This window comes from Micromonospora sp. NPDC048843, assembly GCF_040649965.1.
Lineage (GTDB): Bacteria > Actinomycetota > Actinomycetes > Mycobacteriales > Micromonosporaceae > Micromonospora > Micromonospora hortensis.
The window spans coordinates 1-54,812 of record NZ_JBEZGJ010000028.1; the positions used below are offsets into that span (position 1 = coordinate 1).

Below are 54,812 nucleotides of genomic sequence, written 5' to 3' on the forward strand. Positions count from 1 at the left end.
GGCCCGACGGCCGGCTGCGACCACCTCGACGTCGGGCCGTCGAAGAGCGCTCTCAGGGCCGCGCGAAGCACCGGCAGGGCGCGACGCCGACCTGCGCGGCGCCGACCTGCGCGAGGCGCGCGACGCGGCTGCGGGTGAGCGCGCAGCCGAGCGACCCGGGGGTACGGCGTGAGAGTCGCCGAGGCGTGGCGGGTCGCGCTGGACGCCCTCCGGGCCAACCGGCTGCGCAGCGCGCTGACCATGCTCGGGGTGATCATCGGGGTGGCCTCGGTGGTTCTGCTGGTGGCCATCGGCACCGGCACCAAACAGAAGGTCGAGCAACAGGTCGAGGGCCTCGGCTCCAACCTGCTGCTTGTCGTCCCGGGTCGGATCGAGGTGGGCAACGCGCCTGTCGTCTCGCCGCTGACCCTCAAGGACGTGGACGCGGTGACCCGGGTGGTCGGCGACCCCGACCGGGTGGCTGTCACCGTCGCCTCCGGGGCGACCGCCCGGGCCGGCGCCCGTTCCGACTTCACCACCGTGCAGGGCGTCCTGGAGACGACCCCGGCGGTGTTCACCCGGTCGCTGGCCCGGGGACGCTATCTCACCGGCACCGACGTGGACACCAGCCGACGGGTGGCGGTGCTCGGCGACTCGGTCGCCCGTGCGCTCTTCCCCGACCGGGACCCGCTCGGCCAGCAGGTGGCGCTGGCCGGGGTGCGGTTCCGGGTGATCGGGGTCTTCGCGCCCCTCGGGCAGAGCCTCGGCGTCGACCGGGACGACGAGGTGCACGTGCCGGTGACCGCCGCGCAGCGACTCTGGGGCACCCAGCGGGTCGACGGCATCGCCGTGAAGGCGCCGGACCGGGAGCGGATCGACGAGCTGGGCGAACGGATCGTCGCCGAGCTGAACCGCCGTCACCCGGACACCGAGTTCAGCGCGGTCACCCAGCAGCAGATCCTCGGCGTGCTCGGCGACATCCTCGGTGTCCTCACCGGCGTGCTGGCGGCCATCGCCGGCATCTCGCTTCTCGTCGGCGGCGTCGGCGTCTCCAACATCATGCTTGTCAGCGTCCGGGAGCGGACCCGGGAGATCGGGCTGCGTAAGGCCGTGGGCGCACGCCCCCGCGACATCGGCGTGCAGTTCCTGCTGGAAGCGGTACTGCTCACCACGATCGGCGGGCTGACCGGAATGGCGCTGGGCGTGGGAACCGCACTGCTTGTCGACGCGCTGTCGCCAATCCCGGCGGCGATCACCTGGTGGTCGCTGGCGCTCGCCTTCGGCGTGTCGGCGGTGGTGGGCATCGTCTTCGGGGTGGTCCCCGCGCAACGCGCCGGTCGTCTCGACCCGGTGGTCGCGCTGCGCACCGAATGAGCAGCACCCGGAACAACCGGACGACGGACGCGCGCGGGCGGATACCGGGAGCACGGATCGGGTGAACCGGCCACCGAAACATGATCAGTTGCAGGAAGGGATCGCGCCGGTCACAACCGCCCCGCTACCGTACTGGTAACACGCGCGTCGCCGGCTCGGCCCGGAGCATCCGTCGGGTTGGCACGCGCCGGGCATGGGATGGGTCGGTGAGCCATGGCCGGGTCACAGTCCGACGGACGGCTGTCGGAGGTCAAGTTCCTGACCGTCGCGGAAGTGGCGACGGTCATGCGGGTGTCAAAGATGACCGTCTATCGCCTGGTGCACAGCGGTGAACTCACCGCCGTCCGGGTCGGCCGGTCATTCCGGGTGCCCGAGCATGCGGTGCACGAATACCTCAGGGGTGCTTTTCAGGAGACCGCCTGAGCCACCACACCGCCCTCCGATCGCCGGCTGACCGGCATCGGTGGGCGTAGGGAGTGGGCTTGCGCGCGCCGCGGTCGCGAGCCGAAGGCAGCCGCGACGGGGGCGCGTTGGTCCGGCTGACGCCCTCCGGCTACCCTGGAGCCCGACCGAGACCCCACCGGTGCGCCCCGCCGCCCAGACTGGTCCGGTCCGTTGTCCGCAAGCGGTCGCCGTCGCCACCTGCGTGGTGTCATCCGGTCCGCCCCGCACGTTGTATCGAAAGGCTGTCGTATGGGCTCGGTGGTCAAGAAGCGCCGTAAGCGCATGGCTAAGAAGAAGCACCGCAAGCTGCTGCGCAAGACCCGCGTCCAGCGTCGCCGTCTCGGCAAGTGATGGCCGCCGGGCTCATGGCCCGGCGTTCGGCGTCACTTGCCAAACTGTCGACCTCCGGAGGCTCAGGTGATCAGGCCGTGGTCGTCCCGGCTCGGTCCATCCTGCCGGGGTAGGTGCGTCAGATGACCCTCGGTGGCACCTCAGGTGCCCCGGGGGTCGTCGTCGTCACCGGAGTGGGCCGTTACCTGGGCGCCCACGTGGCGGCCCGACTGGCCGCCGACCCGCGCATCGAACGGGTCATCGGGGTCGACGCACCAGACTCCGGCACCGAGTTCACCGACCTGCTGGACCGGGTCGAACGGATCCGCGTCGACAACGGTTCGCTCGGTGGCCTCCTCGCCGACCTGGACGTCGACGCGGTGGTGCACCTCGCGCTCGTCACCTCACCCGACCCGCAGCACGGTGGCCGGTCCGCGATGAAGGACCAGAACGTCATCGGCAGCATGCAGATGCTCGCCGCCTGCCAGCGGGCACCCCGGCTGCGCAAGCTCGTGGTCCGCTCGTCGACAGCCGCGTACGGGGTGTCGTTCCGGGACCCGGCGGTCTTCACCGAGGAGACCGAACCTCGCGAGGTGCCGCGCGGCGGTTTCGGCCGCGACATCCTCGACCTCGAGGGGTACGTTCGCGGTTTCCGCCGCCGCCGGTCCGACGTCACCGCCACGGTGCTGCGCTTCGCCCCGTTCATCGGTTCGACCGCCGACACCACGTTGACCCGCTACTTCTCGCAGCCGTTCGTGCCCACCGTCTTCGGCCGCGACCCCCGTCTGCAGTTCCTGCACTTCGACGACGCGTTGGAGGTGCTGCACCGGTCGATCGTGGAGGACCATCCCGGCACGTACAACGTCGCCGGCCCCGGGGTGCTGTCGCTGTCCCAGGCGATCCGGCGCGCCGGCCGGGTGGCCGTGCCGGTGCTGGAGCCGGGCCTGTCCGGGGCCGCCGCGCTGGCCCGCACGATGGGCTTCGGCCGCTACGGCCTGGACCAGGTCGACCTCTTCGTGCACGGCCGGGTGGTCGACACCAGCCGGCTCGAGCAGGAGTACGGCTTCACGCCCCGGTCGACCGCCGAGGCGTTCGAGGACTTCATCCGCGCCCATCACGGTGGGGTGGTGGTCACCCGGGGCCAGTTGGCCGCTGCCGAGCAACTCGTCCTGGACGGCATCCGGCAGGTCCGCTCAGCGGTGCGGGAGCGGCAGTCATGAGCGGGCGGGAGGAGGGGCGCGACCCGCAGTCGGTCGGGCGTTTCGACGTACCGCAGCAGGTGCCCGCGCCGGACGCGGAGCCGGCGCGGCGCAACGGACATCGACCGGCAGCGCAGGCCGCGCCGACCCCAACCCCGACGCCGACCCCAACCCCGACGCCGACCGCAACGTCGACGCCGGCCCCGACGCCGGCCGACGAGGTCGACACCGGCTTGCCCGGCGGCACCGAGCCGGCGGTGTCGGACCGGCCCGGGGACCACTGGGACCGCAAGGTCGCGAACGGGTTGGCGTTCCTGCGCCGACGGCTCTCCGGTGACTACGAGGTCGACGAGTTCGGCTTCGACTCGGAGTTGACCGACGCGGTCTTCCACCCGCTGCTGCGGCTGCTCTACCGGGACTGGTTCCGCACCGAGGTCAGTGGGGTGGAGCACGTCCCCGTGGACGGGCCCGCCCTGGTGGTCGGCAACCACTCCGGGACTGTGGCACTGGACGCCCTGATCCTCTCGGCGGCGCTGCACGACAAGCATCCCGCCCACCGCTACCTGCGGCTGCTCGGCGCCGACCTGGTCTTCCGGATGCCTGTGGTGTCCGAGCTGGCCCGCAAGACCGGCGGCACGGTGGCCTGCAACCCGGACGCCGAGCGGCTGCTCGGCGGCGGCGACCTGGTGGGTGTGTTCCCCGAAGGCTTCAAGGGCATCGGCAAGCTCTACGCCGACCGGTACAAGCTGCAACGCTTCGGGCGGGGCGGGTTCGTCTCGGCGGCGCTGCGCACCGGCACCCCGATCGTGCCCGTCGCCATCGTCGGCGGCGAGGAGATCTACCCGATGCTCGCCGACATCAAGCCCCTGGCGCGGCTGCTCAAGCTGCCCTACTTCCCGGTCACGCCGACGTTCCCGCTGCTCGGGCCGCTGGGCATGGTCCCGCTGCCCAGTAAGTGGCTGATCGAGTTCTGCCCGCCGATCCCCACCGCCCACCTGACCGATTCGGCGGACGACCCGCTTGTGGTCTTCAACCTCGCCGACCAGGTGCGGGAGACCATCCAGCAGACCCTGCACACGCTGCTGGAGCGACGGCCCGACCCGTTCGGCCCCTAGGTGTTCTGCCCATGGACGTTGGTGACCGACGGCTGAGCGGGTGGCTCAGCCGGCTCGGCGGCGGCGTTGCAGGGCCAGGCCGGCGGTGACCGCACCGGCGACCAGCCCGGCCGCCGCGGTCGACGGCACGGCGATCTTGACCGCGCGGCGGCCGGTGCGGAAGTCCCGCACCTCCCAGCCGTGCTGGCGGGCCTGCCGCAGCAGGGCGCCGTCCGGGTTGACGGCCACCGCCCGGCCCACCGAACAGAGCAGCGGCAGGTCGTTCGCCGAGTCGCTGTAGGCCGCGCAGCGGGCCAGGTCGAGCCCTTCCACGGCGGCGAGCTGGGTGACCGCCTCGGCCTTGGCCGGACCGTGCATCAAATCACCCACCAACCGCCCGGTGTACGCCCCGTCCACCACCTGCGCCACCGTGCCGATGGCACCGGTCAGGCCGAGCCGGGCGGCGATCACCCGGCCGATCTCGACGGGGGCGGCACTGACCAGCCAGACCCGCTGACCGGCGTCCAGGTGACGCTGAGCGAGCTGGTGGGTGCCGGCCCAGATCCGGGGGGCCATCATCTCGTCGAAGATCTCCTCGGCGAGGTGTTCGACCTCGTCGACCCGCCAGCCCGCGACGAAGGCCAGCGCCGCCTCCTTGGCCAGGGACATGTCACCGGCGTGTTCCCGGGCCAGCAGCCGGAAACGGAGCTGCTGCCAGGCGAAGCGGGCCAGGTCGCTGGTGGTCACGTAGTTCCGGGAGGCGAGCCCCCGGGCGAACCAGTAGATCGACGCGCCCTGCATCATCGTGTTGTCCACGTCGAAGAACGCCGCGGCGCTCGGGTCGGGTGCGCTGACCGGGGCCAGATCGGTCTCCGCCCAGCCCGCGGTGTGCCCCTCGGCGTCGGTGCTGACCGTCACCTTACGGCTACGCGCCACGCGATTCCCTTCCTCACCGGTACGACGGATGCTTCCTCGCGAGGGTATCCGCCGTAGACGGGCGACCGGCCGGGCACACAGCGAACTGTGGCGCGGCCGGTCGGACGTGCGGTATAGAGGCGCTGGTCAGCGGGCCCCGGGGCAGGCGCTCGGGGCCGGGCCGAGGGCGTCGCTGGCGGTCGGTGCGGGCAGGCCACAGGCGATGGCCGCCCGCAGGTCGTCCGAGCGTTCCCGGATGGTGTCCAACAGCAGCAGCGACCGTTGGGTCCGTTCCCGGTCGACGCGGGTGCTCCCGTCGAGCAGACCGCGTACGGCCCGGCGCTGGCTCGTCACGAAGGTGTTGAGGGTGTCCAGGCTGCCCGCCTCGGCCCGTTGCACCGCGGCCGAGGTCAGCAGGCGAACTCCCTGCCGGCTGTCGGCGTCCATGTCGTCGAGGACCGCGCTGTAGCCGATCCGGTCACCGCGCAGCTTGGCGGCTTCGCCGACCCTGGTCCGGGCGAAGTCCAGGAAGAGCTGGCCTCGGCTGATGTCCGAACTGGCCAGGGCGAGCTGTGCCCGTTCGGTGGAGCGCTTCATGCCGTACAGCGCGTCACCGGGCACCGCGTTCTCGCTGGCGGCGGAGATCCCGGAGACGGCGATGGCCCCGGCGGCGATGCCAACCAGGATCGCGCCCCGGGCTCGGGCCCGCCGTGCGGTGACCGCCGGCAGTAGCCGCCCGCGGGTGGTAGTGGCGGCCGGTTCGCTGACCGCCACTGGTGTGCTGCCCAGCCCTTCCCGCTCGGCGGTTGCGAGCAGCATCGCCCGCAGGCCGGTACGGAAGTCCTGGTCCACCTCGACAGCCGGGGGGTCGACGCTGAGTCGCTGACCCACTGCGACGAGCGGCGCCAGTTGGCCGTCCACTCGGGATCGCACGTGGTGTCGTCGAGCGCCGTTGGCCTCGTCGAGAAGCTGCGCGAAGCGCTCCGCGCGCCGGCGGGAGAAGAGGGTGTTGTCCACCGCAGGCACCTCCTCTCGCTGGTCACGGCCGGTCGGCCGCCGTCGTTGCCAGCGACCGGGCGGCAGTGTGACACCACGGAGGTGAGGTGCCGCCGGCATGCCGGTCGGACCTCGGTGACCCGGGCCTGCCGGGACATCCACCGGTCGCACCCGGAGAAACGCGGCGGACCGGGCACGGGTTACGGGCCTGGCGGGGCGGAAATTACAGAAAGTGATGGTCATCACCGGGCGGGACCGACTCTGAGCTGCGCGGACGTTGATCGACGTCCGTCGGTCCCGCCGTAACAAACTACGGCTGGAAGCCGTCGGGCAGCAGTCGGGCCAGGGCGCGGACGGCGCGGTACTGGAGGGCCTTGATGGCTCCCTCGTTCTTGCCCATCGCGCGGGCCGTCTCGGCGACCGAGAAGCCCTGGAGGAAGCGGAGCACTATGCACTCCTGCTGCTCGGGGTTGAGCTGCTTCACGGCGGTGAGGAGCGCGACGTTGGTGATGTGCTCCACCACTGCCGCCTCCGGGCTGCCCTCTGGGCCCCGGTCCTCCCGGTCGGCGTCGAGCACGTCGCCGGTGGTGACCTCCAGCCGGTACCGACCCGACTTGAAGTGGTCCGCGACGAGGTTGCGGGCGATCGTCACCAGCCAGGCGCCGAGGTCGCGGCCCTGCCAGGTGAAGCTGCCGATCCGCTTGAGCGCGCGCAGGAAGGTGTCCGAGGTGAGATCCTCGGCGAGTTGCCGGTTGCCGACCCGGAAGTAGACGAACCGGAAGACGGTGTCCACGTAGCGGTCGTAGATCAGACCGAACGCCTCGGACTCGCCGGCCTGGGCCCGCTCGATCAGCGTCCAGACCTCGGTTGCCGGGTCGGACGGGTCGGGGCGGCTCGGGAAACCGGTCGGGGTGGTCGCTGTGGTGGCCGGCACCGCCGGGATCACCGCTGTCTCACCCGCCGCCGGGTCGGTGGTGACCGCCGGTGTGTCGCTTACCCGACGACCCTGCACGGGCATTGTCGGTCGCGACGGCACGGCGACCCGGCCGCCGGCCGGCTTCGCGTTTCCACCGGGCACCGCGGGTCGCGGCGGCGGCTCGTTGTGGTGTGGTCGGCTGCGAATCCGCTGCGCCGCGCCGTCACCGCGCACGACGCCGCCGTGCTGTTCGTCCGATGGGGCACGGGCCGCTGGCCGCTCGTTCACATGGGAGCGGGCGGGTTGACCGGTCAGGCCGACCGGGCGTTCCGCGTAACCGAAGGTGGTCACCGTGTTGCCCCCGTCCCGTCGGTCGCCGGGCGGGCCGGTCTAGGTCTCGTCGGGGCGGACCGACCGGGTGACCGGTCGGGCAGGACGGTCACGGGAGTTGCCGACGGGCGGCAATTCCCCTGGAGGTGCTGGTCCAATGCGCTCACAGGCACGGGGGCCTCCTCGGGCTGAGGGGTGTCGACTCACGGCAAATGGGGTGAGCCGACCCGAGTGATGATAGGGCCAACGTCACCCGCGCGTGGCAAGTCCGTTACACAAGGCGGAAGTATTTCCCGCTCCGTCGCACCAGTGGCGGACCGGTTGTCCGTCGTGTGCGATTGACTTTCCGCCGACCCGGTGTTCCAGGATGGATCCCCAGGTCGGAGGCACGCCGCCCGTTCGGGTGACCCGCCGCGCCGGCCGGCCGGACGGAGCGGCCGAACTGCCCGTGGTCAGCGTCGCACGTCCCATCGACAGGACCTGATCGGATCGCCGGTGGCACACCGGACAGTCCCGTACATGGGACTGTCGCGGTGTCGTCCTCCGGGCGTGGCCGCAACCATCGGGCGTGGCCCGTCGCCGTCCGCTGTGCCAGACTCGATCACCGTGCAGGACGCCTCGGAAAGCCCCGCGCCGAACCTCGCCGACCGGGTCCGCCGGGCGGCTCTCGACAGCGCCGACCGGCCCGCGCTGCACTGGCGTGAACACACACTGAGCTGGTCCGAACTGGACGCCGCTGTGGACGCCGCCGCCAGCGGCCTGTCCGCCGTCGCGCCACCCACCGACCCCGGCGGTACGCCGCCACGCGTCGCCATCGCGCTGCCCAACACACCGGACTTCGTGATCGCCTGGCTCGGCGCCCTCCGCGCCGGGCTGGTCACAGTGCCGGTCAACCCCGGCCTCACCGCCCCGGAGTTGCGGCACGTGCTTGCCGACTCCGGCGCGTCGGTGCTCATCGCCACCGACCACGTTCGAGGCCTGGTCGCCGACGTGGCCGCCGAGCTGCCCGCGCTCGCCTCGCTGCACGGCACGCCACCGACCGCCGAGGCGCCCGGACCGGCACCCCGCCCGCGACGCGGCGGCGTCGACCTGGCGGTACTGCTCTATACCTCCGGCACCGAGGGGCGACCCAAGGGGGCGATGCTCTCGCACCGGGCGCTGCTCGCCAACCACGAACAGGTCGCGGAGATCGAGCCGCCGGTGGTCGGGCCGACCGACACTGTTCTTCTGGCGCTGCCGCTCTTCCATGCGTACGGGCTCAACTCGGGGCTCGGCGCGGTCGTGCACCACGGCGCGACAGGTGTGCTGCTCGACGAGCCGGGCCCGGCGGCGGGGCTGGACGAGGTCGCGCGGCACCGGGTCAGCGTGCTGGTCGGCGTACCGTCGATGTTCCTGACCTGGGCCGGAGCGGCCACGGCCCGCGCGGCGACAGCGTCGGTGCGGGTGGCGGTCTGCGGCGCGGCACCGCTCGAGCCCGCTGTCGCGGCGCGCTTCACGGAGTCCACCGGGCATCAGGTGCACATCGGGTACGGCCTCACCGAGACCGCGCCGGTGCTCACCTCCACCCTGGTCGGCGGCGTGGCCAAGCCGGGTTCGATCGGCCGGCCGCTGCCCGGGGTGCGGCTACGCCTGGTCGGCGCCGACGGGGTGGACCTGTGGCGCGACGGGCTGGCCATCCCCGACGACGACCCGGACGAGCTGGACATCTCCGACGTGGCGCCGGGCACCGACCCGGGGCAGATAGTGGTGTCCGGCCCGAACCTCTTCACCGGCTACTGGCCCGACGGTCGGAGCGGTCCAGACGCCGATGGTTGGTGGGGCACCGGTGACATCGCGTACGCCGACGATGACGGGGACCTCTTCCTGGTCGACCGGCTCGGCGAGTTGATCCTGGTCAACGGGTTCAACGTCTATCCGCACGAGGTCGAGCTGGTGCTCGCCGGGCACCCCGGGGTGGTCGAGTCGGCGGTACTGGGTGTGCCGCACCCGCGGACCGGCGAGACTGTGCGGGCGTACGTGGTGCCGGTGCAGGGCCGACCGGTGACCAGCGAGGAGTTGCTCGCCCACTGCGCACGCAACCTGGCCCGGTTCAAGTGCCCGACCGCTGTCGAGTTCGTCGACGCCCTGCCGCACTCGGCGATCGGCAAGGTTCGCAAGACCCAACTCCGGTCGGCGACGCCGACCGACCGCACGGAGGTAACCGATGGCCAGTGACGCCCGACTCGCCCTGATCACCCGACCGGGCTGCCACCTGTGCGACGACGCCAAGGCGGCGCTCGACCGGGTGGTAGCGGTCACCGGCGACAAGTGGGTCGAGTGGGACGTCACCGGCGACGAGGGGCTGGAGCGGGAGTACGGGGACCGGCTGCCGGTGGTGATGCTCGACGGCAAGGAGCACGGCTACTGGCGGGTCGAGGAGGACCGGCTGCTGCGGGACCTGACCACGCCGCAGCTCTGACGGGTGCCTAAGGTGCTCTGATGACCTCTGCGCCCTCGCACCTCGTCTGGGACTGGAACGGCACCCTGCTCAACGACCTCAGCCTGGTGGTGTCCGCCACCAACGTCGTGTTCGCGAGCCTGGGCGGGCCGACTGTCACCCCGGACGAGCATCGGGTGCGGTTCCGCAGGCCGATCGCCGAGTACTACGCCGAGGTGCTCGGGCAGGCCGTGGACGACGACGAGTTCGGCCGACTGGACAAGATCTTCCACGACGCGTACCGCACCGGGCTGACGACCTGTGAGCTGGCCGCCGACGCGCGCGCCGCGATGGCCGCCTGGCCGGGCAGCCAGAGCCTGCTCTCCATGTGGTTCCACGAGGAACTGGTCCCGACCGTGCACACGTACGGTCTGGCGGGCCACTTCACCCGCGTCGACGGCCTGCGGGCCACTGTCGGCGGCGGCCGAAAGGCGGAGTCGCTCAAGCTGCACCTGGCCGAACTGGGCGTGGACGGCGCCTCGGTGGTGCTGATCGGCGACTCCATCGACGACGCCGACGCGGCGCTCGCTGTGGGCGGCCGTGCCGTGCTCTACACCGGCGGGTTCACCGACCCGGCCCGGCTGCGCGCCTCCGGTCACCCGGTGGCCGACACCCTCACCGACGCGGTCGCCCTGGCCCGGGAGGTCAGTTCCGCAGATAGGTGAGGACGGCCAGCACCCGCCGGTGCTGCTCGGTGTCCGGTGGCAGCGTGAGCTTGGTGAAGATGTTGCGCACGTGCTTCTCCACAGCGCCGTCGCTGACCACCAGGGCGCGTGCGATGGCGGTGTTCGATCGGCCCTCGGCCATCAGGGCGAGCACCTCGCGCTCGCGGGGGGTCAGCTCGCGCAGCGGGTCGTCGCGGCGACGCCGGGCGAAGAGCTGACCGACCACCTCCGGGTCGAGCACAGTCCCGCCGCCCGCCACCCGCCGCAGCGCGTCCAGGAACTCGTCGATCGCCGCCACCCGGTCCTTGAGCAGGTAGCCGATCCCGCCGCCGGCGCCGCCGGTGGTGGCGAGCAGATCATCGGCGTACGACACCTCGACGTACTGGGAGAGCACCAGGATCGGGGTACGCGGCACCAACCGGCGGGCCTCCACCGCTGCCCGCAGCCCCTCGTCGGTGTGCGACGGCGGCATCCGGACGTCGACGATCGACACGTCGGGCCGGTGCTCGACCACCGCCTCGACCAGGGCCTCACCGTCCCCGACGGCGGCCACCACCTGGTGCCCGCTCTCGGTGAGCAGCCGGACCAGCCCCTCCCGGAGCAGGACGGCGTCGTCCGCGATCACGATGCGCATGGCTGTGTTGTCTACCACGTCCGGCCCGTCGTGCGGGCTCGGCGCGGTGCCGGACTGCTCACAGCATCTCCGTTGTTCGCGGCTGCGGGGCTCGCAAACCCGGCTCACTCCTCGCGCTCACAGGGGAAGCTCGGCGCGGATCTCGGTGGGGCCGCCGGTCGGGCTGACCACCGCCAGTTCGCCACCGGCGGCCCGGACCCGGTCGGCGATGCCGGCCAGCCCGTGCCCCTTCGCCAGGTGCGCGCCGCCCTGCCCGTCGTCGCCCACCCGCACCTGCAGATGGGTGTCCTTACGGGCCACGGCCACCGTGGCCTCGGTGGCCCGGCTGTGCTTGGCGACGTTCGTCAGCGCCTCGGACACCACGAAGTACGCGGTGTTCTCCACCGCCGGGTCGAGCCGCCCGGCCGGGGTGCCGAGCTGCGGGTCCACCTGGAGCTCGATCGGGATCAGCCCGCGGCCGGCGATCGCGGCCAGAGCGCTGGGCAGGCCCCTGTCGACCAGGATCGGCGGCGCGATGCCCCGGGACAGCGCCCGCAGTTCGGCCAGCGTGTCCCGGGTCTGGGTGACCGCCTCGTCGATGGTGCGACCGGCCGCCTCCGGGTCCGAGGCGAGCTGCATCCGGGCCCGACTGAGGTCCATCGCCAACCGGACCAGACGCTGCTGGGGGCCGTCGTGGATGTCACGTTCCAACCGGCGTAGCGCGGAGGCCTCGGCGGACACGGCGGCCCGCTTCTGCTCCTCCAGCACCGTGATCCGGTCGCGCATCTCGGCCACACCGGTCAGCATCGCCTTGGCGAAGCTGGCCTGGAGCAGCGCGCAACCCCGCACCACGATCGGCAGGGTGATCAGGAAGAACACCCCAAGTGCGGTGTACAGGCCGATCCGGGCGGTGGTCGAGTCGCCAAGGCCGAGCAGCTGCGCCAGGTCCTGATCACCCTCGCCGTCGGCCCGGGGCAGGGCCCAGTCGTACGCCCAGTAGAGCGAGCCGGCGATCGCCGCGGCCCACCAGGACACCGTCACCACGAAGGTGCCCGCCGCCGCGATCAGCCGCAGGATGCCGTGCGCCAGGTCGAGCCAGGACTGGGCGTCCCGCATCGGCACGAAGATCCGCCGCCAGGCGTTCGCGCCCGCCTCGGGCAGCCGGTAGTGCGGCCGGATCCGGGGCTGGTGGAGCACCGCGGGCAGCCGCAGCCGCTCGACGTCGGCCAGCCCACGGGCGGTGTACAGGGTGCCGCTGAGGATCGGCAGGCCGATCACAACGACCACCAGGCCGATGCCGACCGCGAGGCCGACGACGAGGACGACGAAGCTGGCCAGCGCCAGGGGCAGGCCGAGCAGCACGTACCCGGAGTCGACGAAGAGCTGGCGGGGGATGCTCGGTGCCAGCGTCGGTCGGTCGCTGGTGGCGGCAACGGCGGTCATGCTCAAAGGCTAGGCATGTGGGCTTGGTGTCCCCATCCCGAAACCCCGCCTCTCCTCCGTAGTGCTGCCCCTACCCCGCCAGAAGGGCCCTGGCCAGGCCGGCGCGGGATTGGTCAGAGAAGTCGGGATTGAGCAATAATCGCCCGGGGCCGTGGGTGGACCTGGGCGTTCAATCGATCTTGTGGAATGGAGGGGCTGGTGAGGTCGCGCCACGCAGCGACAAGATCGCGATTTGTGCACGTCTTCACAAGCGCCTACGCTGTGACTCCGACGCGCCCTGCTAGCACAGCCGGCATCCTCGGTCGCCAGCGGGAGTCCACAAACGGCCGACCAGCGGAGTTGGCCGAGGATCGCACCGCACGGAGTCTCATGAGTCAGCACCGTCACCCAGGCGCGCCCGGCCGCGCCGGTGCCGTACCGGCGCTCCCGGATCTGCCCGAAGCGACCGTCGCTCGGCTCCCGGAGTACCTGCGCGCGCTGCACAACCTCGCCGACGCCGGGCACGAGACGGTCTCCAGCGAGGGTCTCTCCGCCGCCGCCGGGGTCAACTCCGCCAAGCTCCGCAAGGACCTCTCCCATCTCGGCTCGTACGGCACCCGGGGCGTCGGTTACGACGTCGCGCTGCTGATCGAGCAGATCGAGTATGTGCTCGGGCTCACCCAACGCCGGGCGGTCGCCCTGGTCGGCGTAGGTAATCTCGGTCACGCTCTGGCTGGCTACGACGGCTTCGCCAGCCGGGGCTTCCGGATCGCCGCACTGCTCGACGCCGATCCCTCCCGGGTCGGTGAGGAGATCAACGGCCTGGTTGTCCGGCATGTTGACGACCTGCCGACTGTCGCCGCTGAGGAATCCCTCGCGATCGGCGTGATCGCCACCCCGGCCGCCGCCGCCCAGCAGGTCGCCGACCAACTGGTCGCCGTCGGCGTGACGAGCATCCTCAACTTCGCGCCGTGCGTACTCTCGGTTCCGGAGGGGGTCGACGTGCGCAAGGTCGACCTCGCCATCGAGCTGCAGATTCTGTCCTTCCACGAGCACCGCAAGGCGTCGCTGACCGCGCTGCCCGCCACCGGCGGGACCGCTCTCACCGCCCTGCCGGGCGGGTTCGCGGCCACCGACACCCAGGAGGCGATAGGCACGTGAAACTGCTCGTCGTCGGCGCGTCCTACCGGACCGCCCCGGTCGCCACGCTGGAGCAGCTGGCAGTGCCCCCCGCCGACCTGACCCGCACACTGGATCGCCTGGTCGCCCAGCCGTACGTGGCTGAGGCGGTGATCGTCTCCACCTGCAACCGGGTGGAGGTCTACGCCGCCGTGTCCGGTTTCCACGGTGGGCTCGGCGACGTCTGCGCCGTGCTGGCCGAGCAGGCCGGCAGCTCCCCGACCGCGCTCGCCAGCCACCTGTACGTGCACTACGACACCGCGGCCGTCGACCACGTCTTCCGGGTCGCCACCGGTCTGGACTCGATGGTGGTGGGCGAGGCACAGATCCTCGGCCAGTTGCGTGACGCGTACCACTGGGCCACCGGCGCCGACTCGGCCGGCCGGCTGCTGCACGAGCTGATGCAGCAGGCGTTGCGGGTCGGCAAGCGGGCCCACGCCGAGACCGGCATCGACCGGGCCGGCCAGAGCGTCGTCACCGCCGCCCTGGAGCTGGCCGCCGGGCACCTCGACGGCGACCTCGTCGGCCATCCGGCCCTGGTGGTCGGCGCCGGTGCGATGGGTTCGCTCGGAGTGGCCACGCTGTCCCGGCTGGGCGCCGGGCCGCTCACCGTCAGCAACCGGGGCGCCGACCGGGCTGTCCGGCTCGCCGAGTCGTACGGGGCGAGTGCCGCGCCGATGACCGAGCTGGCCGACACCCTTTCCACAGTGGACATCGTAGTGGCCGCCACCGCGTCCACCGAACCGGTCCTGACCCGGTCGGTGGTCACCACGGCGCTGGCCGAGCGCGACCCGGCCCGGGGCCCACTGGTCCTGCTCGACCTGGCCGTTCCGCGCGACGTCGAGGAGGGCGTCGCCGAGCTGCCCGGCGTCGAGGTGATCGACATCGACCGGATGGCGGCGCTGCTCGCCGACGGTCCGGCGGCTGCCGACGCCGCCGCCGTCGAACGCATCGTGCTCGGCGAGGTGGAGGGCTTCCTCACCTGGCTGCGCGGCGCCGACGTGGCACCCACAGTGGCAGCGCTGCGTGGCAGGGCCGACGACGTCGTCACCGCCGAGCTGCGCCGACTGGCCCAGCGTCGCCCCGACCTCGGCGACGACCTGCGGGCCGAGGTGGCCCGCACTGTGCACCGGGTCGTGCAGCGGCTGCTGCACCAGCCCACCGTCAAGGTCCGCCAGTTGGCAGCGGAGCCCGGCGGCGACCAGTACGCGGCACTGCTGCGCGAGCTGTTCGACCTCGAGGTGCCGCAGACCTCGCCGGTGGACACCGTCCCGGACGTGCTGACCCCCGACTTCGGCATGGCGCTCCCCGGCACCGACCCGGTGTCCGGAGCCGACGCCGCCGAGCCCACCCCACCCACCGGAGGTGCGCGATGACCGCCCCCCTGCGCCTCGGCACCCGGGGTAGCGCCCTGGCGATGGCCCAGTCCGGCCAGGTCGCCGAGGCGGTGACCGCCGCCACCGGCCGCCCCGTCGAGCTGGTCGAGGTCGTCACCGCGGGCGACCGCTCCAACGCGCCGGTGCACCGGCTGGGCGTCGGGGTGTTCGTCTCCGCCCTGCGTGACGCGCTCACCGCCGGAACGATCGACTTCGCGGTGCACTCGTACAAGGATCTGCCCACGGCCGCCGCCGGTGGGCTGCACATCGCGGCGGTGCCGGCCCGGCAGGACCCGCGCGACGCGTTGGTGGCCCGCGACGGCCGGACGCTCGCCGAGTTGCCGCCCGGGGCCACAGTGGGCACCGGCGCGCTGCGTCGGATCGCCCAGTTGCACGCCCTCGGCCTGCAACTGGAGGTCACCCCGATCCGCGGCAACGTCGACACCCGCCTGGGCCGGGTGCTCGGCCCCGAGGCCGACCTCGACGCCGTCGTCCTGGCCCGGGCCGGTCTGGCCCGACTCGGCCGGCTCGATGTGATCACCGAATCGCTGGACCCGATGCTCATGCTGCCCGCTCCCGCTCAGGGCGCGTTGGCAGTGGAGTGCCGGGTCGACGACCAGGACCTGGTCGAGCTGCTCGCCGTGCTCGACCACGCACCGTCACGTGCCGCGGTCACCGCGGAACGTGCGTTTCTGGCAACCCTGGAGGCCGGGTGCAGCGCACCCGTCGCCGCCTATGCCGAACTCGCCGAAGGCGAGACCGGCGATGAGATCTACCTGCGCGGGGCGGTGATCAGCCCGGACGGCACTCGTGACCTCCGGCTGTCCCGCACCGGAACGCCCGCCGACGCGGCGGAGATCGGTAAGGCACTCGCCGCCGAACTCCTCGAGCTCGGCGCCGACTCGATCCTCGGCCACGAAGGACACACCGGCCCGGGGACCCAGCAATTTGGGAGCACAGAATGACCCGCACCCGTAAGCCCGTCGGCCGTATCGCGTTCGTCGGGGCTGGCCCCGGTGACCCGGGCCTGCTGACCCGTCGGGCCCACGACGCCCTGGTCGACGCTGACCAGGTGATCTACGACCGGGGAGTCCCGGAGTCGTTGCTCACCGTCGTTCGCGCCGAGGCCAGGGACGATGCCGAGTTCACTCCGGCCGAGGGCGCGCCGGGGGACGTGGCGAAGGTGCTGATCTCCGCGGCCCGCTCCGGGCTGAACGCGGTGCACCTGGTCGCTGGCGACCCGTTCGGACACGACTCGGTGGTCAAGGAGGTGCAGGCGGTGGCCCGCACCGCCGCCCACTTCGAGGTGGTGCCCGGCGTCGGCCAGGCCGAGGGTGTGGCCACCTACGCCGGGGTCCCGCTGCCGGGTGTGCGTACGGCAGCCGACGTCGAGGACGTCAGCGCGCTGGACTTCGAGGCGCTGGCCACGGCCGTCGGCCGGGGTTCGCTAGCGCTCGCCGTGGACGCCGGTGACCTCGCCGCCGTCCGGGACGGGCTGCTCGCCGCCGGGGTCGACGGCACCACCGGCGTCGGGGTGACCGGCGACGGCACCGGCGAGACCCAGTACACGACCACGTCGACGGTGGACAGCTTCGTGGCCGCCGCGCTCGGCTTCACCGGCCGGGTGGTGCTCACCGTCGGTGTCGGCGTGGGGCAGCGCGACAAGCTGAGCTGGTGGGAGAACCGCCCGCTGTACGGCTGGAAGGTGCTCGTACCTCGGACCAAGGAGCAGGCCGGCGCGATGAGCGCCCGACTGCGCGCGTACGGGGCGATCCCGTGCGAGGTGCCGACCATCGCTGTCGAGCCGCCTCGCACCCCGGCGCAGATGGAGCGGGCGGTCAAGGGCCTGGTCGACGGCCGGTACGCCTGGGTGATCTTCACGTCGGTGAACGCGGTCCGCGCGGTCTGGGAGAAGTTCGCCGAGCACGGTCTCGACGCCCGGCACTTCGGCGGCGTCAAGATCGCCTGCATCGGCGAGGCCACCGCTGACGCGGTCCGCGCGTTCGGCATCCAGCCGGAGCTGATCCCCGCCGGGGAGCAGTCCTCGGAGGGCCTGCTGGCCGAGTTCTCGCCGCACGACGAGATCCTCGACCCGGTGGGCCGGGTGCTGCTGCCGCGCGCCGACATCGCCACCGAGACGCTCGCCGCCGGGCTCACCGAGCGCGGCTGGGAGGTCGACGACGTGACCGCGTACCGGACGGTGCGGGCGGCGCCGCCGCCCGCCGAGATCCGCGACGCGATCAAGTCGGGCGGGTTCGACGCGGTGCTCTTCACCTCGTCCTCCACAGTCCGCAACCTGGTCGGCATCGCCGGGAAGCCGCACGCCCGGACCGTTGTTGCCGTCATTGGGCCCAAGACGGCGGAGACCGCGACGGAGTTCGGCCTGCGCGTCGACGTCCAGCCGCCGCACGCCTCGGTGCCCGACCTGGTGGAGGCGCTCGCCGCCTACGCCGTCGAGCTGCGGGAGAAGCTGGCCGCCATGCCGGCCAAGCAGCGCCGTGGTTCGAAGGTGCAGGGCCCGACCGCTCTGCGCTTCCGGTAGTCGTTCGAGGAGGGCCTGCCATGTCGTACCCCGAGATCCGGCCCCGCCGGCTGCGCCGCAACCCGGCGGTCCGCCGGCTGGTGTCGGAGACCCGGGTCGACCCGGCCGAGCTGGTCCTGCCGATGTTCGTCAAGGAGGGGCTGACCGAGCCCCGAGCCATCGGGTCGCTCCCGGGGGTGCTCCAGCACTCCCGGGACTCGCTGCGAAAGGCCGCGGTCGAGGCGGTCCAGGCCGGTGTCGGCGGGATCATGCTCTTCGGCGTGCCGGAGCAGCGGGACCCGACCGGCTCCGGCGGCATCGACCCGAACGGCATCCTCAACGTCGCCATCCGCGACGTGGTGGCCGAGGTGGGCGACGCCACTGTGGTGATGAGCGACCTGTGCCTCGACGAGTTCACCTCGCACGGGCACTGTGGGCTGCTCACCCCCGACGGTGAGGTCGACAACGACTCGACCCTGGCCGCGTACGCCGAGATGGCGGTGGCCCAGGCCGCCGCCGGGGTCGGCATGGTCGGGCCGTCCGGGATGATGGACGGCCAGGTCGGCGTGGTACGCCGGGCGCTCGACGCCGCCGGCTACCAGGACGTCTCCGTGCTGGCGTACGCCGTGAAGTACGCCTCCGCCTTCTACGGCCCGTTCCGGGAAGCTGTGGAGTCGGCGCTGGAGGGCGACCGGCGCACCTACCAGCAGGACCCGGCCAATCTGCGTGAGTCGCTGCGTGAGGTAGCACTGGACGTCGCCGAGGGCGCCGACCTGGTGATGGTCAAGCCGGCGCTGCCCTACCTCGACGTGGTGTCGGCGGTGCGGGCCGCTGTGGACGTCCCGGTCGCCGCCTACCAGGTCTCCGGTGAGTACGCGATGGTCGAGGCGGCCGCCGCGAACGGCTGGATCGACCGCGAGCGGGTGATGCTCGAGACGCTCACCTCGATCAAGCGGGCCGGCGCGCAGGTCATCCTCACCTACTGGGCCGTCGAGGCCGCCGGCCTGCTCCGCCAGCGCTACTGAGCGACCCGCCCGCTCAGGGCCTCCCGGTCGGAACCGACGCGACTGCGCTTTCGGGCACTTCACCGCGGGGATCGTTGTGCCTCTGGGCGTCCTTTGCTCTGCTTCAACCAGCGCAACACTTTGCGGGCCTAACCGTTGCGTCGATTGAAGCAGAGCAAAGGGCTCGGACCAGGCGACCGCTCCCCGGCGCCGCCGCCACTCGACGACGGCTGTCCACAGGTTTGTCCACAGGGATTGAGCATGGCCGGCGCGCCCGGGATGGTGGTCGGATGGCGTCGACGCTTGGTTCTCCCCAACCTCCTGGTCCCCTCGTCGGACGATTTCCCATCGCGGGTCTGGTGCGCCGGGCACGTCGCATCGTCCGGCTGAGCCAGCAGCAGATGGCCCGCTTCGCCAAGGTCGCGCCCTCGACGATAGGTCGGGTCGAAGCGGGGAACCTTGTGCCGAGCCTGGCCGTGCTGGAGCGCCTTCTCGGCGCGGCCGGGCTCTTCCTGGTCGTGGTGGACCAGGAGGGCCGGGTCGTCCTGCCGATGGCCGACCGCGACGACGTCCAGGACGGGGCGAGTCGCCGTTATCCGTCCCACCTCGACACGATCCTCGACCCGGAGCTGGGGGAGTGGTGGGGGGACATCTACGGGCTGGCCCGCCCTCCGGAGACCTACCACCGCAGTTCGGCAGATCGCGAGGCGCGACGCCGACGCAGCCAGTGGGAGGTACGGGTGGCGCAGCATCGCAGCGCGCCACCCCCACCACCGGTCCACGATTACTACTGAGCCCGTGATCAGGGCAGCTGCCCCGGGCGGTCGACGATCGCCACCTGGGTGACGGCGGTGCTCGTGTAGGGCGACTCCTTGCCATTCCGCACGATAAGACGGCGGGTGCCGAGGTAGGTGTGGGTCTCCCGGTCGAAGATCAGGTCGATGTGGGCACCGAACACGCCCGGCGTCCGCAGTGCCACCCCCCGCCGGCCGGCCGCGTCCCGAATTTCGTCGGGCAACACTGTGGCCCCGGGCACCTGGGCCATGGCCTGGAACAGCGCGCCGAGCGACTGTGGCGGCACGTACCCCTCGAGCATCCACATTCCGTCGCCGAAGATCGTCGTAGGGTCGTTCCGGATGGCCTCCAGGTCCGCGCCGGCGGGCAGATCCAGTGGGATCGGGTGATCCCGCAGGTACTGCGCCATCTTCTCCGGCTCGGTGGGCAGTCCCTGGAAGTAGCCGGGCGGCGGCGCCAGGTGCGAGACGTTGTCTGTCCGCCACTCGTCGGGGCGGCTCTCCAGCCTCCGCCGCTGCTGCCAGGTGGGGTCGTCGCCGATCGGCACCCAGCGCTGGAGCCGCTCCTCGGTGTACGGGCCGGCATCCGGCCGATCCCGCCAGGTGAGTCGCAGTTCGATGAAGAGGAACTGGCCGGGACGCGCCACCAGATCTGGCTGCTGCCGGGCCGAATCCGCGGCCTCGGTCAGGATCTCGGCCGCGCTCGCCGTGGGTGGAGCGTCGTCCACCGTCTGCACCACCAATCCGCCGATGGTCAGCAGGGCGACCAGCCCACCGACCCCGGCCAGGCGCCAGCCCGGCGTACGCCACCGCGGGCCCCCGCGGGCTGCACGACCGGGAGGCGCGGTCGGCGCCGGGGCGGAGGTCTGGTTCGTGACGTGGTCCCGCAACTCGCCGAGGAGTCGTTCCTCGAAGTTGCCCAGTGGGGTGTGGGTCATGGTGATCATCCCTCCGATCAGACGAGTGCGGATTCGGACTGTGCGAGCGCGAGGCGTACCGCCCGGCGGGCCCTGTGCACACGGACCCGGGCGGCGACCGGGGAGATGCCGAGCGCGTCGGCGGCGTCCGCCACGGAGAGGCCGTCGACGGCGACGAGTTCCAGCAGGGCGCGAGTGCGCTCCGGTAGGCCGCGCAGCGCCTGGTAGGTGCGGCGGGCCAGCGCCTCGGCGTCGATGCGTTCCTCGATCCGGGCGATGTCGTCGGCGTCGAGCAGCCGTCGTCCCGCTATGCGACCGCTGGCCCGCAGGAGTCGGGTCGCCCGCCGATGTTCGGCAGCTATGACGTTGCGAGCCACCCCGAAGAGCCAGCCCAACTCGCTGCCCCGTTCCGGCCGGTAACTCGTCGCGCTGTCGATCACCGCGAGGAACACCTCGGCCGTGAGGTCGGCGGCAGTGTGGGGGTCGTCAACGCGACGGGCGACGAACCGGCTGATCGTCTCGACGTGCCGCCGGTAGAACCGCTCGAACGCTTCGGGGTCCGCGCCGATGGCTGCTAGGCCGTCCCCGCCTGGGCTCGGGATAGTCACAGGCCGTCCTCTCGTTGGCCGTCCTTACACCCCTTCATTGGCTCGGCGGCGGCAGCGTGTTACGTCCTCTGCAAGATCATGCTGAAACAAGGATGTAGTGGCCCCCTGGTCCACGAAGGCCACTACATCCTGGGTCGAGCGTGGTTGAGACGAATCTCAGTCGTCGTTGGTGATCGTTCCGGTCGCCAGTGGATCGGCCAGCCGCAGGCCGGGCACACCGGCCACCAGCAGCGTCAACTTCTCGTCCGCCTCCCGCTTGCGGTCACCGCGCACCGACACCGGGAACGTCACCGACGTCTGCCCGGCGGCCAAGACCTTGCAGCCGGCGTACGGGTCGAAGTCCGACCTCGCCTGCGCCGTGAGGCCGACGGTGGCGGCGCAGAGAAGCACCGACTGGGACAGCGGCCGAGACACGGTGGCGGTGAAGGTCAGCTGCCGGGTGCCCTGGTTGCCCTCGGCCACCGCCGTGTCGGCGACTGTCAACGACGCCCGGGACCGGAACCGCGCCACCTGCGGGTCGTGGTCACTGGAACCCCGCGACCCGTCACCGGCGAACTCCGCCGGCCAGTCGGCGTTGATGTGCGCCGCCCGCACCTGCACCAGGTCGCCGTAGAACGCGTCGTTGACGAACAGGTGGTCGAGAGTCTGCGCCTGCCCCTCGAAGCTGTACGAGTAGGCCGAGGCCGGCACGTCAGCGACGAGGTTGTCCCACAGGTTGTGCAGGCCCGCCTCGTAGAGCGGGGCGAGTTGGTCCGACGGCGTGGGCTGGTCACCGGTGGCGATCGGATCGTCCGGGCGGGGGAAGACGTTCAGGTCCCCGCCGTAGACCACTCGGGCTGTCTGGTCGGCCGCCTCGATCGCTGTGACGATTGCCGCGCCGTAACGCGCCTGCTCCCGCCGCTGCCCGACCCGGCTGTCCGGGCCCGAGGAGTAGTGGTTGCTGAGGGCGTACAGGGTGAACCGCTCGGTCGAGCCGGGCGCGGCGGCCACGCTGAACTTGCCCAACTGCGGGGCACGGGTGAAGACGTTGCTGCCGTCCCGACCGGTCGAGGTGTCCACATCCGCCGGCAACACAGCGTTGAGGGCCTTCGGGTTCTGCACGTCGGCGTTCGCCGGCAGCCCCGCAGCCCGGTACTGGACTGTCGGTGCCGACCCCAACAGCGGGTCCGCAGCCGTCGCGGCCGCCAGCGACACCCGGTCCGTGCGGTACAGGAAGGCCGCGGTGATACCGCGGGCGTCCGCGCCGGTCCGGTCGTAGGCGGCGGCGTACGCGGGCCCACCGGCCGCCGCGACAGTGAGCGCCAACTCCTGGATGCTGTCCGGAGCGCCATCGGCGTTGTTCGTGTCGCCGCAGCTCAGCGCCGCCCCGGAGATCGTGCAGATGTCCTGGTCCTCGGCCTCCTGCACAAGGATCAGGTCCGGTGCGTGCAGGTCCTTGACGATCTGGTCGGCGAGCGCGGCCAGTTGCTCGCGGTACTCCGCCTCACTGCCCGGGACGTAGTCGAACGGCGGGGTGACCCCCACGCAGCCGGCGTTACCGGCGAAGTCGCAGCCGTCGAACGGGTCGTCGCGGTAGTCGTACAGGTTCTCCACGTTGTAGGTGGCCACTGCCACCTCCTGCGACCGGTCGGCAGGCTTGGGCGGGTTGTTCTTCGACGGGTCGGCCCCGGCGGCGAACTCCGCCCGCTCGACCTGGACGCCGTACTTCTCGAACGAGTAGTAGACCCCGCCCACCGCGTCCGCCCGCAGCGTGTCGAAGGTGTGCGCCGGCGGGAGCAGCGCGGCGCTGTCCCCGGCGGTGGCCTTCACGCCCATGCTGCCGAGCAGCGTCCGCTGACCGTTGCCGTCGTCGAAGCGGCGGGTCGGGTCGTTGTCCAGCGGGTGCGAATCACGGAAGACCCGCCGGGAGTACGCGTCGGCGCGGTCCAGCAGCGGGTCGTCGCCGTCGACCACCCACAGCTCCGCGTCGGCGGTGGAGGAGAAGACGTCCCGGCCGCTCACCGCGCCGCTGCCCGCGCGTACCCGCATCCGGGACCCCTCGTGCCGCTCCCAGAAGCGCTGCGCGTCGGTCAGCACGGCCGGTGGCACCGCGTCGGCCACCGCGACCGCGGTGTCCACTACCAGCCCACCGCCGATCCGGCGGACCAGCGACGCGCCGGAGAGCTGGGTGAAGTTGTAGTACTCCGACACCCGGGCCCGCAGCACCACCTCGTCGCCGACAGTCGGCACGTAACCGCCGATCAGCGAGGTGAACGTGCCCATGAACACGAAGATGCCGTCGGAGCTGGTCGGGTCGCCGTCGGTGTCACCAACGCGGCTCTGCAGGAAGAAGCCGTGCTGCTCCGCCCCGGCCGAGGTGCGGGCCAGGGTCAACTGGGTGATCACGCCGCGCACGTCGTACAGGGTGCTGCTCGTGCCGTTGCCGCTCGCCGGTGCGAGCGGTGACCTGTCGCCCGGACCGGACTCGGCGTCGGTGGTCGGACCCTGCACCTCGCCGACGGTCAGCTCACGGGTCACCTGCACGGCCAGCGCGCAGCTCGCGGTGCCACCGCCCGCGTCGGTGGTGGTGAGGGTGACCGTGTACGCCCCGGCGGCGAGGTCGGAGCTCACGCCGACAGTGGCGCGGGCGGTGCCGCCCACCCCGTCGGCGGGGGTGAACGCGGTGCGCGTGATCGAGCCGGACGTCGGGCTCGGGCTGATCGCGGTCACCGCCAGGTCGACGATCGTGTCGTCGGGATCGGCGGCGGTCACCTCGCGGCTCGTGCCCGTTCCGGCGGAGGTGACCAGCGGCCCGCCACAGGTCAGCGTGGCCGGTGCGTCGACCGGGCCACCGCCGTCCACGGTGTGCGCGCCCAGCCCGTCGAACGTGTCGACGGGGAAACCGGCCCACTGCGCGGCGGGGTCGAACGCGTCCGACGGGTCGGTGTCACCGGCGGCCACGCTCGCCAGGCGGCGCACCGTGTTGTCCGCCGTGCTGGTGACGCCGGATCCCCACTCGGTGCCCGGGTCGACGCCCACCTGGCCGATCGAGTCGAGCACAGTGGTGCCCCGACGCAGCACTATCGCGTCGTCACCGTTGAAGAGGCTCGCCCCGGTGGTCTGGTCGGCCTGGGCGAGGATGGCGGCCCCGGCCGAGGCGCTGGCGAACACGAACGCGTCGCCGGCCGCCACGCTGCCGGCCAGGGCGATGGTGGTGGCCGTGGTGGCGCCGTTGAAGTAGAGCTGCAACTGGTAGCCACCGGCCGCCAGGTCGACGGCGGCGCCCGTGCCGTTGAACAGCTCGATCGCCTTGTTGTTCGACGTTCCCTCGACGTACTCCGAGATGAACAGGTCGGTGGGCGCGGCGCTGGCCGCGGTGGGTGCGACGCCGAGCGCCGTGACTGTCACGGCGGCGGTGGCGGTCGCGAGCGCGGCGATTGAGCGGCGCGGGCGCATAGGGCCTCCACGATGGGTGGATGGGGTCAACGCACGTTAAGGTGCGCGACTGTCCACCGTCCATCCCCTAATGGACAGTTTCGTGAATTCCTCAGCGCGGCGGATCGAGGCGGTGCACCAGCTCAGCGACGTCGACGCTGTATTCGCACCAGTCCCGGTCGGGGCGGTAGCCCAGCTCCGCGTTGACCTTCAACATCGCCTCGTTGGCCTGCGCGTTCCAGGTCTGCACCTCGATCAGCTCCGGCTCGGCGGAGCGTAACTCCAGCAGCATCCGGGCCTTGATCGCCCGATCGATGCCGTAGCCCCGGTGATCCTGCGCGACGATCGTGTCGTACTGGTCGGCGCGGGTCGGGTGCTGCGCCGGCACCACCACCTCGGTCAGACCGGCCACCTCGCCGCTCTGCTCGTGGCGGGCGAGCACGATGTAGGGCTTCATGCCCCGCCGGTGCAGCGTGTCGAGGCTGTCCCGCAGCCGCTCCGGGTCGTAGGAGCTGGGTCGCAGCTCGCCGTCGTCGACGTCGCGCACCTCGGCCTTCGCCCGCGCGTACGCCTCGATCAGGTCGTCCGGCGGCCCGCCCGGGAAGAACTCCAGCTGGTAGCCCGCCCCGATGCCGGTGGCCATCTCGGCCAGCTCGGCCCAGTCCACCGCAGTCAGGTCGAGCACGCTGCGCGTCTCCACGTACTCCCGGTTGAAGCCGAGCGACTCGTAGAACCCGACAGCCGGCGTGTCGCCGACGACCTCGACCCCGATCGACCGGAAGCCCTCCTGGTAGACCCGACGCGCGGCACGCAGCACCAGGTCACGGCCGAGGCCGGTGCGCCGGGCGGACGGGTGCACCAGCACCTCGAGCACGCCGATGTCACCCAGAAGGAGTACGTGCACCTGGCCGAGCACCGCGCCCGTGTCGCCCGGGGCGGTCGGCTCGGCCTGGGCGATCCAGGAGATCCGCCGCTCGCCGGGCATCACCTCGGCGAGGTACTCCCGCAGCGAAGCCTCCCGCCAGGGCGGATCCTGCGGCAGATCGGCCGCCAGGACCGCGTTCAGCGTGGCCAACAGCGACGCGATCTCGGCGGACGACGCGGTCCTGGGGTCCCACTCGCGCACCATCACCCGTCTAGCTTGCCGCTAACAGAGGCCCGGGGGAAGTGTCCAGTTCTCCAACGTATCGAGACGATCACTTCACGACCGACTGGCCCGTCCGTACCGGTTCGCGGTGTCGTAGACGTCCTGGGCGTACCGCCGTACGTCGTTGTAGGAGAGGATCGCGTTCCACCAGTCGCCCGCAATGCTCAGGTTGCGACCCCCCTTGCAGAGGTAGTTTCCCGCTGCCAGGGCCGCGTCGTCCAGGTCGTGCGGGTCCTTGCGGCCGTCGTTGTCCGCGTCCGCGCCGATCTCCTGCCAGGTGGTCGGGATGAACTGCATCGGCCCGATGGCGCGGTCGAGGGCGGCGTCTCCGTCGAGTGCCCCACGGTCGGTGTCGATGATCCGCATCCGGCCCTCCTTCCCGTCCAGCGGCAGCCCGAAGATATTGGGCACCGCTTTGCCGTCCTGCCCCAACCGCGCCCCGTTGGTCGAGCCGTGATCCGATTCGACCTTTCCGATCGCGGCCAGCGTGGTCCAGCTCAGCGCACAGCTGCGGTTGGTCTGGGAGAGCACCAGCTCGGCGTAGCCGTACGCCTGCATGGCGACCGCCGGGACATCGACCTTGGCGCCGACCTGCTGCGCCCAACCGGCCAGGGCGTCCGACGGTCGGCCACCGATCACCGACCCGGTCGGCAGCCCGTTGCCGGGCAACCCGCCGGAGGGCAGCGGGAGGGTCGGCAGCGGGCCGGTGGGCAGTGGGCTGGTCGGCAGGCCGGACGGCATCCCCGGTGCTGCGACACCGCTCGGCGCGGCCGAGGCGTCGACAGCCACTGGGCGCGGTGAGCGGATCGCGGCCGGTACGAGTAGCGCTCCCGCCGCGGCGGTCGCGGCCACCAGCGCCAGCAGGAAGACGCCGGGCAGGGTCAACCGACCACTCGGCCGGCGCGCCCAGGCGCGGGTCGCCCGAGCCGCGGCGGCCGCTGCCCGGCGCGGGGGCAGCCGTACCGCGTGCGCGAACTGCACCCGCCGTCGGCGGGCCGGGTCGGACGCCGACACGACCGGGATCTCATCCACAGTGGTCTTCGCCGGATCCGCGGTACCGGTCTTCGCGTCGTCGGCGGGCGTGTCGGCGCTCGACGCGCCGTCCGCCTTGGGGTCCCCGGCTTTCGCGGCGTCGGCTTTCGCGTCCTCGGCCTTGGGGGTGTCGGCTTTCTGGTCCTCGGGTTTCGCAGCGTCGGCCTTGAGGTCCTCGGCCTTACCGGTCTCGGCCTTACCGGTCTCGGCCTTGGCTGCCGCGGCCGGGAGGGCGGCTGCTGGGCTTGCGGTCGGGACGGGTTCGGCTGGGATTTTCGTGCCGGTGGTGCGCGCGTCCGGTTCGGACCCGGCGGAGTCGGGCGCGGCGGGCTTGGCCGCTGGCGGAGCCGGCGTGCTGGCCGCTGGCGTGCTGGCCGGTGGCGTGCTCGGCGCAGCCGCGGAACGCCCGCTCAGCCAGGGGCGGCGGGGGCGGGGCACCTTGCGCACCGGGTCGGGCGCGGCCCCTGAGCCTTCGAGCGGCCCGTCCAGCGGCGCGGCCGGTCGTAACGGTTGCACACGCGTGTCGTCCTCGCCGTCCACCACCTGTCGAGTATCACCCATGCTCCGCGAACCGTCAGATCCACGTACCCTGGGTGGCATGCCCCGGTACGAGTTCCGCTGCCGCGCCTGCGGCGACACCTTCGAGGTCAACCGTTCGATGGCGGCGGCCGGTGAGCCGGCCAGCTGCCCCCAGGGACACGCCGACACGGTCAAGCTTCTTTCCGCGGTCGCTGTCACCGGCCGCAGCGGTGGTGCCGGTGGCGCCCCGGCACCCGCCGCTGGTGGCTGCTGCGGCGGCGCCTGCGGCTGCTGATCGGGCCAATTCGCCGCCGCCTGGTGGGCCGGCCTTGCCGGGAGCGGGTCCGAGTGGCACGTTGAGGCGGCACTTGCCCGGCCGTTCTCACGATGTGTGATCGTTCGGACTCAGGCAGCATGAACCCGACGTCACGGGCGGAGGTTCCTCGCATGTCGCCACGGATCCAGCTCCCGAGCGGTTGGGTGACCTTCGTATTCACCGATATTGAGGGCTCGACCCGACTGGCTCAACTGCTCGGCCCCGACTACCGTCCGGTGCTCGCCGAGCATCGACGGCTGCTGCGCCGTACGCTGGCCAGCACGGGCGGCGCGGAGCTGCTGACCGAGGGCGACTCGTTCTTCCTGGCCTTCGAGGAAGCGACAGCGGCGATGACCGCGTGCCTGACCGCCCAGCGGGCGCTGTCCAGCCACGACTGGCCCACCCCAGAGGCCACACCCCGGGTGCGGATGGGTCTGCACACCGGCTATGCCGAGCCACGCGACGGCGAGTACGCCAGCCCCGAGGTGCACCGGGCCGCCCGGGTGGCGGCCGCCGCGCACGGCGGACAGGTGCTCTGTACGGCGTCCACAGCACGTCGGGCCGAGCCGATGCCGCCGGGGGCGACCCTGCTCGACCTGGGCCTGCACCGCCTGCGCGGCTTCGACGACCGGGAACGGCTGTTCCAACTGGTCGCGCCGGGTCTGGAGCGACAGTTCCCCCGGCCCCGTACCGCCGACGCGGTGGCGCACAACCTGCCCACCCAGGTGACCTCGTTCGTCGGCCGGCAGGCCGAGCGCATCGAGCTGGGCCTGCTGGTGCGTCAGCACCGCTTGGTCACAGTGCTGGGCGCCGGCGGCGCGGGCAAGACCCGGCTCGCCGTGGAGTTGGCCAGCGGAGTTGTCGAGGCGCACCCGGACGGGGTCTGGTTCGTCGACATCGCCTCGGTGACCGACCCGGGGCTGGTGGCGTTCGCCATCGCCGCAGTGCTCGGCCTGCGTCCCGAGCCCGGTCGACCGATGCTGGACACCCTCGTCGAGTACGCGGCCGGCCGTCGGATGCTTGTCGTACTGGACACCTGCGACACTCAACCGGCCGCCTGCGCCGAGGTGATAGCGCGGCTGCTGTCCGGCGGGAGCGGCGTACGGGTGCTGGCGACCAGTCGTGAGTCGTTCAGCCTGCCCGGCGAGGTGGTGTGGCGGATTCCGCCGCTCTCGGTCGACCCGCGCGCGGACGGTGCGGAGAGCGATGCGGTGGCGCTGCTGCTGGACCGTACGGCGGCGGCGCGCGGTGGTCGGCAGCCCGACCCGGCCGAGTCCGCCGACCTGCGTCGGGTCGTGCAGCGGTTGGATGGTCTGCCGCTCGCCATCGAGTTGGCCGCCGCCCGGCTGCGGGTGCTCTCCGTCGGTCAGCTCGCCGAGCGGCTGGACGACGTCCTCGGCACCCTGGACGCCGGCCGGGAGGACCCGGATCCGCCGCCGGTGGAGCGCGGCTGGTCCGGCAACCAGCAGGACACCGTGGACCTGGTCGCCGCGGCGGCCGGAGCGTCACCTCCCACCCCGGCGAGTCGGGCGGTGCAGCGCTCGGCCACCGAACGGCATCTGACCATGCAGGCCACAGTCACCTGGTCCTACCGAACGCTGGGGCCCCGGGCGGCCCGCCTGCTGCGGTGGCTGGCGGTCTTCGCCGGCCCGGTGGATCTGGCGACGGTGGAATGGCTGCTGGGCGACGATCCGCTGGACCCGCTCTCGGTCCTGGTGGACAAGTCGATGGTGTTGGCCGAGCCGCGTGCCGCCGGCAGCACCTACCGGATGCTCGACCCCATCCGGGCGTACGCGGCGCGACGTTTGGCCGAGGCGGGCGAGGAGCAGGCCGCTCGGGACCGGCACGTGGCCTGGTCGGCGCACGCGTTGGACCGGGCCCACCTGGGCCAGGACGGCAGGCCGGTGACGCTGTCGCTGTATGCCCTCGATCCACTGGCCGGTGAGCTGCGCGCCGCGCTGCGGTGGTGCGCCACCGGAGGCAACGCCCGTGCCGGCCTCGGTCTGGCGGGTGGGCTGGACCAGTGGTGGCTGGAGCGGGGCCTGGCCCGCGAGGGGCGGCTGTGGCTGTTCCGGCTGTACGGACGGATCGCGGAGACGGGGGAGCGGATCCCGGAGGCGGAGCTGGCGGCGGCGTACCACATGCATTCGCTGCATGCCAGCGCCGACGGCGAGTTCGCCGAGGAGCTGCGCTACTCCCAGCGGGCTGAGGCAGCGGCCCGGCAGGCCGGCGACGCCGGCTTGCTGGCCCGGGTGCTCGCCGGCAGGGCCGCGCCGCTTGTCGACATGGGGCAGTTCGTCGAGGCCGAGCGGGTGTGTCGGGAGGTCATCGACTGGGCGCACGGGCAGGACGTGGTCGGCGAGGCGCTGTTCGCGGTCTTCAGCCTGGCCGAGTTGCTCTGGCGGCGGGGCGCCCTGGAGGAGGCTGCGGAGCTGCTGGGCGCGGTACGTCCGGTGGAGGCGGCCCGGCCCGTGGAGCGGGGCCGACGTTCGGTGGACATGCTGCTCGGCATGGTCGCGCTGGCCCGCGGCGACGTGATCGCCGCACATGAGCATCTGTTGGTGGCGCTGCGCTCCCGGATGGGCCACGGCTACCACGGCCGGGCGTGCGACACCTTGAACGCGGTAGCGGTGCGCTGCGCGATCGGCGGGGAGCGGCTGACCGCCGCCCGCCTGTTCGGGGCAGCGCAGGCAACCCGCGCGAGCATGCGTGCCACCCCCGGCATCTTCGGCGGTTACTGGGCCGAGCAGCAGGGGGAGTTGCGCGCGGTGCTGGGCGACGCGGCCTTCGACGACGCGTACGGCGAGGGTGCGGAGTTGGGGCTGGACGAGGCCGCGGCGCTGGCACTCGACGTGGAACACCCGGACCTGGCAGCGGACTCGACCCGCTTCAGCACCGGCCTGTCCCAACCAACCCCCCGCCTTCCCGCCGACCCCGACCGCCACCCAGCCACCAGAACCGAACGCGCCTAACCCCATCTCCGCCCCCCCACCCTGCCCTCCCACCCCCACCCTTGTTGATCAAGAGGTTTGCGTCAGGAAACGCGCTTCCGGTGACCGAAACCTCTTGATCAACGCGGGTGGTGGGGGTGGGGGTGGGGGTGGGTGGGGGTGGGTGGGGGTGGGGTTAGTGGGTTGCGGCGTTGGCTTCGGCCTGGGCCTTCATTCGGGCGGCGCGGTCGATGTCGGCCTGCTGGACGGCCGCTACCGAACCGAAGATGCTGACCGCCTGGTAGTAGGTCCAGGCCAGGCTGTAGCAGGCCGGCCGGACGACGGAGTTGTACGTGGTGCAGACGCGCTTCAGGTCCTCGTAGAAGGCGCTGTCGAGGCGGGACTTGTTGGCGGAGAACTGGCCGACCGCCTTGTAGTTGCGGTAGCCGAAGTCGTGCCGGTAGCAGCCCAGGTTGAAGGTGAAGCCGAGCGGGTTGTCCGGGCTGGACGAGCAGTAGTCGGTGGACCAGTTGAAGTTGTACTCGGCCCAGGGTGCCCGGTTGACCCGGGCGCTGTTCCACGAGTTGTAGCTGGACGCGCTGGTCTGGGTCCAGCTGGACAGCACGGAGAGCCGTTGGGCGGGGGTCACGGCGGCGGCGGGTGAGGCGATGGCGAGGGTGGCGAGCAGCGCTAACGCGCCCGAGGCGAGCAGGGTGGCGAGACGTCGGGGCACGGTTTACCTCCGCGGGGGTGAGCGGGTGGGACGGAAGTTACCGGCGGGTTACCGGATGTCGATGAGTGTCGATCAGCTGATCAACTAGGCGGTATGCACATCGCCAACTATTGGTGACATACGTTGAAACAGACGAATGCCCCGGACGCGCGAGGCGTCCGGGGCATTCAGAGGGGCGATCAGCGCCTGACGAATGCCGGCGGGCTGGCGGGGCTCTCGTTCGCCGACCGGTCCACGGCTGTCAGCTGGTAGGTGTAGCGCCGACCGGGCTCGGCCGAGGTGTCCACCCAGGACTGGGCGTTGCCGGGCGTGGCGCGGACGGTGTCGACCAGGTGCGCGGCGTCGGCAGTGGCACACCGGCCGGGCAGCGTGGTGCCGTCGAACCGGTAGATCGCGTACGAGGTGGCGGTGCCGAGCGGGCCGACGCCGTCGGCGGGTTGCCGCCAGGTCAGCCGGACCCCGTCTGCCTGCCGGGTCGCCTTGCTGATCACTGGGAAGAGCAGCGGCCGGGCCGGCAGGTGGGGCATGGTCGGCACCAGCGCCGGCCGGGAGTAGTGCTCGCCCGCGTAGATGTCGGTGGCGCCGAGCCGGTTGGCCCGCACCTGCACCGCTGAGAAGTGCACGTTGCCCTGCACCTCCGGGTACGACCGGTTGAGCGTCAGGTGGTCGGACAGCTCACGCGGGTTCTGCCAGTACGGCCCGTACGCCGGGTCACCGCTCTTGTAGTCGGCCTGGCCGATGTAGAGCTGCACGCGGGTGCCGCGCACCGTCTCGGCCCACCACGGCACGAGGCGCGCGTAGTCGGCGGCCGGGTACTGGCCGATGTACCAGTAGAGCTGCGGCACCACGTAGTCGACCCACTCCTGCTTGATCCACTTGCGGGTGTCGGCGGAGATGATGTCGTACGACTGGCTGCCGGTGGTGTCCGAACCGAGCGGGTCGGCGGTCTTGTTGCGCCAGATGCCGAACGGGCTGACGCCGAACTTCACCCACGGCTTCGCCGCCTTGATCTTGCCGTTCATCTCCTGGATCAGCAGGTTGATGTTGTCCCGCCGCCAGTCGGCCCGGTCGGTGAAGCCCCGGTTGTGGGCCGCGAAGGTCGCGTCGTCAGGCACCTGGTACGTGCCGCTGGGGTAGGGGTAGAAGTAGTCGTCGAAGTGGACGCCGTCGATGTCGTACCGCTTGACGGCGTCCATCATGGCGGTCTGGACGAACTCGCGGACCTCGGGGATTCCGGGGTTGTAGTAGAGCCGACTGCCAGCCACGCCGGCCGGTGGGTAGGCGAAGGTCCAGTCGGGGTGCTGCTGGGCCGGGTGGCCGGGGGCGAGCTGGGTCAGGTCTGCGCCGGCGCCACCGGGGGCCGGCATGGAGACGCGGTACGGGTTGAACCAGGCGTGGAACTCCAGGTTCCGCTTGTGCGACTCGTCGACCAGGAAGGCCAGCGGGTCCCAGCCCGGGTCCTGGCCGCGTACCCCGGTCAGGTATTCCGACCAGGGCTCGTACGGCGAGGGCCAGAGCGCGTCGGCGGTGGGCCGGACCTGCACCACGACCGCGTTGTGGTGCAGTCGCCCGGCAAGGTCGAGCAGTTCGCGGTACTCGGCCTGCTGGGCCGCGACCCGGTCCGGGCTGGTCTGGGACGCCTTGCTGGGCCAGTCGATGTTGACCACCGAGGAGATCCACATGGCCCGGAACTGCCGTTTCGGAGTGGCCGGGTCGGTGGCGCAGGTGGCGGTGGTGGTGTCGGCCGCGCTGGGTACGGCGCTCGCGGGGGTGGTGGTGACGAACGTGCCGAGCAGGGCTGCGACCAGCCCGGCGACTCCGAGTCGGGTGGCTTTCATGCGGTGTGTCCCTTCGTTGGGGCTCCCGGATGGTTCGCGCGGTGTGCGGCAAGATTCGCCGTCGATGTCCGCGTTGCTGGTAGGAAATTTTCACAATCTGGCCATCGCCGCAAGAGTTCGTGGTTGACCAATCGCGCCGGTGGGTAGCAACGGCGATCACCGGCCGCCACGGAGGTGGTCGCACGGTGGGAGGGGTGACCGGGTGTCCGTGCTGCGCACAAAACCAATCAAGGACGTGATAGCCCAAGGTGAGGCGGACGGCAGCGACGGCCAGCTCGGGCTGAAGCGACGGCTCGGCGCTGTCGACCTCACCGGCTTCGGCATCGGCATCGTGATCGGCACCGGCATCTTCACCCTCACCGGGATCGAGGCTCGGGACAGCGCCGGGCCGGGCGTGGTGATCTCCTTCGCCATCGCCGGGGTGGTCGCCCTGCTCGCCGCCCTCTGCTACGCCGAGCTGGCCTCCAGCGTGCCGACCGCCGGCAGCGCCTACACCTACGCGTACGCCACGATGGGCGAGATCGTCGCCTGGATCATCGGCTGGGACCTGCTGCTGGAGTTCGCGCTCGGCGCCGCGGTGGTGGCCCGAGGCTGGTCCGGCTACCTCGCCGAACTGCTCGACCTGCCGACCCGGTGGTTCGGCGAGGAGGGCAGCACCGTCAACGTGGGCGCCATCGCCATCGTGCTGATCCTCGGCATCGTGGCGATCGTCGGCATCCGGGAATCCGCCCGGATCACCAACCTGCTGGTGCTGGTCAAGGTGGCCATCTGCGTCTTCGTGGTGGTGGCCGGGCTGTTCTTCGTCAAGGCCGCCAACCTCACCCCGTTCATCCCGCCGGCCGAGCCCGCCGGTAGCGGCGACGACGGCATCAAGCAGCCTGTCACGCAGGCGCTCTTCGGACTGGAGCCGTCGGTCTTCGGCTTCGTCGGGGTGCTCAGCGCCGCCGCGGTGGTCTTCTTCGCGTACACCGGCTTCGAGGCCGTTGCCAACCTGGGCGAGGAGACGAGGAAGCCCAAGCGGGACCTCACCCTGGGTCTGCTCGGCACCTTGCTGATCTCCACGGTGCTCTACATCGGCGTCTCGCTGGTGGTGGTCGGGATGGTGCCGTACACCGAGATCGACCGGGGCGCCCCGATCGCGTCGGCCTTCGAGTCGGTCGGCGCGGGCTGGGCCGCCGTGCTGGTCTCCATCGCCGCGGTCGCGGGCCTGACCAGCGTCATCCTGGTCGACCTGGTGGCGATGGGCCGGATCGGCTTCGCCATCGCCCGGGACGGTTTGATCCCGCCCTCGATCGCGAAGGTGCACCCGCGCTGGGGCACCCCGTACCGGATCTCGGCGATCATGACGGTGGCGGTCGCGCTGCTGGCCGGCTTCCTGCCGCTGTCCGCGCTGGCCGATCTGGTCAGCATCGGCGCGCTCTGCGCGTTCGTCCTCGTGTCGGTGGCGGTGCCGATCCTGCGCCGCAAGCGGCCCGACCTGGAGCGGCCGTTCCGGGTGCCGTTCTCACCGGTGCTGCCGATCGTCTCGGCGTTGGCCTGCTTCTACCTGATGCTCAACCTGTCGGTGGAGACCTGGCTGCGGTTCCTGGCCTGGATGCTGCTCGGCGCGGTGATCTACTTCGGCTACGGCCACCGCCGCAACCGGCTGGCCCAGCACGAGCCCGCCGTGCAGGAGGGTGGCTGACGGTATGGTGCGCCCGTCACCTCGGGGAGGTTGCGGCGTGCGACACAGACTCAAGGACGTGGCCGAACGGGCCGGCGTCTCCGTCAAGACCGTCTCCAACGTCGTGAACGGCCACGTGCACGTGCGACCGGACACCCGGGCCCGGGTCGAGGAGGCGATAGTCGAACTCAACTACCGACCCAACCTCTCCGCCCGTCACCTCCGCAAGGGACGCACCGGCGTGATCGCGCTGGCGGTTCCGGAACTGGACATCCCGTACTTCGCCGAACTGGCCCGTCACGTGGTCACCGCAGCCGCCGAGCATGGCTGGACGGTGCTGATCGACCAGACCGGCGGCCGGCGTGACCAGGAACGGGTGCTCGCCTCCGGTATCACTGACCACCTGATCGACGGGCTCATCCTCAGTCCGTCGGCGCTCACCGCTGCGGACCTGGCCGGTCTGGACGGCACCCCGATGGTTCTGCTGGGCGAGCGGATCGAACACTGCCCGGCAGATCGGGTGGTGATCGACAACGTGGCAGCGGCCCGGGAGATCACCGGCCACCTGATCCAGCTGGGTCGCCGCCGGATCGCTGCCGTCGGCGCGCAGCGCACCGACGAGGGCGCCAGCGCCCGGCTGCGCCTGGCCGGCTATCGCGACGCGCTGCGCGCCGCCGGCCTCGATTACGACCAGGCCCTGGTGGCGTCCGCGCCGGCCTGGCACCGCGCCGACGGCGCGGCCGCGATGCGGGGCCTGCTCACCTCCGGGGTACGCCCCGACGCCGTCTTCTGCTTCAACGACACGCTGGCCCTCGGTGCCCTGCGCGCGCTGCACGAGGCCGGCCTGCGGGTGCCCGAGGACGTGGCGGTAGTCGGCTTCGACGACATCGAGGACGGCAGGTTCGCCACCCCGACCCTGAGCACCGTCGCCCCGGACAAGGAGCAGATCGCCCGCCTGGCCGTCCAACTCCTCGCCAACCGCCTTGACGGTGACCCCACAGTCCCCGCCCGGGAACTCCGCGCCCCCTACCGCCTGGAACTGCGCGAGTCCACAGGGACCCGCTAGTCGAAGAAGCGGGCCAGGTGGGACGGCGGTGCCGGGTCGGCGTCCGGGGGGAGGGGCGTCAGGTCGGCGAAGATCGAGGCGCCGTCGCAGCCCGCGTGCAACGGGTACCAGCGCGGCGTGCCCGGTGGCCGGAGCTGGCAGATCCCCTTGAACGTCTGCACGTCCATCAGCCGGACGTGGGTAGGGTCGGCCACCGCGTTCACATGCCCCCACCAGGGGCTCATCACGTGCAGCACCCCACCGGGGCGGAGCACCCGATGACACTCGTCGACCAGCGGCAGGAAGTCGATCAGGTGCTCCAGGATGTGCACCGCGAAGAGGACGTCCACCGAGTTGTCGGCGAGCGGTAGCGAGCCGGACAGGTCCGCCACGGCATCCACGCCGGGCGCCGGATAGATGTCCAGCCCCAGGTTGCTCGACCACTGCTTGGTCGGCCCACAACCGAGGTCCACCACCACCGGTGCCCGCCCGCCGATGCCGACCCGGCACCAGATGCCGTAGACACCCGCCAGCCGCCCCACCAGGTCCCGCGCCAGCCGTAACTGGCCGGGCTCGGCCACCTCTCCGCTCAGATGGGCCACCCCCCGGTCGAACCGCACCTCGACCGCCAGGTCCCGCAACCGATCATCGTGGCGGACCTGGTCCGCCCACGCCTGGGCGAGGAAATCGTCTATCGCCCGCAGCCGGTCGGCCGAGGGCGGAGTCTGTGCCAAAGCGACCATTCGGGCCACCTCCCGCCGCGCGATACCCGCAATCGCGCCCGGTATGCCCCGCTCGTCCACCTCGTTGCCGACTCGGGCGTGGCCCAGCGATGGGGGTGTCGCAGGATTCGGGGCAGGACCGCAGTCATCCTGATGCCACACAGGCATCACGATGACTCTGTGGCATCACGCTCAACGCACACATCGGCTCCGCCCGCGCACGGGCGAGCCGCGAACGACCGACTCGGCTCATGCCACAGCAGTCGGCCCGGCGCGGTCGGGTCAGCCGGAGAGGGTGCGGCGGCCCCCGCGCATCCGCTGGCGAGGCGGCGGGTCGGCGGGCTTCGGCCGCTTGAGGTGGTAGCGGTGCAGTTCGTGGTTGCCGGGCAGGGACGGGTCCTCGCTCATCGCGACCAACTCCCAGCCCTGGTCGCCGGCCCGGTTCAGGTGGGCCAGCGAAGTGTCGCCGTACGGCGTCACGTCGACCATCGAGCCGTCCGGCCCGTACCAGACGAAGACGACCTCCCAGCCGAGGTCGTTTGTCGCAGCCTGGCGGCGGCGGACCAGCAGGGCGTACTCCCACTTGAGCATGGCGTCATTCTCACCCCGCGCCGGCCCGCGGGCACGGATCAATCCTCGGCGATCCGCCCGGCGTCGACCCGCAGTCGCCTGTTGGTCTCGATGGCGGCCAGCATCCGCCGGTCGTGGGTGACCAGCAGCAGCGTTCCGGGGTAGCTGGCCAGCGCCGATTCGAGCTGCTCGATGGCGGGCAGGTCCAGGTGGTTGGTGGGCTCGTCCAACACCAGCAGGTTGACCCCACGGCCCTGGAGCAGGGCCAGCGCGGCCCGGGTCCGCTCACCGGGGGAGAGGGTGGCCGCCGGTCGGGGCACGTGCGCAGCCCGCAGGCCGAACTTGGCCAGCAGGGTCCGCGCGTCCGCCGGCGACAGGTGGGGTACGGCCGCCTCGAACGCGTCGATCAGCGGCACGTCGCCGAGGAACAGCCCGCGGGCCTGGTCCACCTCGCCGACCACCACGCCGGGCCCGAGCGAGGCGGTGCCGGCGTCCAGCGGCAGTCGGCCCAGCAGCGCGGCCAACAGGGTGGACTTGCCCGAGCCGTTCGCCCCGGTCACAGCGACCCGGTCCGCCCAGTCGATCTGGAGGTCGACCGGGCCGAGGGTGAAGCCGCCACGGCGTACCACGGCTCCGCGCAGCGTGGCCACGACGGCGCCGGCGCGGGGTGCGGCGGCGATCTCCATCCGCAGCTCCCACTCCTTGCGGGGCTCCTCGACGACGTCGAGCCGTTCGATCAGCCGTTCGGTCTGCTTGGCCTTGGCGGCCTGCTTCTCGCTCGACTCGCTGCGGAACTTGCGACCGATCTTGTCGTTGTCGGTGGCCTTGCGGCGGGCGTTCCGTACGCCCTTCTCCATCCACCCACGCTGGGTGCGGGCCCGAGCCTCCAGCCCGGCCTTGGTGTCGGCGTACTCCTCGAAGTCCGCACGGGCGTGCCGGCGGGCCACCTCGCGCTCCTCCAGGTAGGCCGCGTAGCCGCCGCCGTAGTGGTGCACCTGCTGCTGCGCCAGGTCCAGCTCCACGACCCGGGTCACAGTGCGGGTGAGGAACTCCCGGTCGTGGCTGACCAGCACCGTGCCGGCCCGCAGGCCGGTGACGAACTCCTCCAGCCGCTCCAACCCCGCCAAGTCCAGGTCGTTCGTCGGCTCGTCGAGCAGGAACACGTCGTACCGGCTGAGCAGCAGCGACGCGAGCCCGGCCCGAGCCGCCTGACCGCCGGAGAGCCCGGTCGTCGGGTGATCCAGGTCGACAGCGAGCCCCAGGTCGGCGCTCACCTGCTCGGCGCGTTCGTCCAGGTCGGCGCCGCCGAGGGAGAGCCAGCGCTCCAGCGCGTCGCCGTACGCGTCGTCGGCACCCGCCGCCCCGGCGGTCAGCGCCTCGGTCGCCGCGTCCAACGCCGCCTGCGCGGCGGTCACCCCGGTCCGGCGTGCGAGGAAGTCCCGTACCGTCTCGCCCGGCCGCCGTTCCGGCTCCTGCGGCAGGTGTCCGACGCTCGCGGTGGGCGGGCTGAGCCGCACGCTGCCGGCCTCGACCGGCAACAACCCGGCGAGGGTACGCAGCAGCGTCGACTTGCCGGCCCCGTTCGGCCCGACCAGCCCGACCACGTCGCCGGGGGCGACCACCAGGTCCAATCCGGCGAAGAGCGGGCGGTCGCCGTGCCCGGCGGCCAGGTCCTTGACGATCATCGTGGCGCTCATCAGGACGGCAGCCTATCCGGCCGCCCGCATACGACCGGCCGGCAGCGGGCAGACTCAACGACGTGGTGACCACACTGGCGATCGACTGTGGCGGCGGGGGCATCAAGGCGTCCGTGCTCGACGAGGCGGGAACGATGCGGGCCCGGCCGCTGCGGGTGCCTACCCCGTACCCGTTGCCGCCCGCGCTGTTCGTCCAGACCCTGCTGGATCTCGGCGGGCGCCTGCCAACGGCGGACCGGATCACTGTCGGCGTACCCGGGATGATCCGGCACGGAGTGGTGGTGAGCACGCCGCACTACGTGACCCGCAACGGCCCCCGCAGCCGGGTCGACCCGGACCTGCAAGCCGAGTGGTCCGGCTGGGACGCGCGCGGCGCGCTGGCCGACGCGTTCGGGGTGCCGGCGCTGGTGCTCAACGACGCCGAGGTGCACGGCGCCGGAGTGGTCGCCGGCACCGGCTGCGAGCTGGTGCTGACCCTGGGGACGGGGCTGGGCAGCGCGCTCTTCGACGGCGGTGTGCTCGCACCGCACCTGGAGTTGTCGCACGCGCCGGTGCGCTGGGGCACCACCTACGACACGTACGTCGGTGAGCCGGAACGACGGCGGCTCGGCGACGCGTTCTGGTCCCGCCGGATCCGCCAGGTGGTGGACGGGCTGCGCCCGGTGTTCCGCTGGGATCGGCTCTACCTGGGTGGGGGCAACTCCCGACTGATCCGGCCCGAGCAACTGGCCCGGATGGGCGACGACGTGGTGGTGGTGCCCAACACCGCCGGAATCGTCGGCGGTGTCCGCGCCTGGGAACTTTCCGCCGGACGCCGGGACGCCCGCACCTGACCCTTCGGTGCCCGTCGGCCGGCCGGAACTGACCCGATCTCGACCCCGGGAACAGTCGCCAAACTCTCGGTGTTGTGCCAGCGTCGGAACAGGTGACGGTGCGACCCGAGGAGGTGGCAGATGGATCTTCTGGCGGACTACCGGCGGGCGACCATGTTCTTCGAAACCGGTGACCCCAGCGGGGCAGCTCGACTGCTGGAGCCGATCATCGACGCCGAACCCGGCAACGCGGCGGTCCGGCAACTGCTGGCCCGGGCGTACTTCCAGTCGGCCCAGCTCAACCGGGCCGAGGAGCATCTGCGCGAGCTTGTCGAACGGGACCCGAGCGACCACTACGCGCACCACGTGCTCGGCCGGACGCTGGAGCGGCTCAACCGACACACCGACGCGCTGCGGCACCTGCGGATCGCCGCCGCGATGTACGCGGCCAACGACGACTACCGGACCGCGCTGGAGCGGGTGGAGACCCGTGTGGGCGGCAGGCGCTGACGGTGCGCAGTTCCATGACAGGGGCGGTCCTTCGGGGCCGCCCCTTCCGTCGCCCGATTGGCGGGCCGGCGGCCGCGCCTAGGATGGCGGACATGGGACCTGACCGGCCGGGGGCTGCGGCATGAAGCTCAAGCTGGACCTGCACGAGATCTTCAACAAGGGCCAGGACATCGACCGGGCGTTGCGCGGGATCATGGACGAGGCGGTGGCGAAGAAGGCCACCCTCGTCGAGATCATCCCCGGCAAGGGGTCCGGCCAGCTCAAGAAGCGGGTGCTGCGGTTCCTCGACCAGAAGGACGTCAAGCAGCTCTACCACCGGGTCGAGAAGGACTCGAAGAACTTCGGCCGCCTCTTCGTGCACTTCCGCTGGAAGTAGAAGCGTCACGGCACTTGACCTCCGGCTCGGACCAGGTCAGCCCTGTAGCGCTGTGCCCAGAAGAGGGCGTGCCCGCTCAATCTGCACCTCACTGATGTCAACGCCTGTGACGCGGTGTCCAGCATTGGCGAGGGAGCGGGCGACCGGCACCCCCACAGCCGCATCCGAGGTCGAGGATTGCTGCTGAGGCAGGTAGGCGCTGGTGTAAGCCGGCGAGCCAGGGAGCGTACTGGCCGTCGTCAGCGTCGTCCGATCGATAGTGGTACGAGAGTGCGTCGTACCCGCGTCGGACCATGTCACGCTCGTCGCTCCTGCTCATTCCGGGAACGCTACGAGGCTCGGTGCCGCTTGCCGACTCATTGATCGCGGTGCGGCTTCGTCCTGCCAGCGGTAGAGGTCGCGCAGCAGGGAAATCTCGGCGCCGTGATGGATCAGTTCCCTGTTGACGTGCAGGACGATGCCTTCCATGGGAAACCGCTCGGGACCCACGGTGGGCGGATTCTCCAGGTCGGCGTCGGAGAGTTCACGGACCCCCGCGTTCCACCTCCCGTACGTCTCATCGAGCTGTCTCAGCGCCTCGTCAGCGGTCCCCGCGTAGGCGAACGTCTGAGAGTCGACGTCCTGGCCGCCGAAGTGCCATCCGACCCGATAGCCCAAGCAGGAGACGATGATGTGCGCCAGCCGCCAGGCAATCGTGGTCACCGGCGCCGGCACCGGGTCAGGGGACGCGAAGTCCATCGTCCATTTCCCGGAACCCGCCGACATCGGTGCGGCCGACGTGCCACGTGGGCGGATGCTCCAACAGCCACGCACCGGCTCCCAGAAGTACTCCTCATCGGCAAGACCGTGCAGCCGCGGCCGCAGGTTCTTGTGCCAGTGCCGGTCCAACTGGTCCGCGATTCGCTCGCTCCTTGTCATTTCCGCACGGTACCTACAGCGGCGACCTGGCAGCGCCCCTCGCGGACGCCGTCGCCGGCCGTGGGCCGCGAGTGCCTACCGTGCCGCCTCGGCCGCTGATTCTGTGTGTGAGCACGGCCGAACAGCCACATCAGGGCGCAGCGTCGAGCTGGGCGTCGACGGTGATCGTTGACCCGTAGGGTGTCCTGATGTCGACGGTGAACCTGCGGCGATCGGCGCGTGCGGTCGTCGTCGATGAGGACGACCGTGTTCTGCTGCTACGACTCGCCATTCCCGATCCCGCAGGCACGATCGTCGTGTGGATCACTCCCGGGGGTGGCGTCGAAGACGGCGAGACGCCACTGGCCGCCCTGCGGCGAGAGCTGCGCGAAGAGGTCGGCCTTGCTCTCGATGCCGACCCGCCTCAGGTCTGGCGCCAGGAGATAGTCGCCGCTGGGTTCGCACCCGGTCACGATGGCATCGTGAACGACTACTTCCTCGTTCGGACCGCCTCGTTCACGCCGCGCGGTTCGATGAGCGATGAGGAACTCGCCGCCGAGCACGTCATCGGCTGGCGTTGGTGGTCGCTGTCGGAGATCAGCGAACACCGCGGTCCGGAACTGTTCTCGCCCCGAGACCTCGCCACGCCGTTGGCCGCATTGATCGCTGACGGAGCACCAACCCAACCCGTCCCGCTTGGCCTGTAGGCAGAGCGAAGCGGACCGGACGTGGAGACAGACTGGGATGCGGTACGAAGCCGCACACTTCGGGTGCGTAGTGCCCTGACGGACCGATCCGGTTCCCGCCTCTTGCCCGGTCATCGCCCGCCGGCTCCTCTGACCGACAGCGAACTCACCGACGCGGAGCAGCAGTTCGGTGTCACCTTGCCCGGCGGATACCGGGAGTTCCTGCTGCATGTCGACTCCGGCGGGATCGGGCCGGTAAACCTCCGCCGGTTATCGCGCAGCTCCGGCTGCTGGGCATGGGAGGACGACCAGGAGACGGACCATGGGGCTCTGACGACGCCGTTTCCCGACCAGGACTCGCACGAAGGTCAGTGGGACGAGCTCGAAGCTATGAAGCCGCAGCTCTCAGACGAGGCCGGCTGGGCAGCGTGGAACCGGCGCAGCAACGACCTTGAGCGGGCACAGACCACTGGGGTGGTATATCTCAGCGACAACGGATGCGGCTTCTACACGCTGCTTGTCGTCTCCGGCACCGAACGCGGCAACATCTGGTTCGATCGGCGCGCCTCGAGCGACGTGATCGTGCCTCTGCGCCACCAGGACGGCATGCACGTGACCTTCACTGACTTCTACCTCGACTGGCTAAGGGCTGCGGAGCAGACGCTGGCGGCCCGTGGAGGACTGGTGCGCAGCTACGACACTCAGGCACCGATCTGGGAAAGACGCTTCGACGACTGAACCGGCACTAATCAGTGCGGATCGACTGCTCCCTCGGGCATTGGTCGCCCGGGTCCCCCCAATGCCGCGATCTTGCACTTTCTGTCCCGACTTAAAGAGCATTCCACGCTTTTCGGCGACAGAAACTGCAAGATCGGCGCGGGCTGGACGCCACGTCTGTTCTTGGCTAGCAGTCGGCTAGCTGCGGCGGTGGCAGGGTCATCGCCGGAGTATCCGCCGTTACGGCCCACTGCGCCTGCACGATGCGGTAGGCGGGGAAGGTCGAGGAGCAGGTGCGTCGGATTCCCGGCCGTGACGTGCACGACCTCTTCGTCACCGTCGCGGCGGAGCATCGGCTACGCCCGGCGGACACCGTTCTGGTGGACCTCACCTTCACCGATCACGACGGCAACCGCTGGCACCGGATCGGGGCCGGCCAACCCGAACCGGTGGGCTGACGGATTCGACGCCAGGTGGCATTTCCGGTCGAGAGGAAAGGCGGTGGTCCGGCGGATGAATCGCTCCGCCGGACCACCCGGCCGTCCATCAGATGGGATAGGTGCGAGCGACCGCCAGCATCTCGGAGGTGTGCGACCCGACGACGCCGACGGCCGGCGGTCGGGGGCGGAATCCGGGCAGCGCGTCCAGCCCGTCACTGGCGTCCATGACCCGAATCGGCACCGGTCCTGCGGAACGCTGGAGCGTGAGCGTGATCTCGACACCTTCCGGCGGCGGAGCATGGAAGACCAGTCCGAAGCCCCACCGGCGGCCACCCTGCTGCACGGGCACCACGCGGCCTGCCACCTCGGCCCGCAGCACCGTGGCGGTGACCGTCTCGACGTGCAGGGTGGCGACCCGGACCGCCCGCTGCGGAGTGAGTCGCAACCGCAGCGTGCGCTCGTCGCGGACGGCGTTGTCGGCGAGCACCTCCAGCTTCGGCGCCGGCAGGTCCGCCGCCTGCGCCGGCCCGGTCCGTAGCGCGTCGCCGCCGAGCCCGGGGAAGTCGTCCTCGACGCTGGTCACCTTGTCCACGTAGCCGTCCGTCCACGGCTGTGGGTCGGTCTCGTCACTCAACCAGCGGGCCTGGCCAGTGCCGGCGTCCATGGCGTACATCAGGTGGGTCGGCGCGGGGTGGGCGGCGTCGAAGCGGTCGACGGCCAGGCCGACCCCGGCGAGCACCATCGCCGCCACCGCGGCGGCGCCGGCCGGCAGCACCGCGAGGCGCCGGGCCCGCAGCGCGAGCAGACCACGCTGGCCGCCGGCCTGCGGGTGCAGCAGGTCGACCACCGGCAGGGCGACCAGGCCGAGCAACACCGCGACAAGCGCGGCCACCCCGCCCATTGCCATCCCCAGCGCGGGGAATAGCAGCACCACTGTGGGCAGCAGGATGACCACACCCACTGCCGCGGCGGCCGTCACCGCCACCACCGGCCACGGTCCGGTCTGTCGGGTACGCAGCGCGACCAGCCCGCCGAGGGCGCCGGCCAGCGCCGGCACAGTGGTGAGGTACGCCCCGCCCGGCACCGCCACGGCGAGCAGCACCCCGAGCACTGCCAGCCAGGCCAGCCCGCCGACGGCGAGCGCGGCCGGGCCGATCCGGCGGCGGGTCAGCGCGTACCAGGCGAACAGGATGGCGGTGGCGAGCGCCAGGACGGCCAGCCGGTACCAGATCGGCCGGTACGGGTCGAGCAGCTCCGCGTACCCCGGTCGGATCGTGGTGATCGCCAGCCAGAACAGTTGGGCGGCGACCGGCGCGGCGACGATCGGCACCAGGGCCAGCGCGAAGCCGGCGGCCAGCCGGCCGGTGCTGGCCCGGCCGCTCCGGCGGGTCAGCCAGGCCAGTCCGGCGACCAGTGCCACCGCGAGCAGGGCCAGCGGCAGTGTGAGCCAGCCCGGGTAGCGGACCAGCCCGCCGGGGACGGGGAAGTAGGTGGCGTCGTACCCGGAGCGCAGGTCGGTCAGGTCGGTGCCACCGAACTCCCGGGCCAGGCCCAACGCGTTGTCCCCGTGCTGCTGGAGGCTGCCGCGGTCCATGGAGGCCGGGGTGTCCAACGGCGTGTGGTAGATCGCGCCCCCGTCGATGTACGCCGAGTTCAGCCCGACGAACTTCTGATCGAGGAAGGCGGTGAAATCGGTGTCGTTGGGCAACGCGCGGTAGATCTCCACAGCGAACGAGGTGCCGACCGGGTGCGGGGCGGCCCGGCCGAAGATGTCCACCAGCTTCGCGTTGTTCCGGGACGTCTCGAACATGATCACCGGCCCGGTGGAGCCCCGCGCCTCCAGGTTGAGCACCACACCACCGTCGGCGGCCAGCGGGTGGCTGGCGGCGAACGCGGCCGCGCCGCAGAGACACGCCTCCTCGGCGTCGGTCAGCACGAAGACGATGTCGTTTCGTGGCCGGGGGCCGGTGGTCAGCGCGCGGGCCACCTCCAAGATGGTCGACGTGCCGGCCGCGTCGTCGTTGCCGCCCGGCCCGGTCTGGACCGAGTCGTAGTGGGAGACCAGGAAGAGGCGACCCGTCGAGTCGGTGCCGGGCAGCCGGGCCACCACGTTGCGGACCCGGGCCACTGTCGCCCCGCCCGCCGCCCCGCTGAGCTGACCGGCCTCCGGCGCCACAGTGTCCTGCACCTCGGTCTCCAGACCCAGCCCCCGTAACTGCTGCTCCAGGTGCGCGCGGACCTGTTCGTTGGCCGGGCTGCCGGCGACGTGCGGCCGGGCGGCGATCACCTGGACGTCCTCGTACGCGCGGCCGGCGCTGAACTCGCCAGTTGGCGCGTCGACCGACTTCGGGGCCGGGGTGCGCAGATCGAGCAGACTGCCGGCGCCGACCGCGGCCAGCGCGACCAGCGCCGCCGCGGCGGCCACGAGCCGCCGACGCGGCCGGGTCAGCGCGCGGCTGGCAGGGGGTACGCCCGGAATCGGACGGGGCGGCGTGCCCGTCGTGGCCGGGGTGGTGGGTGCGCCCACGGGAACTCCTCGGGGGGTGGTGGGGCCTGGGGTGGGATCATCCTGCCGGTCGGGGGCTGCGGATGGGATGGCCGGTACGTCAGGCATCCATCAGCCGCCCGGTTTGTCCCCGGCCGAGCAGTGATGCGCCCCATCCCCGCCCGCGCCGCAGGCATCGTGTTGTGTGCGACCGTTGTCTAATACAGGATCAGCAGGGCACTCGAAAGGAGCCCAACATCACCAGCGAACTCCCGCGTCTCGCGGCGGTGACCCGGCCGCACCGGGGGGCCGGCTTGGCCGGTTCCCCAGTTGTGCCGTACCCGCATGGTGGCCTGGCGCGGCACGCCAACCTGCCGCCGGGTGAGCGGTTGCGGGTGCTGCTGGTGGAGGACGACGAGGGCGACGCCTTCCTGGTCGGTGAGCTGCTCGCCGAGACGAACTCGATGATCGACCTGCTGGTCGCCACCAGCCTCCGCGAGGCGCGGCAGCGGATCAACGACGTCGACTGCGTCCTGCTCGACCTGGGCCTGCCCGACGCGCAGGGGCTGGACGGGCTGCGCCAGGTGTTGGAGATGTCCAGCGGCGCCGCGGTCTGCGTGCTGACCGGCCGCACCGACGAGCACCTGGGCGTCGTGGCGGTCGCCGAGGGTGCCCAGGACTACCTGGTCAAGGGTCAGGTCGACGGGGTGCTGCTGACCCGGGCGCTGCGCTACGCCGTGGAGCGAAAGCGCGCCGACGAGAACGCCCGCCGGCTGCGCGAGGTCGAGCTGCGCCAGGCCGAGTCGGCCCGACTCGAACGCGGCCTGCTGCCCCAACCGCTGATGACGACCGACCAGGTCGCTGTGCACACCTTCTACCGGCCGGGCCGGCACGCCGCGTTGATCGGCGGAGACTTCTTCGACGTGGTGCAGACCCACCCGGACCGCCTCGACCTGATCGTCGGCGACGTCTGTGGGCACGGGGTGGACGAGGCAGCGCTCGGGGTCGAGCTGCGGGTGGCCTGGCGCGCCCTGGTGCTTGCCCGGGTGCCGGACGACGAGGTGCTGCCCGCCCTGGAGCAGGTGCTCATGAGTGAGCGCCGCCTCCAGGAGATCTTCGCGACGGTGGCCACCGTCAGACTGGACCTGGACGCCAACCGGGCCACCGTTCGACTGGCCGGGCACCCGCCACCGCTGCTGCTCTCCGGCGGCCGGGTCGCCCCGGTGCCCGCGCCCGGCGGCCTGCTGCTGGGCGTACGACCTCGCCGGCCGATCGCCTACGACCTGGAGTTCGACACCGATGACTGGTCCCTGTTGATGTACACCGACGGCCTGATCGAGGGGCGGGTGGGCGCCGGCAACGAACGGCTCGACGTGCCCGGCCTCAGTGGCTTGCTGGACGAGCCGGCCAACCGTTCGGTGTCGCTGCCCGAGCTGCCCGCGTGGCTGGTCGGGCGAGCCGAGCGGCTCAACGGTGGCCCGCTCGCCGACGACGTGGCCATGCTGCTGGTCAGCCGGGGCGGTGGCCGGTGAAGCCGGTCATCGGCGGCTGGAGTCTGCGCCGCCGGGTCATCACCCTGCTTACCGTCGTGGGCTTTCTGTTGATCGGGCTGGCCAGCGCGGAAGCGGCGATGGCCGCCCGCAACCGCACCCAGATCGACGCGGTGCTCAACGAGACCGGCCCGTTGCGGGTGCAGTCGCAGGAGCTGCTCAACGCGCTGCTCGACCAGGAGACGGCGATCCGCGGGTACGCGGTCAGCGGCGACCAGGACGACCTGAACCCCTACCGTGAGGGGCTCGCCCAGGAGCGGAGCGTCACCGCCTCGATGCGGACGCTGCTCGACGACTATCCGGAGATCAGCCAGGAGCTGCGGACCGTCGAGGAGCGTGTCACGCAGTGGCGACAGTCGGTCGCGGAGCCGGTCATCGCCACCACCGAACAGAGCGGCACCACCGCCGGCCAGGCGTTGGTCACCGAAGCGGCCCGGCAACAGTTCGACGAGGTGCGCTCGGCGGTGAACGACCTCCAGGAGGAGGTCCTGGCCGCCCGCGAGCAGACAGCCACCAACGTGCGTACCAGCAGCAACGTGCTTGTCGTCCTGCTGATCGTGGCCGCCTTGGTCGTGGTCGTGGCCGGTGCGGTGCTGCTGCTCTCGCTGGACCGGATGGTGGTCCGGCCACTGACCGGCCTGGCCACCCAGGTCCGAGAGGTCGCCGAGGGCGACTACCAGCACCGCATCGCCACCGTCGGTCCGCCGGAGTTCATCCGGCTCGGTGAGGACGTGGACGCGATGCGGCAGAAGATCGCCGCCGACCTGGCCGAGGTCCGGGCCGCCCGCGAGCGGATCGAGTGGGTGAACAGTCAGCTCCAGAAGCAGGCCGAGGAGCTGACCCGGTCCAACCGTGACCTGGAGCAGTTCGCGTACGTGGCCTCGCACGACCTGCAGGAGCCGCTGCGTAAGGTCGCCAGCTTCTGTCAGCTGCTCCAGCGCCGTTACGCCGGGCAGCTCGACGAGCGGGCCGACCAGTACATCGCCTTCGCTGTGGACGGCGCGCAACGGATGCAGCGCCTGATCAACGACCTGCTCGCGTTCTCCCGGATCGGGCGGCTCACCACCGGCTTCGTCGAGGTCGACCTCAACAAGGTGATGGGCGACGTGGCCGGCCAGACCGAGGCCGCCCGGCAGTACGCGGACGCCGAGTTGACCTGGAGCGAGCTGCCGGTGATCTCGGGTGAGGAACCGCTGCTGACCAACCTGCTGGCCAACCTGGTCAGCAACTCGATCAAGTTCCGCCGCCCGGATGTGCCGTCGAAGGTGCACGTCTCGGCCCGGTTGGTGGGCGCCGAGTGGGAGATCACCTGCCAGGACAACGGCATCGGGATCGAGCCGGAGTTCGCCGACAAGATCTTTGTGATCTTCCAGCGGTTGCACTCGAAGGACGCGTACCCGGGCACCGGCATCGGGTTGGCGATCGTCAAGAAGATCGTCGAGTACCACGGCGGCCGCGTCTGGGTGGACACCGACGTGCCGGAGGGCACCGCGATCCGGTTCACCCTGCCGGCACTCCCCGAGGACGTCGCGGCGGCTGCCGCCGCCGATTCCGCGGGGGAGCCGAACGCCCCGACCATGGGCGACACCACGCCCACGACCGAGGCTCCGGCAGCGTCGACGGAGCAGGCCGACGGGCCGGACCAGCCGGACCGGGCCGACGGAACGCTGGAAAGCGGTAGAACGGGTGACATGAGGGAGACGGTGAGATGACCGCGCCGGCGGATGGCAAGAGCCCGATCGAGGTCCTGCTCGTCGAGGACGACCCGGGTGACGTGCTGATGACCCAGGAGGCGTTCGAGGAACACAAGCTGCGTAACCGGCTGACCGTCGTCTCCGACGGGGCCGAGGCGCTCGCCTACCTGCGCCGGGAGGGCCAGTACGCCGACGCGGTGGCGCCCGACCTGATCCTGCTCGACCTCAACCTGCCCCGGCGCGACGGCCGGGAGGTGCTGGAAGAGATCAAGAAGGACCAGGACCTGCGCCGGATCCCGGTGGTGGTGCTCACCACCTCACAGGCCGACGAGGACATTCTGCGCAGCTACCAGCTGCATGCCAACGCCTACGTGACCAAGCCTGTGGACTTCGAACGCTTCATCTCGGTGGTCCGTCAGATCGACGAGTTCTTCGTCAGCGTGGTCAAGCTGCCGCCGCGTGGCTGACACCCTGCTGGACGACGTCGGTGGCCTGCTCTGGGAGGCCGCCGACCAGGTCGTGCTGCCGTTGTTTCGCAAGCTCGACGACGATGACGTGTCGGAGAAGGCACCCGGCGAGGTGGTCACCGTCGCCGACCGCCGGGCCGAGGAGCTGCTCTCGGCGGGGCTGCGCCGGCTGCGGCCGGGCTCGATGGTGGTCGGCGAGGAGGGTGTCGCCGACGATCCGGGGTTGCTGCGGCACCTCCGCGACAGTGGTGACGTCTGGCTGGTCGACCCGGTCGACGGGACCGCCAACTTCGCCGCCGGTCGCCGGCCGTTCGCCCTGATGGTGTCGCTGCTGAGCAACGGGCGGCCGACCGCCGGCTGGATCCTCGACCCGCTCGCCGACACTCTCGCCGTTGGCTCGGCCGACGAGGGCACACTGCTCAACGGTCGACCGGTGGACGGGACCAGCCCGGTGCCGCCGCTCGGCGAGCTGCGCGGCGCGGCGATGACCAAGTTCCTGCCGCCGGAGACCCGCGACCGGGTCCGCGCCGGCGGTCGACGCCTCGGTGAACTGCTGCCCGGCCAACACTGCGCCGGTCGGGAGTACCTGGACATCCTCACCGGCGAGCAGCAGTTCGTTCTCTTCTGGCGCACCCTGCCCTGGGACCACGCCCCGGGCACCGTGCTGGTCCGTGCCGCCGGGGGTGTCGCCCGCCGGTTCGACGGCGTCGACTACCACCCCGCCGACGACGGTCGCGGTCTGCTCGTCGCCGCCAACGAGCAGGTCTGGGCCGAGGTGCGCGACGCGCTCCTCAGCACCTGATCCGCGCGCTGCGCGACCACTGTGCGACGCTCCGTCGACATCGAGACAGCCAGAGGGTCAGCGGGCTGGTCACCGGCCCACGATCCGGTATCGTGACCGGCGGTCTCCGCCAGCAGGCCGCCGACCGGCGCCGCCGTGCAGTGTTCATCGGGGGCCGGCGGTCGACGGAAGGACGCTTTCGTGCCCAGGACCAGGCTCAGCCCGCGGCTCGGTCGCCGCGCTCTGTTCGCAGTGCTCGCCGCCGTCGCGCTGGTGCTCGGCGGTGCCGCAGTGCCCGCGTACGCGGAGCCTGGCGAGGGCGGCAGCAAGAAGTTGCAGGACGCGCTGGAGTTGACCGCCAAGGGCCACATCGAGGCCAAGGCCAAGCTGGACAACTCCAAGCGTCGCCAGACGGCGCTGACCGGCGAGCTGACGACGCTGGAGGGTCGGCTGGTCGGGCTCAGCAGCCAGGTGGGCGAGGTGGCCGCCCAGTCGTATCGGGTGGGTCGGCTGAGCGCGGTCTCGATGCTGCTCAACACCGCCACGCCGGAGGCGTTCCTGCAACGCGCTGGCGACCTCGACCTGATGGCCCAGCGGGACAGCAAGCGGCTGCGTGACCTCACCGAAGCTCGGCAGCAGGCGCAACAGGCCAAGGTCGCCATCGACGCCGAGGTCCGCGAGCAGCAGAAGCAACTCGCCGTGATGGCGAAGAAGAAGAAAGAAGCCGAGGCGGCGCTCGCCGAGGTCAGCTCCGGCGGCAGCAACGGTTTCAGCGGTGGCAGCTCCACCTCGGCGAAGCCGGCGCCGCGCAACTCCGACGGGTCCTGGCCGTCGGAATCCTGCTCGGTGAAGGACCCGACCACCTCCGGGTGCATCACTCCGCGCACCCTCAACGCGCTCAAGCAGACCCAGGCGGCCGGCTACAAGCGGCACGTCTCCTGCAAGCGCAGCGGTGGCGGCGGCGAGCATCCGAAGGGCCGGGCCTGCGACTTCTCGGCCGCCACGAACGGCTTCGAGGACAAGAACGCGACAGGCGGCGACAAGTCGTACGGGGACAGCCTGGCGGCCTGGCACGTGCGCAACGCCGACCGGCTGGGCGTGCTCTACGTGATCTGGTACCGGCAGATTTGGCATCCCGGCACCGGTTGGCGCTCGTACAGTGGAAGCGGCTCTCCGGCGGCGTCCCACACGAACCATGTTCATCTCTCGATGTACTGACCCGTTGCACCAGCTTCGCTGCGTACCATCGCGACGATGAGCTCCCCACCGCCCGACGTAGCGGCCCTGCCGGCACCCCCGGCCCCGCCCGTGCCGATCACCGGCCGGGCTCTGCCCAACGGCCTAGCCGCCTTCCTGGTCTTCTTCTCCAGCGGCGCCGTGCTGGTGCTGGAGACCGTCGCACTGCGCCTGGTCGGCCCGTACGTCGGGGTGACCCTTCAGGTGACCAGCTCGGTGATCGGCATCGCGCTGGCCGCTATCGCCTACGGGGCGTGGTCCGGCGGCTGGCTGGCCGACCGACGCAACCCGCGGGGCCTGCTGGCGCCGGCGTTGGTGCTGGCCGGCATCGCCACAGCTGTCACCCTGCCCGTCGTCAGGTACGCCGGTGAGGTGCTGCGCGGTGGTGCGGCCAGCGGCATCCTGCTGCTTGTCGCGTTGGCGGTGTTCGTGCCGGCCGCGCTGCTGGCCGCCGTCACCCCGCTGGTAGTGAAACTTCAGCTCGCCGACCTGCGCCGCACCGGCCAGGTGGTCGGTCGACTCTCCGGGATCGGCACCCTCGGCGGCATCACCGCAACCCTGCTGACCGGGTTCGTGCTGGTCGCCGCGCTGCGCAGCACCGTCATCCTGCTGGCCCTGGCGCTCGCACTCGGGCTGGTCGGCATCGGCCTCGGCTGGTACCTGCGCCGGCAGGAGCCCACCGAGCTGCCCGGTCCGGCCCGGGCCCGGGCCGCGCTGGCAGTGCTCGGCCTGGCCGGGGCGGGGCTGACCACCGTGGCGCCCAACCCGTGCGACATCGAGACGGCGTACCACTGCGCCCGGGTCACCGCGGACCCCGCCCGGCCCAGCGGGCGGACGCTGCTGCTCAACTCCGCCCAGCACTCGTACGTGGACCTCGCCGACCCGAAACACCTGGAGTACGCGTACACGAAGTGGATCGGCGCGGTCGGCGACGTCGCCGCGCCGGCCGGTCAGCGCCTGGACGCGCTGCACCTGGGCGGCGGTGGGTTCACGGTGCCGCGCTACCTGACAGCGACCCGACCGGGCACCGACAACCTGGTGTTCGAGATCGACGGCGGGCTGGTCGAGTTGGGCGAGCAGGAGCTGGGCGTACGGTCGGGGCCGGAGCTGCGGGCGGTGGTGGGTGACGCCCGGATGCTGGTCGCCGGCGAGCCGACCGACAGCCGTGACCTGGTGGTCGGCGACGCGTTCGGGCACCTGGTGGTGCCCTGGCACCTGGCCACCCGGGAGATGGCCGCCGACGTCCGGCGGGTGACCCGCCCCGGCGGCGTGTACGTGCAGAACGTCATCGACTACCCGCCGCTGCGGTTCATCCGCGCCGAGTTGGCAACGGTGGCCGCCGAGTTCGGGCACGTCGCGTTGATCGCACCGCCGGAAGCGCTCGCCCAGGAGCAGGGCTCCAACTTCCTCATCGTTGGCTCCGACGCGCCGTTGCCGCTGGAAGCCGTCCGGGCCCGGCTGGCCGAGGTGGACCCGAAGGTCAGCCTGCTGTCCGGTGCGGCGCTGACGGACTTCGTCGGTCAGGCGATGGTGTTGACCGACGACTACGCCCCGGTGGACCAACTGTTGGCGACCGCCTGATCGGGTGACAATCCTGACCGATTCCGATACTCCAGGTGTAGGCGGGCCGTTCCTGGGCAACATCGCTCACCATGGGTGGTGGGGACCGAAACAGCGCGCAGCTGCTCGATGAGCGGTACCGGCTGATCGAGCAGCTCGGCGCGGGCGGCATGTCGGTGGTCTGGCGTGGCTACGACGAGGTGCTCGGCCGTCAGGTCGCGGTGAAGGTGTTGGCCTCCCGGCTGGCCAGCGACCGGGCGTTCCGCCACCGCATCAGGGTCGAGGCGCAGGCCGCCGCGCGGCTCTGCCACCCCAACATCACCAACGTGTACGACTACGGCGAGTCCGAGCAGGTCGGTCTCACAGTGCCGTACGTGGTGATGGAGCTGGTCGACGGCGCTTCGCTGGCCAGCCGGTTGGGTCGGGAGAGCCAACTGCCGTGGCGGGAGGCGGTGACCATCGGTGCCGAGGTCAGCTCCGCGCTGGCCACCGCGCACGCTCGCGGGGTGGTGCACCGCGACGTCACCCCGGGCAACGTCATGCTCACCTCGACCGGGGTCAAGGTGGTCGACTTCGGCATCTCCGCGCTGGTCGGGGAGAGCGAGAAGGGGCCGGACGGCGCGTTGTTGGGCACTCCCGCGTACCTCGCCCCGGAGCGGCTGGACAACGGCCAGGTCTCCCCGGCCACCGACGTGTACGCCGTCGGGCTGCTGCTCTACCGGATGCTCACCGGCCGACTGCCGTGGCAGGCCAGCACTACCACCCAGATGCTGCGCGCCCACATGTACAGCGACCCGGAGCCGATGCCCACCGTCCCGGGGTTGCCCGACGGGGTGGCCGACCTGGTCGGACGCTGCCTGGCCAAGCAGCCCGCCGACCGGCCGGCCACAGCCGAGCTGACCCGGACGCTCGCCGAGGCTGCCGGCATGCTCGCGGCGGTGCCGGTCTCCCCGGCCGCCGGGCCGTTGGACGCGGCCATGCTCGGCAGTGCGCGTACCACGATCCTGCCCTGGTCGGCGGCGACCGACGCGTTGCCGCTGTCGCGGACCCGCAACCGGGACCGTCGGACGCGGCAGCGGGTGACCCGGCGTCGGCGGGTGGAGGCCGGAGTGGCCGCCGTCGGGCTGATCGCTGTCACCGGGGCGATGTGGGGGTTCACCTCGCGCAGCCCGGCCAGCGGCGGGGACCGGCCGACGACCGAGGCTCGGATGGGTCTGCCGGCCGCGGCGCCCTGCGAGGTGGCGTACGCGTTGCGCACCGACTCCGGCACGGAGTTCGCCGCCGAGCTGACGTTGACCAACACCGGTGGCCGTGAGCTGCGGGACTGGGCGATGAGCTTCACCTTCCCCGGGCAGCAGAAGGTGACGAAGGCGGAGCCCGCGCCGGTGCACCAGCAGGGGAGCACTGTGCTGATCCGACCGGCGGCCCAGCGCACCACGCTGGCCCCGGGTGCGGCCGAGAAGGTGACCCTCACGGGTAAGTACAGCGGGGCGAACCCGTTGCCTGTGGAGTTCCGGCTCGGCGAGGCGACCTGCGGGGTTCGCGTTTCCGGCGTCGCCGGCAGCGCGCCGTCCACGGCACCGCCGAGCAAGGCCGCCACGACGAAGGCTCCGCCCAAGGCGCCGAAGGTGCGCAGCGGTTCCGGTTCGGGCGGTGGCGCGTCCAAGGCGAAGCCGCCGAAGCCCGCGAAGGCCCCGGCGAAGCCCGCGAAGGCCGCGAAGGCCGCCGTCCAGCCCCGGCCGAACTCGGTGGCGAAGAACTGCCCGTCGAACGACTGCGGGAACTTGGTGGTGGAGGTCGACGAGGCGTTGTACCGGTAGACC

At 71.6% G+C, this 54,812-nt stretch carries 48 protein-coding genes; 31 read left to right on the forward strand and 17 right to left on the reverse strand.

The genetic code is table 11. The annotated features are described in order from the left end of the window. Nucleotides 1-168 precede the first annotated feature (168 nt). From AB0C20_RS09765 to AB0C20_RS09785, 5 genes are all read left to right on the forward strand, one after another. Nucleotides 169-1,353 carry an ABC transporter permease gene (locus AB0C20_RS09765; protein WP_091402733.1) on the forward strand — a complete coding sequence of 395 codons (1,185 nt, stop codon included), beginning with the start codon at nucleotides 169-171 and terminating at the stop codon, nucleotides 1,351-1,353. Between the two features lie 213 nt (nucleotides 1,354-1,566). Then, nucleotides 1,567-1,776 carry a helix-turn-helix domain-containing protein gene (locus tag AB0C20_RS09770; RefSeq protein ID WP_007465625.1) on the forward strand — a complete coding sequence of 70 codons (210 nt, stop codon included), beginning with the start codon at nucleotides 1,567-1,569 and terminating at the stop codon, nucleotides 1,774-1,776. 270 nt (nucleotides 1,777-2,046) lie between these two features. Next, entirely contained in the window at nucleotides 2,047-2,148 is a 102-nt protein-coding gene (locus tag AB0C20_RS09775) for an AURKAIP1/COX24 domain-containing protein (RefSeq protein WP_007465623.1), read from the forward strand. Nucleotides 2,149-2,270: 122 nt separating this feature from the next. Continuing rightward, nucleotides 2,271-3,347, forward strand: a complete 1,077-nt coding sequence (locus AB0C20_RS09780) for an NAD-dependent epimerase/dehydratase family protein (RefSeq protein WP_357567721.1) — start codon at nucleotides 2,271-2,273, stop codon at nucleotides 3,345-3,347. 212 nt (nucleotides 3,348-3,559) lie between these two features. Further along, on the forward strand, nucleotides 3,560-4,441 hold the full coding sequence (locus AB0C20_RS09785; RefSeq protein WP_112670362.1) for a lysophospholipid acyltransferase family protein: 882 nt from the start codon (nucleotides 3,560-3,562) through the stop codon (nucleotides 4,439-4,441). Nucleotides 4,442-4,486: 45 nt separating this feature from the next. Here AB0C20_RS09785 and AB0C20_RS09790 read toward each other — a convergent pair whose 3' ends face one another. The 3 genes from AB0C20_RS09790 to AB0C20_RS09800 all read right to left on the reverse strand — a co-directional run bounded on the left by AB0C20_RS09790 (nucleotide 4,487) and on the right by AB0C20_RS09800 (nucleotide 7,598). Continuing rightward, nucleotides 4,487-5,356: an HAD-IB family hydrolase gene (locus tag AB0C20_RS09790; protein ID WP_357567722.1), complete on the reverse strand. Its 870-nt coding sequence runs from the start codon at nucleotides 5,354-5,356 to the stop codon at nucleotides 4,487-4,489. Nucleotides 5,357-5,482: 126 nt separating this feature from the next. Continuing rightward, nucleotides 5,483-6,352 (reverse strand): DUF5667 domain-containing protein, encoded by an 870-nt coding sequence (locus tag AB0C20_RS09795; protein ID WP_357567723.1) that lies wholly within the window; start codon nucleotides 6,350-6,352, stop codon nucleotides 5,483-5,485. Nucleotides 6,353-6,641: 289 nt separating this feature from the next. Then, on the reverse strand, nucleotides 6,642-7,598 hold the full coding sequence (locus AB0C20_RS09800) for an ECF subfamily RNA polymerase sigma factor, BldN family (protein ID WP_091403551.1): 957 nt from the start codon (nucleotides 7,596-7,598) through the stop codon (nucleotides 6,642-6,644). Between the two features lie 585 nt (nucleotides 7,599-8,183). Between AB0C20_RS09800 and AB0C20_RS09805 the strand changes: the two genes are divergently transcribed. The 3 genes from AB0C20_RS09805 to AB0C20_RS09815 are packed head-to-tail and all read left to right on the forward strand — an operon-like array spanning nucleotide 8,184 to nucleotide 10,718. After that, a complete protein-coding gene (locus AB0C20_RS09805; RefSeq protein WP_357567724.1) occupies nucleotides 8,184-9,791 on the forward strand; it encodes an AMP-binding protein in 1,608 nt (535 codons plus the stop codon). Next, on the forward strand, nucleotides 9,781-10,035 hold the full coding sequence (locus AB0C20_RS09810) for a glutaredoxin family protein (RefSeq protein ID WP_030490173.1): 255 nt from the start codon (nucleotides 9,781-9,783) through the stop codon (nucleotides 10,033-10,035). Before AB0C20_RS09805 ends, AB0C20_RS09810 begins: the two co-directional genes overlap by 11 nt. Before the next feature lie 20 nt (nucleotides 10,036-10,055). Then, complete coding sequence (locus tag AB0C20_RS09815) at nucleotides 10,056-10,718, forward strand: HAD hydrolase-like protein (protein ID WP_357190263.1); 663 nt, start codon at nucleotides 10,056-10,058, stop codon at nucleotides 10,716-10,718. Here the strand turns inward: AB0C20_RS09815 and AB0C20_RS09820 are convergent. Beyond that, entirely contained in the window at nucleotides 10,699-11,352 is a 654-nt protein-coding gene (locus AB0C20_RS09820; RefSeq protein ID WP_357190261.1) for a response regulator transcription factor, read from the reverse strand. The genes AB0C20_RS09815 and AB0C20_RS09820 overlap by 20 nt on opposite strands. Nucleotides 11,353-11,469: 117 nt before the next feature. Then, complete coding sequence (locus AB0C20_RS09825; protein ID WP_357190259.1) at nucleotides 11,470-12,774, reverse strand: sensor histidine kinase; 1,305 nt, start codon at nucleotides 12,772-12,774, stop codon at nucleotides 11,470-11,472. A 369-nt stretch (nucleotides 12,775-13,143) separates the two neighbouring features. Here AB0C20_RS09825 and AB0C20_RS09830 point away from each other — a divergent pair, with 369 nt between their 5' ends. The 6 genes from AB0C20_RS09830 to AB0C20_RS09855 all read left to right on the forward strand — a co-directional run bounded on the left by AB0C20_RS09830 (nucleotide 13,144) and on the right by AB0C20_RS09855 (nucleotide 19,627). Continuing rightward, nucleotides 13,144-13,914: a redox-sensing transcriptional repressor Rex gene (locus AB0C20_RS09830; protein WP_091402715.1), complete on the forward strand. Its 771-nt coding sequence runs from the start codon at nucleotides 13,144-13,146 to the stop codon at nucleotides 13,912-13,914. Continuing rightward, nucleotides 13,911-15,308 carry a glutamyl-tRNA reductase gene (locus AB0C20_RS09835; RefSeq protein ID WP_238682184.1) on the forward strand — a complete coding sequence of 466 codons (1,398 nt, stop codon included), beginning with the start codon at nucleotides 13,911-13,913 and terminating at the stop codon, nucleotides 15,306-15,308. The genes AB0C20_RS09830 and AB0C20_RS09835 overlap by 4 nt, the downstream gene beginning before the upstream one ends. Next, nucleotides 15,305-16,273: a hydroxymethylbilane synthase gene (gene hemC / locus AB0C20_RS09840; RefSeq protein WP_091402711.1), complete on the forward strand. Its 969-nt coding sequence runs from the start codon at nucleotides 15,305-15,307 to the stop codon at nucleotides 16,271-16,273. The genes AB0C20_RS09835 and hemC overlap by 4 nt, the downstream gene beginning before the upstream one ends. Then, the gene (locus tag AB0C20_RS09845; RefSeq protein WP_112584249.1) at nucleotides 16,270-17,850 is read left to right on the forward strand and encodes a uroporphyrinogen-III synthase; all 1,581 of its coding nucleotides are present in this window, start codon (nucleotides 16,270-16,272) and stop codon (nucleotides 17,848-17,850) included. Before hemC ends, AB0C20_RS09845 begins: the two co-directional genes overlap by 4 nt. Before the next feature lie 20 nt (nucleotides 17,851-17,870). Continuing rightward, nucleotides 17,871-18,854, forward strand: a complete 984-nt coding sequence (gene hemB, locus AB0C20_RS09850; RefSeq protein WP_357190255.1) for a porphobilinogen synthase — start codon at nucleotides 17,871-17,873, stop codon at nucleotides 18,852-18,854. A gap of 338 nt (nucleotides 18,855-19,192) precedes the next feature. Beyond that, nucleotides 19,193-19,627: a helix-turn-helix transcriptional regulator gene (locus AB0C20_RS09855; protein ID WP_357567725.1), complete on the forward strand. Its 435-nt coding sequence runs from the start codon at nucleotides 19,193-19,195 to the stop codon at nucleotides 19,625-19,627. Between the two features lie 8 nt (nucleotides 19,628-19,635). On the opposite strand, the gene AB0C20_RS09860 is transcribed toward AB0C20_RS09855, so the two are convergent. The 5 genes from AB0C20_RS09860 to AB0C20_RS09880 form a co-directional block, all read right to left on the reverse strand. Continuing rightward, complete coding sequence (locus tag AB0C20_RS09860; RefSeq protein WP_357567726.1) at nucleotides 19,636-20,565, reverse strand: CU044_5270 family protein; 930 nt, start codon at nucleotides 20,563-20,565, stop codon at nucleotides 19,636-19,638. 17 nt (nucleotides 20,566-20,582) lie between these two features. Beyond that, on the reverse strand, nucleotides 20,583-21,152 hold the full coding sequence (locus AB0C20_RS09865) for a sigma-70 family RNA polymerase sigma factor (RefSeq protein ID WP_220090045.1): 570 nt from the start codon (nucleotides 21,150-21,152) through the stop codon (nucleotides 20,583-20,585). Between the two features lie 156 nt (nucleotides 21,153-21,308). Next, nucleotides 21,309-24,587 carry a lamin tail domain-containing protein gene (locus AB0C20_RS09870; protein WP_357567727.1) on the reverse strand — a complete coding sequence of 1,093 codons (3,279 nt, stop codon included), beginning with the start codon at nucleotides 24,585-24,587 and terminating at the stop codon, nucleotides 21,309-21,311. 91 nt (nucleotides 24,588-24,678) lie between these two features. Beyond that, nucleotides 24,679-25,695 (reverse strand): GNAT family N-acetyltransferase, encoded by a 1,017-nt coding sequence (locus AB0C20_RS09875; RefSeq protein ID WP_357190297.1) that lies wholly within the window; start codon nucleotides 25,693-25,695, stop codon nucleotides 24,679-24,681. A gap of 72 nt (nucleotides 25,696-25,767) precedes the next feature. Continuing rightward, complete coding sequence (locus tag AB0C20_RS09880; protein ID WP_357567728.1) at nucleotides 25,768-27,306, reverse strand: lytic transglycosylase domain-containing protein; 1,539 nt, start codon at nucleotides 27,304-27,306, stop codon at nucleotides 25,768-25,770. A gap of 37 nt (nucleotides 27,307-27,343) precedes the next feature. Between AB0C20_RS09880 and AB0C20_RS09885 the strand changes: the two genes are divergently transcribed. Both AB0C20_RS09885 and AB0C20_RS09890 read left to right on the forward strand, forming a co-directional pair. Beyond that, nucleotides 27,344-27,559, forward strand: coding sequence for a zinc ribbon domain-containing protein (locus AB0C20_RS09885; RefSeq protein ID WP_238666924.1), 216 nt, complete (start codon nucleotides 27,344-27,346; stop codon nucleotides 27,557-27,559). Nucleotides 27,560-27,711: 152 nt separating this feature from the next. Then, complete coding sequence (locus AB0C20_RS09890; RefSeq protein ID WP_357190244.1) at nucleotides 27,712-30,552, forward strand: NB-ARC domain-containing protein; 2,841 nt, start codon at nucleotides 27,712-27,714, stop codon at nucleotides 30,550-30,552. 154 nt (nucleotides 30,553-30,706) lie between these two features. Here the strand turns inward: AB0C20_RS09890 and AB0C20_RS09895 are convergent, their stop codons facing one another. Further along, nucleotides 30,707-31,243 carry a phospholipase gene (locus AB0C20_RS09895; protein WP_357190242.1) on the reverse strand — a complete coding sequence of 179 codons (537 nt, stop codon included), beginning with the start codon at nucleotides 31,241-31,243 and terminating at the stop codon, nucleotides 30,707-30,709. Nucleotides 31,244-31,422: 179 nt separating this feature from the next. Next, on the reverse strand, nucleotides 31,423-33,081 hold the full coding sequence (locus AB0C20_RS09900) for a family 10 glycosylhydrolase (RefSeq protein ID WP_357567729.1): 1,659 nt from the start codon (nucleotides 33,079-33,081) through the stop codon (nucleotides 31,423-31,425). Between the two features lie 202 nt (nucleotides 33,082-33,283). Between AB0C20_RS09900 and AB0C20_RS09905 the strand changes: the two genes are divergently transcribed. Both AB0C20_RS09905 and AB0C20_RS09910 read left to right on the forward strand, forming a co-directional pair. Continuing rightward, on the forward strand, nucleotides 33,284-34,765 hold the full coding sequence (locus AB0C20_RS09905; RefSeq protein WP_357190238.1) for an amino acid permease: 1,482 nt from the start codon (nucleotides 33,284-33,286) through the stop codon (nucleotides 34,763-34,765). Between the two features lie 37 nt (nucleotides 34,766-34,802). Next, nucleotides 34,803-35,810 carry a LacI family DNA-binding transcriptional regulator gene (locus AB0C20_RS09910; RefSeq protein WP_357190236.1) on the forward strand — a complete coding sequence of 336 codons (1,008 nt, stop codon included), beginning with the start codon at nucleotides 34,803-34,805 and terminating at the stop codon, nucleotides 35,808-35,810. Here AB0C20_RS09910 and AB0C20_RS09915 read toward each other — a convergent pair. The 3 genes from AB0C20_RS09915 to AB0C20_RS09925 form a co-directional block, all read right to left on the reverse strand. Continuing rightward, the gene (locus AB0C20_RS09915; protein WP_357567730.1) at nucleotides 35,807-36,532 is read right to left on the reverse strand and encodes a methyltransferase domain-containing protein; all 726 of its coding nucleotides are present in this window, start codon (nucleotides 36,530-36,532) and stop codon (nucleotides 35,807-35,809) included. The two genes, AB0C20_RS09910 and AB0C20_RS09915, sit on opposite strands and share 4 nt — an antisense overlap. Nucleotides 36,533-36,793: 261 nt before the next feature. After that, complete coding sequence (locus tag AB0C20_RS09920) at nucleotides 36,794-37,102, reverse strand: hypothetical protein (RefSeq protein ID WP_124822832.1); 309 nt, start codon at nucleotides 37,100-37,102, stop codon at nucleotides 36,794-36,796. A 38-nt stretch (nucleotides 37,103-37,140) separates the two neighbouring features. Next, nucleotides 37,141-38,778 (reverse strand): ABC-F family ATP-binding cassette domain-containing protein, encoded by a 1,638-nt coding sequence (locus AB0C20_RS09925; RefSeq protein ID WP_357190232.1) that lies wholly within the window; start codon nucleotides 38,776-38,778, stop codon nucleotides 37,141-37,143. 62 nt (nucleotides 38,779-38,840) lie between these two features. Between AB0C20_RS09925 and AB0C20_RS09930 the strand changes: the two genes are divergently transcribed. The 3 genes from AB0C20_RS09930 (at nucleotide 38,841) to AB0C20_RS09940 (ending at nucleotide 40,476) form a co-directional block, all read left to right on the forward strand. Beyond that, the gene (locus AB0C20_RS09930; RefSeq protein WP_357567731.1) at nucleotides 38,841-39,611 is read left to right on the forward strand and encodes an ROK family protein; all 771 of its coding nucleotides are present in this window, start codon (nucleotides 38,841-38,843) and stop codon (nucleotides 39,609-39,611) included. Between the two features lie 120 nt (nucleotides 39,612-39,731). Further along, a complete protein-coding gene (locus AB0C20_RS09935) occupies nucleotides 39,732-40,100 on the forward strand; it encodes a tetratricopeptide repeat protein (protein ID WP_355005736.1) in 369 nt (122 codons plus the stop codon). A gap of 121 nt (nucleotides 40,101-40,221) precedes the next feature. Then, complete coding sequence (locus AB0C20_RS09940) at nucleotides 40,222-40,476, forward strand: Smr/MutS family protein (RefSeq protein ID WP_007465523.1); 255 nt, start codon at nucleotides 40,222-40,224, stop codon at nucleotides 40,474-40,476. Nucleotides 40,477-40,791: 315 nt separating this feature from the next. Here the strand turns inward: AB0C20_RS09940 and AB0C20_RS09945 are convergent, their stop codons facing one another. Further along, a complete protein-coding gene (locus AB0C20_RS09945; RefSeq protein ID WP_357567732.1) occupies nucleotides 40,792-41,394 on the reverse strand; it encodes a DinB family protein in 603 nt (200 codons plus the stop codon). A 188-nt stretch (nucleotides 41,395-41,582) separates the two neighbouring features. On the opposite strand from AB0C20_RS09945, the gene AB0C20_RS09950 reads away from it, so the two are divergent. From AB0C20_RS09950 to AB0C20_RS09960, 3 genes are all read left to right on the forward strand, one after another. Next, entirely contained in the window at nucleotides 41,583-42,080 is a 498-nt protein-coding gene (locus AB0C20_RS09950; RefSeq protein WP_357190227.1) for an NUDIX domain-containing protein, read from the forward strand. A 63-nt stretch (nucleotides 42,081-42,143) separates the two neighbouring features. Further along, nucleotides 42,144-42,797, forward strand: coding sequence for an SMI1/KNR4 family protein (locus AB0C20_RS09955; protein WP_357567733.1), 654 nt, complete (start codon nucleotides 42,144-42,146; stop codon nucleotides 42,795-42,797). A gap of 272 nt (nucleotides 42,798-43,069) precedes the next feature. Further along, nucleotides 43,070-43,234 (forward strand): hypothetical protein, encoded by a 165-nt coding sequence (locus AB0C20_RS09960; RefSeq protein WP_357190223.1) that lies wholly within the window; start codon nucleotides 43,070-43,072, stop codon nucleotides 43,232-43,234. Between the two features lie 88 nt (nucleotides 43,235-43,322). Here AB0C20_RS09960 and AB0C20_RS09965 read toward each other — a convergent pair whose 3' ends face one another. Continuing rightward, complete coding sequence (locus AB0C20_RS09965; RefSeq protein ID WP_357567736.1) at nucleotides 43,323-45,695, reverse strand: M28 family peptidase; 2,373 nt, start codon at nucleotides 45,693-45,695, stop codon at nucleotides 43,323-43,325. A 338-nt stretch (nucleotides 45,696-46,033) separates the two neighbouring features. On the opposite strand from AB0C20_RS09965, the gene AB0C20_RS09970 reads away from it, so the two are divergent. The 7 genes from AB0C20_RS09970 to AB0C20_RS10000 all read left to right on the forward strand — a co-directional run bounded on the left by AB0C20_RS09970 (nucleotide 46,034) and on the right by AB0C20_RS10000 (nucleotide 54,809). Next, on the forward strand, nucleotides 46,034-47,233 hold the full coding sequence (locus tag AB0C20_RS09970; protein ID WP_328652055.1) for a fused response regulator/phosphatase: 1,200 nt from the start codon (nucleotides 46,034-46,036) through the stop codon (nucleotides 47,231-47,233). After that, a complete protein-coding gene (locus tag AB0C20_RS09975; RefSeq protein WP_357567734.1) occupies nucleotides 47,230-48,963 on the forward strand; it encodes an ATP-binding protein in 1,734 nt (577 codons plus the stop codon). Before AB0C20_RS09970 ends, AB0C20_RS09975 begins: the two co-directional genes overlap by 4 nt. Then, entirely contained in the window at nucleotides 48,960-49,412 is a 453-nt protein-coding gene (locus tag AB0C20_RS09980; RefSeq protein ID WP_030491688.1) for a response regulator, read from the forward strand. The genes AB0C20_RS09975 and AB0C20_RS09980 overlap by 4 nt, the downstream gene beginning before the upstream one ends. Continuing rightward, entirely contained in the window at nucleotides 49,405-50,214 is an 810-nt protein-coding gene (locus tag AB0C20_RS09985) for an inositol monophosphatase (RefSeq protein ID WP_357190218.1), read from the forward strand. The genes AB0C20_RS09980 and AB0C20_RS09985 overlap by 8 nt, the downstream gene beginning before the upstream one ends. Before the next feature lie 180 nt (nucleotides 50,215-50,394). Further along, nucleotides 50,395-51,411 (forward strand): hypothetical protein, encoded by a 1,017-nt coding sequence (locus AB0C20_RS09990; RefSeq protein WP_357190216.1) that lies wholly within the window; start codon nucleotides 50,395-50,397, stop codon nucleotides 51,409-51,411. A 36-nt stretch (nucleotides 51,412-51,447) separates the two neighbouring features. Further along, a complete protein-coding gene (locus tag AB0C20_RS09995) occupies nucleotides 51,448-53,010 on the forward strand; it encodes a fused MFS/spermidine synthase (RefSeq protein WP_357190214.1) in 1,563 nt (520 codons plus the stop codon). 71 nt (nucleotides 53,011-53,081) lie between these two features. Further along, nucleotides 53,082-54,809 carry a serine/threonine-protein kinase gene (locus AB0C20_RS10000; RefSeq protein WP_357567735.1) on the forward strand — a complete coding sequence of 576 codons (1,728 nt, stop codon included), beginning with the start codon at nucleotides 53,082-53,084 and terminating at the stop codon, nucleotides 54,807-54,809. Nucleotides 54,810-54,812: the final 3 nt, after the last annotated feature.

Excerpts from the sequence above, each read along its gene's own strand:
- AB0C20_RS09925 (WP_357190232.1), bottom strand. The coding sequence starts at position 38,778 with ATGAGCGCCACGATGATCGTCAAGGACCTGGCCGCCGGGCACGGCGAC.
- AB0C20_RS09860 (WP_357567726.1), bottom strand. The coding sequence starts at position 20,565 with ATGACCCACACCCCACTGGGCAACTTCGAGGAACGACTCCTCGGCGAG.
- hemB (WP_357190255.1), top strand. The coding sequence starts at position 17,871 with ATGTCGTACCCCGAGATCCGGCCCCGCCGGCTGCGCCGCAACCCGGCG.
- AB0C20_RS09995 (WP_357190214.1), top strand. The coding sequence starts at position 51,448 with ATGAGCTCCCCACCGCCCGACGTAGCGGCCCTGCCGGCACCCCCGGCC.
- AB0C20_RS09940 (WP_007465523.1), top strand. The coding sequence starts at position 40,222 with ATGAAGCTCAAGCTGGACCTGCACGAGATCTTCAACAAGGGCCAGGAC.
- AB0C20_RS09780 (WP_357567721.1), top strand. The coding sequence starts at position 2,271 with ATGACCCTCGGTGGCACCTCAGGTGCCCCGGGGGTCGTCGTCGTCACC.
- AB0C20_RS09885 (WP_238666924.1), top strand. The coding sequence starts at position 27,344 with ATGCCCCGGTACGAGTTCCGCTGCCGCGCCTGCGGCGACACCTTCGAG.
- AB0C20_RS09775 (WP_007465623.1), top strand. The coding sequence starts at position 2,047 with ATGGGCTCGGTGGTCAAGAAGCGCCGTAAGCGCATGGCTAAGAAGAAG.
- AB0C20_RS09845 (WP_112584249.1), top strand. The coding sequence starts at position 16,270 with ATGACCCGCACCCGTAAGCCCGTCGGCCGTATCGCGTTCGTCGGGGCT.
- AB0C20_RS09820 (WP_357190261.1), bottom strand. The coding sequence starts at position 11,352 with ATGCGCATCGTGATCGCGGACGACGCCGTCCTGCTCCGGGAGGGGCTG.
- AB0C20_RS09900 (WP_357567729.1), bottom strand. The coding sequence starts at position 33,081 with ATGAAAGCCACCCGACTCGGAGTCGCCGGGCTGGTCGCAGCCCTGCTC.
- AB0C20_RS09815 (WP_357190263.1), top strand. The coding sequence starts at position 10,056 with ATGACCTCTGCGCCCTCGCACCTCGTCTGGGACTGGAACGGCACCCTG.
- AB0C20_RS09950 (WP_357190227.1), top strand. The coding sequence starts at position 41,583 with ATGTCGACGGTGAACCTGCGGCGATCGGCGCGTGCGGTCGTCGTCGAT.
- AB0C20_RS09915 (WP_357567730.1), bottom strand. The coding sequence starts at position 36,532 with ATGGTCGCTTTGGCACAGACTCCGCCCTCGGCCGACCGGCTGCGGGCG.
- AB0C20_RS09825 (WP_357190259.1), bottom strand. The coding sequence starts at position 12,774 with ATGACCGCCGTTGCCGCCACCAGCGACCGACCGACGCTGGCACCGAGC.
- AB0C20_RS09980 (WP_030491688.1), top strand. The coding sequence starts at position 48,960 with ATGACCGCGCCGGCGGATGGCAAGAGCCCGATCGAGGTCCTGCTCGTC.
- AB0C20_RS10000 (WP_357567735.1), top strand. The coding sequence starts at position 53,082 with ATGGGTGGTGGGGACCGAAACAGCGCGCAGCTGCTCGATGAGCGGTAC.
- AB0C20_RS09830 (WP_091402715.1), top strand. The coding sequence starts at position 13,144 with ATGAGTCAGCACCGTCACCCAGGCGCGCCCGGCCGCGCCGGTGCCGTA.
- AB0C20_RS09810 (WP_030490173.1), top strand. The coding sequence starts at position 9,781 with ATGGCCAGTGACGCCCGACTCGCCCTGATCACCCGACCGGGCTGCCAC.
- AB0C20_RS09890 (WP_357190244.1), top strand. The coding sequence starts at position 27,712 with ATGTCGCCACGGATCCAGCTCCCGAGCGGTTGGGTGACCTTCGTATTC.
- AB0C20_RS09880 (WP_357567728.1), bottom strand. The coding sequence starts at position 27,306 with ATGGGTGATACTCGACAGGTGGTGGACGGCGAGGACGACACGCGTGTG.
- AB0C20_RS09870 (WP_357567727.1), bottom strand. The coding sequence starts at position 24,587 with ATGCGCCCGCGCCGCTCAATCGCCGCGCTCGCGACCGCCACCGCCGCC.
- AB0C20_RS09920 (WP_124822832.1), bottom strand. The coding sequence starts at position 37,102 with ATGCTCAAGTGGGAGTACGCCCTGCTGGTCCGCCGCCGCCAGGCTGCG.
- AB0C20_RS09945 (WP_357567732.1), bottom strand. The coding sequence starts at position 41,394 with ATGACAAGGAGCGAGCGAATCGCGGACCAGTTGGACCGGCACTGGCAC.
- hemC (WP_091402711.1), top strand. The coding sequence starts at position 15,305 with ATGACCGCCCCCCTGCGCCTCGGCACCCGGGGTAGCGCCCTGGCGATG.
- AB0C20_RS09875 (WP_357190297.1), bottom strand. The coding sequence starts at position 25,695 with ATGGTGCGCGAGTGGGACCCCAGGACCGCGTCGTCCGCCGAGATCGCG.
- AB0C20_RS09770 (WP_007465625.1), top strand. The coding sequence starts at position 1,567 with ATGGCCGGGTCACAGTCCGACGGACGGCTGTCGGAGGTCAAGTTCCTG.
- AB0C20_RS09935 (WP_355005736.1), top strand. The coding sequence starts at position 39,732 with ATGGATCTTCTGGCGGACTACCGGCGGGCGACCATGTTCTTCGAAACC.